Origin of the sequence: Dorea phocaeensis (assembly GCF_900240315.1) — a bacterium.
GTDB lineage: Bacteria > Bacillota > Clostridia > Lachnospirales > Lachnospiraceae > Dorea_B > Dorea_B phocaeensis.
Map to the genome: position 1 here is coordinate 1 of NZ_OEPZ01000001.1, position 57,671 is coordinate 57,671.

57 protein-coding genes (1 of these 57 running past the window's edge) are annotated in these 57,671 nt (G+C 42.5%); 51 read left to right on the forward strand and 6 right to left on the reverse strand.

Annotated elements, in window-relative coordinates; genetic code table 11:
- Window positions 1-14 precede the first annotated feature (14 nt).
- From C0979_RS00005 to C0979_RS00015, 3 genes are read left to right on the forward strand one after another with little or no spacing between them, the layout of a single operon-like run.
- Complete coding sequence (locus C0979_RS00005; RefSeq protein WP_101694031.1) at window positions 15-323, forward strand: hypothetical protein; 309 nt, start codon at window positions 15-17, stop codon at window positions 321-323.
- A 14-nt stretch (window positions 324-337) separates the two neighbouring features.
- Complete coding sequence (locus C0979_RS00010) at window positions 338-565, forward strand: holin (RefSeq protein WP_101694032.1); 228 nt, start codon at window positions 338-340, stop codon at window positions 563-565.
- 46 nt (window positions 566-611) lie between these two features.
- Entirely contained in the window at window positions 612-1,847 is a 1,236-nt protein-coding gene (locus C0979_RS00015) for a GH25 family lysozyme (RefSeq protein WP_101694033.1), read from the forward strand.
- A 34-nt stretch (window positions 1,848-1,881) separates the two neighbouring features.
- Here the strand turns inward: C0979_RS00015 and C0979_RS00020 are convergent, their stop codons facing one another.
- The 4 genes from C0979_RS00020 to C0979_RS00035 form a co-directional block, all read right to left on the reverse strand.
- Window positions 1,882-2,166, reverse strand: a complete 285-nt coding sequence (locus C0979_RS00020; RefSeq protein WP_101694034.1) for an ABC transporter substrate-binding protein — start codon at window positions 2,164-2,166, stop codon at window positions 1,882-1,884.
- A 79-nt stretch (window positions 2,167-2,245) separates the two neighbouring features.
- Window positions 2,246-3,202: a DNA/RNA non-specific endonuclease gene (locus tag C0979_RS00025; protein WP_101694035.1), complete on the reverse strand. Its 957-nt coding sequence runs from the start codon at window positions 3,200-3,202 to the stop codon at window positions 2,246-2,248.
- A gap of 166 nt (window positions 3,203-3,368) precedes the next feature.
- Window positions 3,369-3,845 (reverse strand): hypothetical protein, encoded by a 477-nt coding sequence (locus C0979_RS00030; RefSeq protein WP_101694036.1) that lies wholly within the window; start codon window positions 3,843-3,845, stop codon window positions 3,369-3,371.
- A gap of 36 nt (window positions 3,846-3,881) precedes the next feature.
- Entirely contained in the window at window positions 3,882-4,079 is a 198-nt protein-coding gene (locus tag C0979_RS00035; RefSeq protein ID WP_101694037.1) for a hypothetical protein, read from the reverse strand.
- Window positions 4,080-4,252: 173 nt separating this feature from the next.
- On the opposite strand from C0979_RS00035, the gene C0979_RS00040 reads away from it, so the two are divergent.
- The 13 genes from C0979_RS00040 to C0979_RS00090 all read left to right on the forward strand — a co-directional run bounded on the left by C0979_RS00040 (window position 4,253) and on the right by C0979_RS00090 (window position 18,210).
- Window positions 4,253-5,002, forward strand: a complete 750-nt coding sequence (locus C0979_RS00040) for a phosphatase (RefSeq protein WP_101694736.1) — start codon at window positions 4,253-4,255, stop codon at window positions 5,000-5,002.
- A gap of 61 nt (window positions 5,003-5,063) precedes the next feature.
- Window positions 5,064-5,360: a YerC/YecD family TrpR-related protein gene (locus C0979_RS00045; protein WP_101694038.1), complete on the forward strand. Its 297-nt coding sequence runs from the start codon at window positions 5,064-5,066 to the stop codon at window positions 5,358-5,360.
- A 146-nt stretch (window positions 5,361-5,506) separates the two neighbouring features.
- Window positions 5,507-5,695, forward strand: a complete 189-nt coding sequence (locus C0979_RS00050; RefSeq protein WP_101694039.1) for a hypothetical protein — start codon at window positions 5,507-5,509, stop codon at window positions 5,693-5,695.
- A gap of 134 nt (window positions 5,696-5,829) precedes the next feature.
- Window positions 5,830-7,161, forward strand: coding sequence for a TrkH family potassium uptake protein (locus tag C0979_RS00055; protein WP_101694040.1), 1,332 nt, complete (start codon window positions 5,830-5,832; stop codon window positions 7,159-7,161).
- 14 nt (window positions 7,162-7,175) lie between these two features.
- The gene (locus tag C0979_RS00060; RefSeq protein ID WP_101694041.1) at window positions 7,176-7,823 is read left to right on the forward strand and encodes a potassium channel family protein; all 648 of its coding nucleotides are present in this window, start codon (window positions 7,176-7,178) and stop codon (window positions 7,821-7,823) included.
- Window positions 7,808-7,978, forward strand: coding sequence for a hypothetical protein (locus C0979_RS11820; RefSeq protein WP_159459837.1), 171 nt, complete (start codon window positions 7,808-7,810; stop codon window positions 7,976-7,978). The genes C0979_RS00060 and C0979_RS11820 overlap by 16 nt, the downstream gene beginning before the upstream one ends.
- Before the next feature lie 39 nt (window positions 7,979-8,017).
- A complete protein-coding gene (locus tag C0979_RS00065; protein WP_101694042.1) occupies window positions 8,018-10,654 on the forward strand; it encodes an ATP-binding protein in 2,637 nt (878 codons plus the stop codon).
- Window positions 10,647-11,348: a response regulator gene (locus tag C0979_RS00070; RefSeq protein ID WP_101694043.1), complete on the forward strand. Its 702-nt coding sequence runs from the start codon at window positions 10,647-10,649 to the stop codon at window positions 11,346-11,348. Before C0979_RS00065 ends, C0979_RS00070 begins: the two co-directional genes overlap by 8 nt.
- Window positions 11,349-11,579: 231 nt before the next feature.
- The gene (locus C0979_RS11825; protein ID WP_173814321.1) at window positions 11,580-11,717 is read left to right on the forward strand and encodes a hypothetical protein; all 138 of its coding nucleotides are present in this window, start codon (window positions 11,580-11,582) and stop codon (window positions 11,715-11,717) included.
- The gene (kdpA, locus tag C0979_RS00075; protein WP_101694044.1) at window positions 11,718-13,433 is read left to right on the forward strand and encodes a potassium-transporting ATPase subunit KdpA; all 1,716 of its coding nucleotides are present in this window, start codon (window positions 11,718-11,720) and stop codon (window positions 13,431-13,433) included. It abuts the gene before it with no gap.
- 55 nt (window positions 13,434-13,488) lie between these two features.
- Complete coding sequence (kdpB, locus tag C0979_RS00080) at window positions 13,489-15,546, forward strand: potassium-transporting ATPase subunit KdpB (protein ID WP_101694045.1); 2,058 nt, start codon at window positions 13,489-13,491, stop codon at window positions 15,544-15,546.
- 17 nt (window positions 15,547-15,563) lie between these two features.
- Window positions 15,564-16,205, forward strand: a complete 642-nt coding sequence (gene kdpC, locus C0979_RS00085; RefSeq protein ID WP_101694046.1) for a potassium-transporting ATPase subunit KdpC — start codon at window positions 15,564-15,566, stop codon at window positions 16,203-16,205.
- Window positions 16,206-16,227: 22 nt separating this feature from the next.
- Entirely contained in the window at window positions 16,228-18,210 is a 1,983-nt protein-coding gene (locus C0979_RS00090; protein WP_101694047.1) for a DUF4118 domain-containing protein, read from the forward strand.
- Between the two features lie 115 nt (window positions 18,211-18,325).
- Here the strand turns inward: C0979_RS00090 and C0979_RS00095 are convergent, their stop codons facing one another.
- Window positions 18,326-18,955 (reverse strand): DUF1836 domain-containing protein, encoded by a 630-nt coding sequence (locus C0979_RS00095; protein ID WP_101694048.1) that lies wholly within the window; start codon window positions 18,953-18,955, stop codon window positions 18,326-18,328.
- A gap of 177 nt (window positions 18,956-19,132) precedes the next feature.
- Here C0979_RS00095 and C0979_RS00100 point away from each other — a divergent pair, with 177 nt between their 5' ends.
- The 28 genes from C0979_RS00100 to C0979_RS00225 all read left to right on the forward strand — a co-directional run bounded on the left by C0979_RS00100 (window position 19,133) and on the right by C0979_RS00225 (window position 50,581).
- Window positions 19,133-19,522: a DUF3783 domain-containing protein gene (locus C0979_RS00100; protein ID WP_101694049.1), complete on the forward strand. Its 390-nt coding sequence runs from the start codon at window positions 19,133-19,135 to the stop codon at window positions 19,520-19,522.
- A gap of 2 nt (window positions 19,523-19,524) precedes the next feature.
- On the forward strand, window positions 19,525-21,756 hold the full coding sequence (gene pcrA, locus C0979_RS00105) for a DNA helicase PcrA (RefSeq protein ID WP_101694050.1): 2,232 nt from the start codon (window positions 19,525-19,527) through the stop codon (window positions 21,754-21,756).
- 111 nt (window positions 21,757-21,867) lie between these two features.
- A complete protein-coding gene (locus C0979_RS00110) occupies window positions 21,868-22,110 on the forward strand; it encodes a DUF4366 domain-containing protein (protein ID WP_101694051.1) in 243 nt (80 codons plus the stop codon).
- A 230-nt stretch (window positions 22,111-22,340) separates the two neighbouring features.
- Complete coding sequence (locus C0979_RS00115; RefSeq protein WP_101694052.1) at window positions 22,341-23,264, forward strand: NYN domain-containing protein; 924 nt, start codon at window positions 22,341-22,343, stop codon at window positions 23,262-23,264.
- Window positions 23,265-23,343: 79 nt separating this feature from the next.
- A complete protein-coding gene (gene rlmD, locus C0979_RS00120; RefSeq protein ID WP_101694053.1) occupies window positions 23,344-24,720 on the forward strand; it encodes a 23S rRNA (uracil(1939)-C(5))-methyltransferase RlmD in 1,377 nt (458 codons plus the stop codon).
- Between the two features lie 327 nt (window positions 24,721-25,047).
- Window positions 25,048-26,319 (forward strand): DNA cytosine methyltransferase, encoded by a 1,272-nt coding sequence (gene dcm, locus C0979_RS00125; RefSeq protein ID WP_101694054.1) that lies wholly within the window; start codon window positions 25,048-25,050, stop codon window positions 26,317-26,319.
- Window positions 26,320-27,957, forward strand: a complete 1,638-nt coding sequence (locus C0979_RS00130; protein ID WP_101694055.1) for an McrB family protein — start codon at window positions 26,320-26,322, stop codon at window positions 27,955-27,957.
- An 11-nt stretch (window positions 27,958-27,968) separates the two neighbouring features.
- A complete protein-coding gene (locus C0979_RS00135) occupies window positions 27,969-29,222 on the forward strand; it encodes a 5-methylcytosine restriction system specificity protein McrC (protein ID WP_159459839.1) in 1,254 nt (417 codons plus the stop codon).
- A gap of 20 nt (window positions 29,223-29,242) precedes the next feature.
- On the forward strand, window positions 29,243-30,706 hold the full coding sequence (locus C0979_RS00140) for a HamA C-terminal domain-containing protein (protein WP_101694057.1): 1,464 nt from the start codon (window positions 29,243-29,245) through the stop codon (window positions 30,704-30,706).
- A gap of 2 nt (window positions 30,707-30,708) precedes the next feature.
- Window positions 30,709-33,309: a DEAD/DEAH box helicase gene (locus C0979_RS00145; protein ID WP_101694058.1), complete on the forward strand. Its 2,601-nt coding sequence runs from the start codon at window positions 30,709-30,711 to the stop codon at window positions 33,307-33,309.
- 159 nt (window positions 33,310-33,468) lie between these two features.
- Entirely contained in the window at window positions 33,469-33,606 is a 138-nt protein-coding gene (locus C0979_RS11935) for a hypothetical protein (protein WP_200816232.1), read from the forward strand.
- A 325-nt stretch (window positions 33,607-33,931) separates the two neighbouring features.
- The gene (locus C0979_RS00150; protein ID WP_101694059.1) at window positions 33,932-34,573 is read left to right on the forward strand and encodes a DUF2971 domain-containing protein; all 642 of its coding nucleotides are present in this window, start codon (window positions 33,932-33,934) and stop codon (window positions 34,571-34,573) included.
- 276 nt (window positions 34,574-34,849) lie between these two features.
- A complete protein-coding gene (locus C0979_RS00155; protein WP_101694060.1) occupies window positions 34,850-35,056 on the forward strand; it encodes a hypothetical protein in 207 nt (68 codons plus the stop codon).
- A 320-nt stretch (window positions 35,057-35,376) separates the two neighbouring features.
- Window positions 35,377-35,559, forward strand: a complete 183-nt coding sequence (locus C0979_RS00160; protein WP_242962612.1) for a hypothetical protein — start codon at window positions 35,377-35,379, stop codon at window positions 35,557-35,559.
- 500 nt (window positions 35,560-36,059) lie between these two features.
- A complete protein-coding gene (locus tag C0979_RS00165; protein ID WP_101694061.1) occupies window positions 36,060-37,148 on the forward strand; it encodes a C45 family autoproteolytic acyltransferase/hydrolase in 1,089 nt (362 codons plus the stop codon).
- A 20-nt stretch (window positions 37,149-37,168) separates the two neighbouring features.
- Window positions 37,169-37,597, forward strand: a complete 429-nt coding sequence (locus tag C0979_RS00170) for a MarR family winged helix-turn-helix transcriptional regulator (protein ID WP_101694062.1) — start codon at window positions 37,169-37,171, stop codon at window positions 37,595-37,597.
- Window positions 37,594-38,430 (forward strand): DegV family protein, encoded by an 837-nt coding sequence (locus tag C0979_RS00175; protein WP_101694063.1) that lies wholly within the window; start codon window positions 37,594-37,596, stop codon window positions 38,428-38,430. Before C0979_RS00170 ends, C0979_RS00175 begins: the two co-directional genes overlap by 4 nt.
- A 162-nt stretch (window positions 38,431-38,592) precedes the next feature.
- The gene (locus C0979_RS00180) at window positions 38,593-40,188 is read left to right on the forward strand and encodes a WG repeat-containing protein (protein WP_101694064.1); all 1,596 of its coding nucleotides are present in this window, start codon (window positions 38,593-38,595) and stop codon (window positions 40,186-40,188) included.
- Window positions 40,148-42,457, forward strand: coding sequence for an ATP-binding cassette domain-containing protein (locus C0979_RS00185; RefSeq protein WP_101694065.1), 2,310 nt, complete (start codon window positions 40,148-40,150; stop codon window positions 42,455-42,457). Before C0979_RS00180 ends, C0979_RS00185 begins: the two co-directional genes overlap by 41 nt.
- Window positions 42,458-42,469: 12 nt before the next feature.
- On the forward strand, window positions 42,470-42,940 hold the full coding sequence (locus C0979_RS00190; RefSeq protein ID WP_101694066.1) for an FHA domain-containing protein: 471 nt from the start codon (window positions 42,470-42,472) through the stop codon (window positions 42,938-42,940).
- Between the two features lie 20 nt (window positions 42,941-42,960).
- A complete protein-coding gene (locus C0979_RS00195; RefSeq protein WP_101694067.1) occupies window positions 42,961-44,976 on the forward strand; it encodes a serine/threonine-protein kinase in 2,016 nt (671 codons plus the stop codon).
- A complete protein-coding gene (locus C0979_RS11830; protein WP_159459840.1) occupies window positions 44,973-45,119 on the forward strand; it encodes a hypothetical protein in 147 nt (48 codons plus the stop codon). Before C0979_RS00195 ends, C0979_RS11830 begins: the two co-directional genes overlap by 4 nt.
- Window positions 45,116-46,102, forward strand: a complete 987-nt coding sequence (locus tag C0979_RS00200) for a hypothetical protein (RefSeq protein WP_101694068.1) — start codon at window positions 45,116-45,118, stop codon at window positions 46,100-46,102. Before C0979_RS11830 ends, C0979_RS00200 begins: the two co-directional genes overlap by 4 nt.
- Before the next feature lie 57 nt (window positions 46,103-46,159).
- The gene (locus C0979_RS00205; RefSeq protein ID WP_101694069.1) at window positions 46,160-46,441 is read left to right on the forward strand and encodes a zinc ribbon domain-containing protein; all 282 of its coding nucleotides are present in this window, start codon (window positions 46,160-46,162) and stop codon (window positions 46,439-46,441) included.
- 23 nt (window positions 46,442-46,464) lie between these two features.
- A complete protein-coding gene (locus tag C0979_RS00210) occupies window positions 46,465-48,468 on the forward strand; it encodes a phospholipase D-like domain-containing protein (RefSeq protein ID WP_101694070.1) in 2,004 nt (667 codons plus the stop codon).
- Between the two features lie 45 nt (window positions 48,469-48,513).
- Window positions 48,514-49,365, forward strand: coding sequence for a deoxyribonuclease IV (locus C0979_RS00215; RefSeq protein WP_101694071.1), 852 nt, complete (start codon window positions 48,514-48,516; stop codon window positions 49,363-49,365).
- A gap of 10 nt (window positions 49,366-49,375) precedes the next feature.
- Window positions 49,376-50,062 carry a tRNA (N6-threonylcarbamoyladenosine(37)-N6)-methyltransferase TrmO gene (tsaA, locus tag C0979_RS00220; RefSeq protein WP_101694072.1) on the forward strand — a complete coding sequence of 229 codons (687 nt, stop codon included), beginning with the start codon at window positions 49,376-49,378 and terminating at the stop codon, window positions 50,060-50,062.
- Window positions 50,063-50,068: 6 nt separating this feature from the next.
- Complete coding sequence (locus C0979_RS00225; RefSeq protein ID WP_101694073.1) at window positions 50,069-50,581, forward strand: GNAT family N-acetyltransferase; 513 nt, start codon at window positions 50,069-50,071, stop codon at window positions 50,579-50,581.
- Window positions 50,582-50,635: 54 nt separating this feature from the next.
- Here C0979_RS00225 and C0979_RS00230 read toward each other — a convergent pair whose 3' ends face one another.
- On the reverse strand, window positions 50,636-51,238 hold the full coding sequence (locus tag C0979_RS00230; RefSeq protein WP_101694074.1) for a cytidylate kinase-like family protein: 603 nt from the start codon (window positions 51,236-51,238) through the stop codon (window positions 50,636-50,638).
- A gap of 184 nt (window positions 51,239-51,422) precedes the next feature.
- Here C0979_RS00230 and C0979_RS00235 point away from each other — a divergent pair, with 184 nt between their 5' ends.
- The 7 genes from C0979_RS00235 to C0979_RS00260 form a co-directional block, all read left to right on the forward strand.
- Window positions 51,423-53,333, forward strand: coding sequence for a BMP family ABC transporter substrate-binding protein (locus C0979_RS00235; RefSeq protein WP_101694075.1), 1,911 nt, complete (start codon window positions 51,423-51,425; stop codon window positions 53,331-53,333).
- A 9-nt stretch (window positions 53,334-53,342) separates the two neighbouring features.
- Window positions 53,343-53,963, forward strand: a complete 621-nt coding sequence (locus C0979_RS00240; RefSeq protein ID WP_101694076.1) for a metallophosphoesterase family protein — start codon at window positions 53,343-53,345, stop codon at window positions 53,961-53,963.
- A gap of 130 nt (window positions 53,964-54,093) precedes the next feature.
- On the forward strand, window positions 54,094-55,332 hold the full coding sequence (locus C0979_RS00245; protein WP_101694077.1) for a [Fe-Fe] hydrogenase large subunit C-terminal domain-containing protein: 1,239 nt from the start codon (window positions 54,094-54,096) through the stop codon (window positions 55,330-55,332).
- A gap of 50 nt (window positions 55,333-55,382) precedes the next feature.
- Window positions 55,383-56,309 carry a tRNA dihydrouridine synthase gene (locus C0979_RS00250; RefSeq protein WP_101694078.1) on the forward strand — a complete coding sequence of 309 codons (927 nt, stop codon included), beginning with the start codon at window positions 55,383-55,385 and terminating at the stop codon, window positions 56,307-56,309.
- A gap of 103 nt (window positions 56,310-56,412) precedes the next feature.
- A complete protein-coding gene (locus tag C0979_RS00255; protein ID WP_101694737.1) occupies window positions 56,413-56,904 on the forward strand; it encodes a prolyl-tRNA synthetase associated domain-containing protein in 492 nt (163 codons plus the stop codon).
- Between the two features lie 161 nt (window positions 56,905-57,065).
- Complete coding sequence (locus tag C0979_RS12195; RefSeq protein ID WP_274602422.1) at window positions 57,066-57,197, forward strand: hypothetical protein; 132 nt, start codon at window positions 57,066-57,068, stop codon at window positions 57,195-57,197.
- Between the two features lie 300 nt (window positions 57,198-57,497).
- Window positions 57,498-57,671 carry the beginning of a CPBP family intramembrane glutamic endopeptidase gene (locus C0979_RS00260; protein ID WP_101694079.1) on the forward strand. It continues 756 nt past the right edge of the window, so 174 of the gene's 930 nt are visible here — the first part of the coding sequence; the start codon lies at window positions 57,498-57,500; the stop codon falls past the right edge of the window.

The window sequence follows — 57,671 nt, forward strand, 5'->3', positions numbered from 1 at the left end:
GTAGGAGGTGCAGTATGGATACACCTATCGACAGAGCAGAGCACCTAGAGTTTGCGAAGCGAATGGAAGATGAGCATAAGCGCATTAACCACAGACTGACAGACTTGGAAGAAACCGTCCGGCAGATTGGGGAACTGACTACCAGTGTACATAGCTTAGCGCAGAGCGTGGAGCAGTTGGTTAAGTCGCAGAACCGGCAAGAGAGTCGGTTGGAAGAACTGGAAAGCAGGGACGGGGACACCTGGCGCAAGGTGAAGTGGTATTTATTAACATTGGCGATCGGAGCGGTATTTGGATTAGCAGCTTCGCAGATCGGGGTTTAGAAAGGAGAGATAGCATGTTTAAAAATTGTGTATTAAAAGTATCCGTGGATACAAAGAAATGGTTAAAAGCGGCAGGAATCCGTGCGGTTAAGACTATGGCACAGACAGCGGTGGCGGTGATCGGAACAGGGGCGGTCATTTCCGCGGTGGATTGGAAGATGGTATTATCCGCATCGGTGGTGGCCGGTGTGGTAAGCATCTTAACAAGTGTAGCAGGCATTCCAGAGGTTGAGGGCGAGTGATCGTCCTCTTTTTCATTGTGTGATATCGCACGGAAAGGAGACGCATATGAGTATGAATGGAATTGATATCAGCAATCATCAGGCAGGTTTGGATTTATCTATAGTGCCTTGTGACTTTGTGATCTGTAAGGCGACGGAAGGAACGACGTTCGTAGACCGCTATTGTGATGGATTTGTGCAGCAGGCGATTGCGCTGGGGAAGCCATTTGGAGTCTATCACTTTGCTTCAGGGAAAAGTTCGGGGAGAGCAGAAGCAGAGTTCTTTTACAATAATATTAAAGGCTATGTTGGAAAAGGGATCCTCGTTCTAGACTGGGAAGGGTCTGCTGTGAACCGTGGTGTAGGATATGCGAAGGAATTTTTAGACCGGCTCTATGAGCTTACCGGAGTAAAGGCATTATTGTATACCTATAATAATTGTGTTAACAGTTACGACTGGTCCTCTGTGGTAGCGGCAGACTACGGATTGTGGATTGCTGGGTATTATGCAGGATATCAGACAATGGGATACAATCCGAACGCACCGCTGAAAGGTGGGACCGGCGCGTGGATCGGCGCGGCAATGTATCAGTATACTTCTTCCGGTAGATTGCCTGGATATGGCGGAAACCTGGATCTTGATGTATTTTACGGAGACCGGGAGGCATGGAACCGATATGCAAGTCCAGGACAGGTAGCCGGGGGCTGGGTGAAGGATGAAAAAGGCTGGTGGTACAAGCGGGCAGCCGGAAGCTATCCACGCAATGAATGGCTGCACTTGGACAGCTGGTACTGGTTTGATGCGGAAGGCTATGCCGTTACGGGCTGGCAGTTGATTGGCGGTCGCTGGTATTATTTTAATGCTGATTGCAGGATGCTGACAGGCTGGCGTTTGATTGATGACCATTGGTATTACTTGAGCAGCAATGGAGACATGTTAACCGGCTGGCAGCTGATCAGTGGCAAATGGTATTACCTGACGCCGGAGAAACAGAAGGATGAAGATCATCCACATGGGTCTATGCAAAGCGGATTTGTAGAAGACGGAGGCCGGTACACCTATTACTGTATTCCAAAGGGAGAAGGATCGCCAGAAGGGGCTATGATCACTGGCTGGAAACAAATCGACGGGGATTGGTATTATCTGAACGAAGGGAAAGAGTGTCAGCCTCTTGGCAGTTTAATGAGAAATCATTGGCTTGGGAAGTATTATTGCAAAGATGACGGCAAGATGGCCAAGGACGAGACGCTTGAGATCGGCGGGAAGAAGTACGTATTTGACCAGGATGGAAGAGTAATATAAAAAAGTTCCCGGCAGCCTAAAACTGTCGGGAGCACTAAAGAAATTGTACTAAGAAGTTATCCCCAAACCCAGTCACCAGAGTAAGGTCAATTCCTTCCTCTTCAAAATACCCTTCCTCAATAGCAACATACATAGGAGCGTAGAAGATAGAGTGTGCCACTTCGTTTAAGGTGACCTTTACTGGTTTGGAAGCTGTTTCTTCTTTTTTTGTATCTGTTGTGGAAGTTGTTTCCTTTGATTCTTCTTTGGAAGTGCAGGCAAGCAGAGAGGCTGCTGCCATGGCGAGAATGAGAGTGATAGAAATGATACGCTTTTTCATAGAATCCTCCTTCAATTTTACTGCTATCAGTATATGTAGAAGGAGGATTCTGGTGCGTGATTAAAAAGTCAGGAGAGATTTATGGACGGCACCGATCGCAGGGATCCATGTCCTGATTTATCAATTCGTCTCTGGAGCCGGTAAATTCTTTTTTGTTTTTGGGCTTCATGTCTTTTACACTGGAACAATCCGGCTTGTGGAATTTATGAGTGTTTTTATTAATGATATAGGTGTCTTTCGTGGTTTCTTTTGGCGTCTCAGATTTATTGGTTTCCTTTGATTCGGCAGCAGTGTCTGTCTTATGGCTTTCTCCTGTTGCATAGTCAATTTCAATTCCGGGCTGTGCATTGTAGCAATACACGTTGAAAGTAACGCCTTTTCCATTATCTTCCAGGGATTTGGCTTCCATTTGCACACCACTGGCAACCAGGTTTTCACTTTCGTAAATAGGTGTGACGCGGTATAAGACATGGTTGTCAGTTTCGGAGACGTAATCGGCAATTTCATTTTCAAATGGAAGCATACCTTCCACATTCAGATACCTTGTACCGGTAATTAGATTCTCCTCGTTTGCATTTTCACCGGTCAGCTGATAACCGATTAGATGGCAGCGGTTGTAGAGATAGTTCCCATCCACCAGTCCGTTGTACTTAACGGTATGCCAGCCGGAGGGCTTAACCTGACCGATGGAACCACGCTCCTCGGTAGGCATTAAATCGGTTCCAACGCAGGCAGTGGCGGTACCGCAGCGTCCAAGTGTATCCAGTTCGCTGTAAGATTCATAGGAGTTAGTGTCTAACTCTTCTTCAGTAAATTCCGGTTCATTGTCGTTGATTTCTATGTAAGGTTCTCCGGAATATTCTGGAACTTCTTCTACAGAGGCTGCGGAAATGTCGGAAGCAGGGGTATCGGAATCTGTGGAAACGCCAGAAGTAGCGGTCGTGTCAGATTTATCTGTGGTATTGCCGCATGCCGTGGTGAAAGTAGCAGCAACAAGAAGAAGCAGGATATAGAAGTGTTGTTTTATTCGTTTCATAAATACCTCCAATGTGTTTTTGTTATTTTGATATCGCTTTATTGTTTCTAGTGTCATAATCATTTATATTATAGCGAATTCCATCAAATTGTCTATTTAAAAAAATGGAGATAAAGGCAGAAAAATGCCGGAGTTCCAGCAAGGAAAACTCCGGCAGTATGTGTGATTAACACATCACAATAATCTTTCGTGGTGTTGTCTGGGGCGGGATACTTCTGGTTGTGGCAGTGTAGTAAACCAGGAGATTGTGCCCGCCTGGATTGCAGGTGAAACGCTGACCGTTGGCAGTAACGATTTCTGTGCCCATTCCGATATTCAGCTGAAGAGAACCGTCGGATGCTTCCAGATCATTCCCAAAGAAGCTGGCATAGATAGTTTCATTTTGATTCCTCCGGCTGATAATCTCCGCTTGATATCTAGGAGGATAGATCAGGGGGATTGGGAGAGAGGCGTCATAGAATGCCGTGATTGGCATACCGTTTTGCAGACGGATTTGACCGGGGATATAGGTGCCGGCACCTATAATAAAGTTGTGAATACCATCGGAGTTACGGATGGTAACCTGTTGTTCGCAGCAATCTTCGCTGAATCCCTGGATATTTTGGATGATACCGCTTATAGGAACCAAATTTTGAGTAGGCATAGGAACACACTCCGTTTTTGATTAGTATATGCGGAATTATTTGGTGTGTTCTTCCGGTTTGATGTTAGCGGCTTTTGCGCAGGGCGGAAGAAAATGATAGAGCTCTTCGTAAGATTCTAATTCTGCTATAGATATAGGCTCTGATGGAATCAGGCCGGTACAGTCCTGAGAGGAAGCAGCGTTAGAGAGATAGTCATATGCGTCTATGATTTTCTGATTTTCTTTGTCTTTCATGGATGAGTACCTCCGTAATTGTCAAAAATATATTTGAAAGTATGATTTGGTTATTGATTATGAAAATAGAATGTGTAGAAAAAGAAGCGGGTATACTGTATAATATTTCCAGAAAGGAATGTGTTTTGAAAATACCAAAGCTACAAAAGGAAAAGAGAAAGAAGGAATTTGTTATGAAGATAGAGATTGACACTCATTCCCATACGCTGGCTAGCGGTCACGCTTACAATACCATTCGGGAGATGGCGCAGGCAGCATCTGAAAAAGGGTTGAAAGCGCTGGCGATTACCGAGCATGCACCGAAGATGCCGGGAAGCAGCCATCTGTATTATTTTCAAAATTTAAAGGTAGTTCCTAGACGGATGTATGGGATTGATCTGCTGCTGGGTTCAGAGCTGAATATCTTAAATGAGAAAGGAGAAGTAGATCTGCCTCAGGACGTACTGTCAACGCTTGATCTTACGATTGCCAGCATGCACATGCCTTGTTATGAAGGTTCAAGAGATAAGGAGAGAGTGACAGAGGCCTATCTGACAGTGATGGAGAATCCATATGTGGATATTATCGGACATCCGGATGACGGGCGGTTTCCAGTGGATTTTGAGGCATTGGCAAAACAGGCGAAGCGGACGGGAACACTCTTGGAAGTAAATAATGCGTCTTTGAATCCAACAGGATTTCGGAAGAATACGAAACAAAACTGTCTGGAAATGTTAAGAATCTGCAAAAAGTGCGGCGTCATGGTAGTGTTGAGCTCAGACTCTCATGTGGATACAGACATTGCAAGGTATCCTTATGTGGAGGAAGTACTCAGAGAAACAGATTTTCCGGAAGAACTGATTGCCAATACTTCTTTTGATAAATTTCAAAGGATTTTGAAGCGAAACTTGAACGGAGCGTCAAAAGGAGAGAAAAAACTATAGACTTTATGAATTTAGTGTGTTAAAATACTGATAGTGATTTTGTTTCGGAGGAGATAATAATATGAGTAAAAAAATAAGAACGGAATCCGTAGACTATCTTTTTAGTGCTATATTAAGTCTGAAAGATAAAGAAGAATGCTATACATTTTTCGAGGATATTTGTACGATCAATGAGTTGTTGTCACTTTCACAGAGATTTGAGGTTGCCAAGATGCTGAGAGAGCACAGAACTTATTTGGAGATTGCGGAGAAAACGGGGGCGTCTACCGCGACAATCAGCAGGGTGAATCGGTCGCTGAATTATGGAAATGACGGTTATGATATGGTATTTGAGAGAATTAATGATAACATAGAGTAATCATAGAACAAAATATTGAGAGGACAGGCTGTCTGGAATATATTCCAGACGGTCTTTTTCTTTATCCTATTTTAACAGGATTAGCATTGTTATTATCCCTATATTTATCTGTTTGAGTTTATGCTTGAGATAGGGAGGAAGAGAAGATGATGCATATGATGGGCAGGATTCATAAGATAGAAAGAAAATTTAATGCAAAAGCAGAGAGGCTGGCATATCGCCATCCATTTTGGTCCTTTTTAATGGTGTTTGTAGGAATGCCGGTATTTGTGCTGGCGGCTGTTTGCATCGGAACGGTGTTGATTGTATTTCCAACGGCATTTCTATTCGGATAGAATGATGATTAATATATCCACATTAACAGAATCTTTATGCAGTCTTAATATCGTCATAGACTTACTTATACGTTCTTTATTTTCTTTATAGCATAATTAAGAAGCTATAAAGAGATGTTAAGGAAGGATGTATTATGAATTTTCGGAATGGGAAAAAGCTGACATCATTTCAGGTAATTGTATACGGCTTTGCGCTGGTAATATTAACGGGAAGTCTGTTTCTGATGCTTCCGATGGCGACAAGAGACGGGCAGGGGGCCTCGTTTTTGGATGCAATCTTTACATCAACATCGGCGGTGTGTGTAACCGGGTTGGTAGTACATGATACAGCGACATACTGGAGCGCATTTGGACAGACGGTTATTATTCTGCTGATTCAGATTGGCGGAATGGGTGTGGTGACAGTGGCAGCTGCAGTGACAATGGTATCAGGGCGGAAGATCGGACTGATGCAGAGAAGCACTATGCAGGAGGCGATTGCAGCGCCAAAGATGGGAGGAATTGTCCGGCTGACGGGGTTTGTGCTAAAGGCGACGCTGGTGATTGAGTTAATAGGAGCAGCAGCCATGTCTCAGGTGTTCGTTAAGGAATACGGGTTGGTGAAAGGAATCGGATATTCCTTGTTCCATTCGATTTCGGCATTCTGTAATGCAGGATTTGATTTGATGGGAGAGAAAGAAGCCTTCTCTTCACTGATTTCTTATCAAAACAATCCAGTTATTAATATTACGATTATGCTTCTGATTATTATTGGTGGAATTGGTTTCCTGACATGGGATGATATTCGTACGAATCGATTCCATTTTCATAAATACCGGATGCAGAGTAAGGTAATTCTTACAATGACGAGTATATTGCTCCTGCTTCCGGCACTGTACTTTTTCTTTTTTGAATTTGCAGATATTCCGGCGGGCGAGAGAGTATGGGTGTCATTATTTCAGTCGGTGACACCAAGAACAGCAGGTTTTAATACGGCTGATCTGACACTGTTAAGTGAGGTCGGTCAGATGATTATGATTCTTTTGATGCTGACCGGTGGCGCGCCGGGATCTACGGCCGGCGGTATGAAGGTAACTACGGCAGCGGTACTGTTGAAGTCGGCACAGGCGGTGTTCTGCAGAAGTCAGGATACTCATTTTTTTCGGCGAAGAATTCCATCTGAAGTGGTTCGACATGCGGCAACGGTATTTTTAATGTATCAGATGCTGTTTTTGGCAGGAGGGCTGGTGATCAGTAAACTGGAAGGCCTTCCAGTGATTACATGTCTGTTTGAGACGGCGTCGGCAATCGGTACGGTAGGTTTATCCCTTGGTGTGACGCCGGGACTTGGTATGATCTCAAGATTTATTTTAATAACGCTGATGTTCTTCGGAAGAGTAGGCGGTCTGACATTGGTATTTGCAACCTTATCTGGTACGCATCCACAGATATCAAAACTTCCGGAGGAAAAAATTACGGTGGGATAGAGGAGAAAGAAATTATGAAGTCAATACTGTTAATAGGAGTAGGAAGATTTGGAAAACATATTGCATTAAAATTAGGGGAACTGAATCATCAGGTCATGGTAGTGGACAAACAAGAGGAGCGGATTAACGCTATTCTTCCATTTGTGACAAACGCGCAGATTGGGGATAGTACCAATGAGGAGTTTCTGCAGTCTCTTGGAATACGTAATTATGATGTCTGTATTGTGGCAATAGGAAATGATTTCCAAAGTTCCCTGGAAACCACCTCTTTGTTAAAAGAAATGGGAGCGAAAATGGTGGTTTCCAGGGCAGCAAGGGATGTACAGGCAAAGTTTCTATTAAGGAACGGGGCCGATGACATTGTGTATCCAGAAAAACAAGTGGCGAACTGGACGGCAATCCGTTACAGCGCCGATCATATTCTAGACTACATTGAACTAAGCAGCAATTATGCCATTTTTGAAGTTACCATTCCGAAGAATTGGATCGGGAAGACAGTAGGGGAAATTGATATTCGTAATAAGTACAGTATTACGATTATGGCGGTAAAGAAAGAAGGAAAAATGGATCTTACCGTTTCTTCTTCAACAGAGTTTGAGACGGACGAAACAATGCTGGTACTGGGACGATATCAGGATGTTAAAAAATGTTTCCACATATAGAAAAAGAGGTGTTAGGCATGCAGGAACTCTTATTAATTCTGTCATTAATCGGTTTCGCGGTATATGGCTATCGTTTGATGGGAAAGGTTGACTGTTTTGTGGAGGAGAATCAAGAAAGAACACAGGATGACAATCGGAAGGAAGATGTGTTATAATTTTCCAAAATAAAAGCGGCATCTGTAGGGGGAAGAACCATGGAAAGAACGGGAGCTCTAAAAATATATTTTGGCTATGCAGAGGGCGTTGGAAAGACCCAGGCTATGCTGCAGGAAGCGCGGGATGCAAAGACACGCGGTAAAGATGTAGCGGCAGGCTGTATTGAGATTAGGAGACATGAGGGAACCCAGGAATTACTCCAGGGACTGGAAGTGATTGGTTCTATGAAAATGGCGGGACAAGAACCGGATGGCGGAGATCTCGATTTGGATCAGATTCTGGAGCGAAGACCACAGATTTTTCTGGTGGATGATCTTGCTCATGTCAATGCAGAAGGGAGCAGGCATGCCAGGCGCTATCAGGACGTGAAGGAACTTTTGGCCGCAGGAATAGAAGTTTGGACAACGCTTAATGTTCAAGAATTGGAAAGCCTGAACGATGTGGTAGTATCTATTGCGGGGCGTGAAACGCCGGAGCGGATTCCAGATGAGATCTTTGAACTGGCACAGGAGGTTGTGCTGGTAGATTGTGAGCCAAGCCGGTTGATGAAGCGTGTCAGCGATAATGATATCTGTGGAGTAGGACAAAGGAGATATGGAGGAGCAGATTTTTATACGATTGAGAAATTGACTTCCTTTCGGGAAATTGCCATGCTTCGGTGCGCGGACCGTTTGGATAAGAGGCGTAGACAGGAAGAACTGGATAGAGGGAAAAACACGATAGGGAAAGATCATATTTTGGTGTGTCTATCTTCATCACCTTCCAATGCAAGAATTATCCGTATAGCTTCGAGGATGGCAGAGGCCTATCATGCATCGTTAACTGCGCTGTTTGTGGAGACGACAGATTATCCTGCATGGCCGGAAAAGGATAAGGAACGGCTGAGGTTTAATATCCATCTTGCAGAACAACTGGGAGCAACGGTTGAGACGGTTCATGGAGAGGATGTCCCTTATCAGATTATTGAATTTGCACGGATGTCAGGAGTGTCTAAGGTAGTAGTCGGAAGAAGCAGAAAGGGGAAAAGGACGCTGTTTCGTCAACCTCTTTTGACGGAGGAATTGATTCAGAAGGCGCCAAATCTGGGCGTTTATATTATTCCGGATTATGTTCAGGAATCTTACCATGAGAAACGGAGCCTGCAGCGAACGAACCTGATCGTTTCTTTGAGAGACATAGGAATCAGTGTGCTGGTATTGCTCTTGACAACGCTTTTGGGATTTGGATTTGCTGGATGGGGGTTCAGTGAGGCAAATATTATTACCATTTATATCCTAGGAGTACTGGTGATTTCGGTAATCACGTCAGGAAGAGCGTACAGTATTGTGGCATCGGCAGTAAGCGTACTGGTATTTAATTTCTTTTTTACCGATCCAAAGCTTACCTTCCGGGCATACGATAAGAGTTATCCAGTGACATTTTTAGTAATGTTTTTGGCGTCTTTTATTACAGGATCGCTGGCTACGAAGATGAAGAATCATGCAAAGCAGGCGGCACAGGCAGCATTTCGTACGCAGACGTTATTTGACACGAATCAGCTTCTACAGCAGGCAGAAGGGAAAGAAGAGATCATAGAAGCTGCCGCAGGACAGATTAAGAAACTACTTGGGATGGATGTGATCGTATATCCGGCAGAGAATGGAGAATTGCAAAATCCTCAAATCTTTCCGGTGGCAGAGCGGTTAAAGGATCCGGCTTGTGTTTCAAAAGAAGAAGCAGAGGTGGCTGAATGGGTGTATCGGAATAACAGGCATGCAGGAGCCACAACGGACACCTGGTCTCATGCGAAATGTCTCTATCTCGCGATCCGTGTCAATGCGCATGTATATGGCGTAGTAGGAATTACAGTCGGCGAGGAAGAGCTGGATTCGTTTGAACACAGTGTTCTGCTTTCTAATTTGGGGGAGTGTGCACTTGCTCTTGAAAATGATCAGAATGCCAGGGAGAAGGAAGAAGCTGCAGTCATGGCAAAAAATGAGCAGCTTAGAGCCAACATTCTGCGGGCGATTTCGCACGATCTGCGAACGCCGCTTACATCGATTTCTGGAAATGCAAGTAATTTAGTGTCTAACAGTGAAAGTTTCACCGAAGAAATGAAGCAGGCGATTTATAAGGATATTTATGAAGATTCCATGTGGCTGATTGATTTGGTGGAAAATCTGCTTGCTATCAGTAAAATTGATGAAGGGCGCTTAAATATCCAAAAGTCTTCAGAATTGATGGATGAGGTTATTTCCGAGGCGCTTCGGTATTTGGAACGCAGGAAACGGGGACATATTATAGAAGTACATAGTACAGAAGAATTTTTGCTTGCAAAGATTGATGCAAGATTGATTGTGCAGGTGATTATTAATTTGGTAGATAATGCCATTAAATATACTCCGGAAGGGTCTGTGATCCGAATTTTGACAAAGAAGCAGGGAAAAGAAGTGATTGTCCGGATAGAAGACGACGGACCGGGTATTTCTGATGAGGCCAAGAACCATATTTTTGAAATGTTTTATACAGGCGGCAATCAGGCAGTAGACGGCAGGAGAAGTTTGGGATTGGGGCTTGCGCTGTGCCAGTCTATTATCAATGCCCATGGAGGAGAGATCAGTGTGTCGGATGTCAAACCGCATGGAACCGCATTTACATTTACATTACCGGCAGGGGAGGTAGAATTACATGAATAAAGCATCAATACTGGTTGTAGAGGATGACGCGCCAGTTAGAAATTTGATTACGACAACATTGAAAACCCATGAATATCGTTATCTTACGGCAACTACAGGAGAAACGGCAATTATGGAAGCATCCTGCCATAATCCGGATATCATTCTTTTGGATTTGGGGCTTCCGGATATGGACGGCGTTGAGGTGATTCAAAGGATCAGAACTTGGTCTAACTTGCCGATTATTGTGATCAGCGCCAGAAGTGAGGACTCGGATAAGATTGCAGCGTTGGATGCCGGAGCAGATGATTATCTAACAAAACCATTTTCAGTGGAAGAACTGCTGGCAAGGCTTCGGGCTACACAGAGGAGGCTGTCGGTGGTTCAGAATGAATATTTGACGGTAGATTCTGTTTTTACCAATGGAGAATTGCGGGTGGACTATGCGGCAGGCTGTGCATATCTGGGAGAAGAAGAACTGCATCTGACTCCAATCGAGTATAAATTATTATGTCTGCTTTCCAAAAATGTAGGAAAGGTATTGACTCATACCTTTATTACACAGAAAATTTGGGGCAGCAGTTGGGACAATGATATTGCATCTCTCCGGGTATTTATGGCGACGCTTCGTAAAAAGTTGGAGAATAGGCCAGATTCTCCGCAGTATATTCAAACCCATATTGGCGTAGGATATCGAATGGTTAAGATTGGGTAAGAGATTTTAAATTTTGATAATGAAAACACTATGTATGAAACATCAGGTTTGTCGCGTACAAGAAATATGCGCGGCAGACCGGGTGTTTTTTTATTCTGATAGTATCGTAGGTTAAGTCGCTTTATTAGCTTCGTTTATGCAATTTTAATGTACCCTTTGTTTTTCATAACACTACTTTTATTTCAAAGATGATAAAGTGTGGTATGCAATGAAGAAAGGAGATGGATAACAATGATGGATATCCTTATGATTTTGATACTGGTTCTTTGTTTTGGCAGTATCAAGATACTAACTGACTGGTGCAACAGGCAGATTCGAACGCCGGGCAGACCGGAAAGAGAGAATGAGAACAAGGTGGAGGGAAGATAAATGGCACAGATCATAGTAACACTTGCTCTGTATCTGGTATTAGTAATTCCAATGGGAACCTATTTATATCATATAGCGGCAGGAGAAAAAACCTTTGCAGACCCAGTATTTAACCGTGTGGATAATGCCATCTATAAGGTTTGTCGAATTACGCGGGAGGGAATGAACTGGAAACAATATACATTACATCTTTTGATGACCAATGCGGTAATGGTGGGAGTAGGATATCTGGTACTTCGACTCCAAAGTGTATTGCTGGCGAATCCGAATCAGATTGAGGGAATGGAACCAACCCTTTCTTTTAATACGATCATCAGCTTTATGACCAATACCAATCTGCAGCATTACTCCGGTGAGTCAGGACTTTCTTATCTAAGCCAGATGCTGGTTATCATTTTTATGATGTTTACATCAGCAGCAACCGGATATGCAGCCTGCATGGCATTCTGTAGAGGATTGGCAGGAAAGAGAAAGGATGTCGGGAACTTTTACGAAGATGTGGTACGAATTGTAACCAGAGTACTGGTTCCAATTTCAATTATCGGAGGACTGCTTTTGATCTGGCAGGGAGTTCCAGAGACCTTTCAGGCAAATCAGACAATTGAAACGATAGAAGGGAAATTGCAGGATTTGGCTATGGGACCGGTAGCGGCGCTTGAGATTATCAAACATTTGGGAACTAACGGAGGCGGATTTTTCGGAGCTAACTCGACAACCCCGTTTGAAAATCCAACGATTATTACGAATTTGATTGAACTGTATTCCATGATGATTCTTCCGGGCGCATGCGTAATTGTATTTGGAAAAATGACGAGAAAGCGGAAGAAAGAAGAAGGTCGGCAGAAACGCTGCATCTTTGGAAATCAGGGACGAACTATTTTTGCAGCCATGTCCATTTTATTCCTGGTGGGCTTAACTTTATGTTTCTTCTCAGAAAGTGCAGGCAATCCTGTGATGGAAGCTGCAGGCGTCAGCCAGAGTATGGGAAGCATGGAAGGAAAGGAAGTCCGGTTTGGCGTTGCCCAGTCGGCGCTCTTTACTACGACTACTACATCCTTTACAACAGGAACCGTTAATAATATGCACGATACGTTGACGCCTCTTGGAGGAATGGTTCCTCTTCTGCACATGATGCTTAACTGTGTATTCGGCGGAAAGGGCGTAGGATTAATGAATATGATTATGTATGTGATTCTTGCAGTCTTCCTTTGCGGGCTTATGATCGGCCGGACACCGGAGTATCTAGGGAAGAAAATTGAAGGAAAAGAAATGAAGCTGGTAGCGTTGGTACTGATCATTCATCCGCTTCTAATCCTTGGTTTCTCCGCATTGGCAGTAGCGACAAGCGGTGGCTTGGCTGGGATTACCAACGAGGGATTCCATGGACTGACACAGGTATTGTATGAATTTGCATCATCCGCAGCGAATAATGGTTCTGGCTTTGAGGGACTGGCAGATAATACATATTTCTGGAATATTACGACGGGGCTTGCCATGTTCTTTGGCCGTTATGTGGCGATCGTTGCACAATTGGCAATTGCAGGAAGTCTGCTTGCGAAGAAGCGGGTCAATGAGACGGTAGGTACACTTCGAACGGATAATACAATATTCGTAATTATACTGGTTGCAGTGGTATATATTTTCGCAGCGCTGACGTTCTTCCCAGCGCTTGCATTAGGACCAATTGCAGAACACTTGACGCTATGGATGTCATAGAGAAAGGTCCAATTAAATGGGAAGATTGTTTCGTGAAGAAAGGATATAGATAGAGATGGCAAGACAAGAAAAAAGGACAAAATTTATTACACAGGACATTCTGAAAAGCTCACTGATCGGAGCTTTTCAGAAGCTGGATCCGCGATATATGGTGAAAAATCCAGTAATGTTCGTGGTGGAGGTTGGATTCGCAGTTGCGTTGCTGTTAACTATCGCACCGACTCTGTTTGGAGATGAAAGCTCACTTCGTATTTATAATGGAATTGTGGCGTTTATTCTATTTGTGACAGTGTTGTTTGCGAATTTTGCAGAGTCGGTGGCCGAAGGAAGAGGAAAGGCACAGGCAGAGACGTTAAAGAAGACAAAAAAGGATACTATGGCGACATTGCTTGCAAAGGATGGAACAGAAAAAGTAATTCACGCATCTGAATTAAAAAAGGGAGATGTCGTAATCGTACGAACCGGAGAAATGATTCCAAATGACGGCGAGGTCATCGAGGGAATTGCATCTGTAGACGAATCGGCCATTACCGGGGAGTCAGCGCCGGTGACGAGAGAGGCAGGAGGCGACTTTTCTTCCGTAACAGGTGGAACAACGGTGGTTAGCGACTGGCTGAAAGTTCGAATTACTTCTGAGCCGGGACAATCCTTCCTGGACCGAATGATTTCTCTGGTTGAAGGGGCGTCTAGACAGAAGACGCCAAATGAGATTGCGCTTGGAATTCTTCTAATCAGTCTGACTATAATCTTTATGATTGTGGTGGTAACCCTTTACTTTTTTGCCGGATATTCAGGGGCCAAGATTCCGATTGCAACGATGATTGCGCTTTTGGTCTGCCTGATTCCTACTACGATTGGAGGATTGCTGTCTGCGATTGGAATTGCAGGAATGGATCGAGTGACAAGATTTAATGTTATCGCCATGTCAGGGAAAGCAGTAGAGGCCTGCGGCGATGTAGATACCATGATTTTAGATAAGACGGGAACTATTACTTACGGAAACCGGCTGGCGGCAGATTTCCGTCCAGTAGAAGGAAAATCAAAAGAAGATCTGATAGATTACAGTGTAATGACTTCTCTGTGTGATACAACGCCAGAGGGAAAATCGGTGGTAGAACTTGGCAGAACTTTGGGAACCCGAATCGGAGATGGAGCGAAGGATCAGATGGAATTCGTAGAATTTACAGCGCAGACCAAGATGAGCGGAGTGAATCTTGCAGATGGAACACAGGTGAGAAAAGGAGCCAGTGAGGCAATTCAAGAGTATGTGAGGGCAAAAGGCGGTCAGATCCCGAAAGATTTAAACGGAATCGTATCAGAGATTTCTACGTTAGGGGGAACTCCTTTGGTCGTATGCGTCGAGGGGAAAATTTACGGTGTAATCTACCTGAAGGATACGGTGAAACCAGGACTAAGAGAACGATTTGAAAGGCTGCGGGAAATCGGAATTAAGACGATTATGTGTACAGGAGATAATCCGCTGACGGCAGCAACCATTGCAAAAGAAGCCGGTGTGGATGGGTTCATTGCAGAATGTAAGCCAGAAGATAAGATTACTGAGATTCAGAAAGAGCAGGCAGAAGGTAAGATTGTTGCCATGACGGGCGATGGAACCAACGATGCGCCAGCGCTGGCACAGGCAGATGTAGGTTTGGCAATGAATAGTGGGACGACGGCAGCCAAAGAGGCGGCAAATATGGTCGATCTGGATTCTGATCCGACAAAGATTCTTGAAGTGGTAGAGATAGGAAAGCAGCTGTTGATTACCAGAGGCTCATTGACAACCTTTAGTATTGCCAATGATGTGGCTAAATATTTTGCTATTATTCCGGCTATGTTTACAATGGTGATTCCGCAGATGGAGATTTTGAACATTATGCATCTGTCTACGCCGTTCAGCGCTATTTTATCGGCTTTGATCTTTAACGCAGTGATTATTCCGTGCCTGATACCGATTGCGATGCGCGGTGTGAAGTATAAACCGATGCGTTCGGAGAAGATGCTGATAAAAAATATCGGAATCTATGGACTTGGCGGTATCATCGTTCCGTTTATTGGAATTAAACTGATTGATCTGATTGTGACGCCGTTTTTGGCAATGATTGGATTATAAGATAGGAGAAGAGAATCATGAAGAATATGAAGGTTTATTTAAAACGTGCGCTGGTGATTACCCTGGCATTGCTGTTGATTTGTGGAATTGTATATCCGCTGGCTTTAACGGCTCTTGGAAAGATCTTTTTTCCGGGTCAGGCAGAAGGAAGCCTTGTCAAAGTGGGGGACAAGGTGGTTGGATCTGAACTGATCGGACAGCAGTTTGAAGGGGAACAGTATTTTCAGGGACGCCTTTCTGCGGTTAATTACAATACCTATACAGAGAAAGAAAAGGAAGAGGGCGACTATGGAGGTGTAGCTTCCGGTTCTTACAATCAGGCGCCAACAAGTGAAGAATTAAAGGAGAGAACCAGTCAGGCTGCCGCCGATTTTAAAAAGCGTTACAAGGATGCGACCGGAGAAGAATTCACAGGAGAGATTCCGGCTGATCTTGTGACAGCATCAGGTTCTGGATTGGATCCGGATATCAGTCCAGAATCAGCAAAGATACAGATCCCGATTGTAGCGGCAAATTCCGGACTGTCCGAGGAAGAAGTAGCACAGATTGTAGAAGATCACACTAGTCGGAAAGTGCTTGGAATCTTTGGAGAAGAACGGGTGAATGTACTGAAATGTAATTTGGACATTGCGGAACTTACCGAAGAAGCGCTGCCGTAAGTAATTCTGAAGGAGGACAAGGATGAGTAGGAAGGACAAAGGAAAGCTGTCAATCTTTTTGGGATATGCAGCAGGCGTCGGGAAGACTTATGAAATGCTGGAAACCGCCCATTCTCTGAAAAAAGAGGGGGTGGATGTTGTGGCCGGTTATATTGAGCCCCATGATCGTCCACAGACCAGCGCCAAGATGGAAGGGCTGGAGATTCTTCCTTATCAAAAGGTGGAGTACAAGGGAATTAAACTCAGGGAAATGGACTTGGACGCTGTGTTAATCCGCCATCCACAGGTAGTGCTGGTAGACGAATTGGCTCATACCAATACGCCGGGAATGCGTCATCAGAAGAGATATGAAGATATTGAAGAAATACTGAATGCAGGGATAGATGTATATACTACTGTTAATATTCAGCATTTGGAGAGTTTAAACGATGTAGTAGGGAAAGTTTCTGGAATTCATGTCAGGGAAACAATTCCTGATGAAATCTTTGATCTGGCAGATCAGGTGAAGCTGATTGATATTGAGCCGGATGAACTGATTGGACGGATGAAAGAGGGCAAAATTTATAAAGCTGCACAGGCAGAACGGGCTCTTCAGAATTTTTTCGCCAGAAATAAGCTGATTCTTTTGAGGGAGATTGCTCTTCGGAGAATGGTAGACCGGGTAAACCGATTGGCAGTACGGGAGCAGGAGAAGGATCGAAGTCGGATAAGAAAAGAACAGTATCAGGGAGAACACATTCTGACTTGTATTTCTCCTTCTCCGAGCTGTAGTAGAGTCATTCGAAGTGCGTCTAGGCTGGCATACGCCTTTCAGGCAAACTTGACAGCTATTTATGTTGAAACGCCTCAGCTGCAAAGTGGGGATGAGTCAGTGAGACGTTGGAGAGATGAGAATATTCGGCTTGCAAAGGCATTGGGAGCAAAGATCATTACGGTCTTCGGCGAAGATGTGGCATATCAGATTGCAGAATATGCAAGGGTCAGCGGCGTATCGAAGATTGTGCTTGGCCGAACCAATCACAGAATTTGGCTTGGACAGAAGAAGGGCACGCTGACAGATCAGATCAGCGAGTATATTCCCGATATGGATATCTATATTATTCCTGATGGCGGACGGCAAAAAGAATCCCACGGCAAATGTAAGGATCGGTTTGGAAGAGGAGTCGGAAGTTCTTTAGTACGGACGTCAGGTGCGCCAACAGAAAGTCTAGGGTGGGAACTCATTAAAGAAGTAGGAATTTTGGCAGGAGCAACACTTATTGGGATGGGGATGAGGCAATATGGATTTTTGGATGCAGACATTATTATGATCTATCTGCTGGGAATTCTTATACTATCGCTGTGGACGTCCAGACAGTTTGTCTCAGTGTCAGCTGCGCTGGCAAGCGTATTGTTGTTTGATCTTCTGTTTGTTGATCCGTTGTATAGTTTTGCAATTCATTTAAAAGGCTATACGGCTACATTTTTAATTATGCTGTCGTTTTCGTTGATCATTTCGACGATTATTTCTACGGGAAGAAAGCAGGCAAGAGAAAGCACTAAACAGATGTACCGCACACAGCTTCTGCTGGATAACAGCCGTCGGATGCGAAGAGTAGACACAGTGAAAGGATTGCTTTTGGAATTAAGTGGGCAAATATTGAAACTTATGAATCTTCCGGTTGTCTTTTTTACCATTCAGGAAGAAAAAATGGCAGGACCGTGGCTGTTCCCGCGAACTGGAATGACTAAGGAAGAACTGCGTAAGATGGTGGATGACCAGGAACGGGCTGTGGCAGAATGGGTGGTGGCAAACGGGAAGAGAGCCGGCTGCTGTACACATACGCTTCCAGGTGCAAAGGCCATGTATTTGCCAATTAAGACCAGTGACAAAACTTACGCTGTTATGGGAATTGTATTAGAAGAAAGAAGAGAGATTCCAGCGTTTGAATATGGGCTTTTAACAGCAATGGTTAATGAAGCGGCGCTGGTATTTGCAAGAATTTTGAAAGAGAAAGAAAAATAGGGTGTCGCAAAACCATCAAATTGGAGGGTTGAGAGGCACCCTCACTCTTTTTTCTTGACATCAAAATACCCCCAAGCAAGTTTTATATTTTAATGTCCTGCTTGGGGGAGGTATATCATTTTGCAACAGTCCCTTTTTTCTTCTTATTCTCATGCTCCGGTTCGGGAAGCTCGTCGATTAATTTTTCGATGATCTGCTTTTTGACGTAGACATCAAAGCTTAAGTTGCAGATAAAGGCAAAGAGCTGAAGGTATTCTCGATCCTCTTCCGGGATATCAGCGAAGGCTTCCATGGCAGACTGATAGGAGCCGGAAATATCTTTCTGAAGTGATTCGATCCGGGATTTTTCCAACTGGCAGATCTCTTCATAAATCTGGGGTAACTGAAGGTCTTCATCTGTATCAAAATATTTTTCAGTTATGGGCGCCAGCACCGTCTCAATGTCCTTGATAGATAAAAAGTTTTTAAAATAATAGATAAAGATCATGATTAGTACATGTTCTTTGGAATACTTTTTCTTAACCGGCGGTGGAAGAAGATGGTTCTTGGCATAATTGTTGATCATGGTTTTGGTCAGAATCTTATCTTCTTCGTGGCGTCTGGTGGAACGGAACTGTTCTTCCATAAATGTAGTAACTTGATCCATATAAAGCCCGATATTCGGGATGTTTTTCGGTCTCACGTAGTCAATTCGTGATAAACTAGCTAAAATGCTGTTTAGCATGTCATTTGTGTCAATTTTCATAATAGTTCACCTCAATATAACCATTATATAGTTTTTAAAACTATATGACAAGGATTTTTTCCTGGAATTTGTTTGGGGAAGGGTTCTCTTCCTTGGCGGATGGAAATTATGCGGTTGCACATCTGTTCGAAAGCCATTATAATAAAAACAGATTTTTGAAGGGGAGTAGGAGAAAAGATGAAAGCTTCTGTATTATGTTACAATCTGAAAGGTACCAAAAAAGGAAAGCAGATCGCGATGATCTTTGGGTTTCTTGGATATAAGATTCGGCACGTAGAGAAGGAGGAATATGGACTTCCATTGAAGGCTCTTGCCGGAATGGGGGAAGTTCAAGAACAAGCAAGTGGTTCCGTTGACGGATTTTCGGAAGAGATGCTGGTGATGAATCCGGTTGGGGAGACTATGCTTGATAAGGCATTATTTCTGATGCGAAAAGAAAAAGTTCAGATAGGATTAAAAGCTGTGCTTACGGAGACGAATCAGGAGTGGAATTCCCTGGAACTTTACGAAGAGATTAAGAAGGAACATGAGTATATGCAGAAAAATGCAGCAGAAAGGAAAGAATAAATTTGAGTATATATGATACGTTAAATGAACAACAAAGCGAGGCGGTGCTTCATACAGAAGGGCCGCTTTTGATTCTGGCGGGAGCAGGATCAGGAAAGACTAGGGTGTTGACCCATAGGATTGCCTATTTGATCGAGGAAAAGGGCGTAAATCCCTGGAATATTCTGGCTATTACTTTTACCAATAAGGCAGCTGGAGAGATGAGGGAACGAGTAGATCAGTTGGTAGGATTTGGATCAGAAAGTATCTGGGTCAGTACCTTCCATTCTACTTGTGTCCGAATTTTAAGAAGACATATTGATCTTCTAGGGTATGATACGAATTTTACAATCTATGACGCAGATGATCAGAAGACGCTGATGAAGGATGTATGTAAGCTTTTGAATATTGATACGAAGGTATACAAAGAACGTTCTTTGTTAAATGCCATTTCCCATGCGAAGGATGAGCTGGTAACACCGGAAGAGTTCCTTTTGCAGGCGGGAGGAGATTTTAGCCAGAAGAAGATTGCGGAAGTTTATGCAGAATATGAAAAGCAGTTAAGAGCCAACAATGCGCTTGACTTTGACGATCTGCTGGTGAAAACGGTACAGCTGTTCCAGACGCAAAAAGATGTGTTGGAATATTATCAGGAACGGTTTCGCTATATTATGGTGGATGAGTACCAGGATACCAATACGGTTCAATTTGAACTGATCCGTCTGCTTGCGTCCAAATATCGGAATCTCTGTGTAGTAGGTGATGACGATCAGTCCATCTATAAGTTCCGCGGAGCGAATATTAAGAATATCCTGAATTTTGAACAGGTTTTCGAGGATGCCAAAGTGATTAAGCTGGAACAGAATTATCGTTCTACCGGCAATATTTTAAATGCGGCGAATACGGTGATCCGCAACAACATGGGAAGAAAGGACAAGACACTTTGGACGGATAAAGGGGAAGGGGAGAAGATTTCCCTTCGTCAGTTTGATTCTGCCTATGATGAGGCAGAGTATATTGTAGATGAGATTCGGAAAAATGTGGCAAAAGGCGATGTGACCTACCACGATCATGCCATCCTTTATCGGACGAACGCACAGTCCCGTATGTTTGAAGAAAAATTTGTGACGGCAAATATCCCTTATAAGATTGTTGGCGGTGTCAACTTCTATGCAAGGCGAGAAATCAAAGATTTACTGGCTTATTTAAAAACCGTGGATAATGGAAAAGATGATCTGGCCGTACGGAGAATTATCAATATTCCAAAGCGTGGAATTGGTCTTACCAGCACGAACCGGGTACAGGAATACGCATCCAGGCATGAGATTGGATTCTATGATGCGCTGTGCGGCGTGGACTTGATTCCGGATATCGGAAGGGGAGCTTCAAAGCTAGAGTCTTTTGTAGCGTTGATTGAACATTTTAAAACAGATGCGAAGGATTTAAGCTTGTCTGATCTGATGCAGGAAATTATCGAGGAGACTGGTTATGTAGAGAGCCTTCGTGCAGATGAGGGGGAAGAGGCTGATGCCAGAATTGAAAATATCGATGAGTTATTAAGCAAGATCGCAGCTTATGAGGAAACCTGCGAGGAGCAGAATGAACCGGCGACATTAAGCGGATTTTTGGAAGAGGTAGCATTGGTGGCGGATATTGACAGTTTGGATGAGGACAGTGATTATGTGATACTGATGACGCTTCACAGTGCGAAGGGACTGGAGTTCCCTCATGTCTATTTGGCTGGTATGGAAGATGGTATTTTTCCAAGTTATATGACGGTGACGGCAGACGATCCGGAGGAAATGGAAGAGGAGCGACGCCTCTGCTATGTCGGAATTACCAGAGCAGAAGAAGAGTTAACATTAACCTGTGCAAGGAGAAGAATGATCCGGGGAGAGACCCAGTATAATAAAATGTCCCGGTTTATCAAAGAGATTCCAAGAGAACTGTTATCCACAGGAGCCGTCTTTGAGAAGGAAAAGGAAGAGCCGGTAAAACAGGCAGCATATCTGCAGGCGAGACAGGCTTTCCGGAAGCAGGCGTTTACTGCGCCGAAGCCGGTGCGCCAATTTGGAAATCCAGGCGGCGACGGACCGGGATACGGAGTCGGAGACCGGGTACGCCATATGAAATTCGGAGAAGGAACGGTTACGGCGCTTACAGAAGGTGGAAGAGATTATGAGGTTACGGTGGACTTTGATACCGCAGGGACGAAGAAGATGTTCGCTGCTTTTGCAAAATTAAAGAAGCTTTAAAAAGTGTTTTGGAAAATATTTTTACATAAAAATATAGTAATATGAAAAAGATAGTGTTATAATAACAGCAGAATTGAACTTGCTATCAAGCATAAGAAAGGACGTGGGAGCATGAGTAAGGTAGAAGATTTTATCGCAGCAACAAAATTAAGTGAGCTGGTGAATAAAAAGGAAGAAGATAAGCACTGTAAGACGGTTCTTTGGATTTTGGCGATCGTAGGAGCAGTTGCAGCAATCGCAGCTATTGCTTATGCAGTGTATTGTTTCTTTACCCCAGATTATCTGGAAGATTTTGAAGAAGATTTCGAGGATGATTTTGACGACGATTTCTTCAATGACGATGATCAGGTATAGAGGTTGAGATTAGCAGCGTAAGTTTGGCTGCATAAATCTGGAACCGTAGGTAAGTGCAGCAAAGGCAGTAAAAAAAATGATAAAAAAGCAGGTTGAGAGCCTATCTGAGGTGAGAAAGGCATCTTGCCTGCTTTTTTGGTGTAAAGTAAAATCCTTTTGGAGGAGTAAACAGGATCCTTCTATGCTATAGTAAGTGGAAGAAGAAATGATCCGGTGATGGAGGGAAAGAGATGGATGAGCAGTGTTATGCCCTGTTAATTGATGCGGACAATGTGTCTGCAAAATATATTAAGCCGATTTTGACGGAGTTGTCAAAATATGGGATTATTACTTATAAGAGAATCTACGGAGATTGGACCAGTACGCAGCATGCCAGCTGGAAGGATGAGCTGCTTCGTAATTCGATTACGCCGATCCAGCAGTTCAGCTATACGCAGGGGAAGAATGCCACAGATTCAGCTATGATTATCGATGCTATGGATATTTTGTATACCAATGATGTGGATGGATTCTGTATCGTCTCAAGTGATAGTGATTTTACAAGGTTGGTCAGTCGGTTGAGAGAAAGCGGGAAAATGGTAATCGGTATGGGAGAAAATAAGACGCCGGAACCATTTCGAAAAGCCTGTGATAAATTTACGATTCTTGAAAACCTGTTAAGTGACCAGGAACCGGCGGCGGAAAAGGAAGTCCATGATCAGATCAGCAAAGAAAAGATCGAGGATGCCATTATCAAGATGGTGATTGAAAATCAGAACAGCAATAAGGAATCGGGGCTTGGAGAGATTGGAAGCCGTTTAGTTAGCTTGTACCCAGATTTTGACGTACGAAGCTATGGATATAATATGCTGTCTAAATTCCTGGAAGAGTTTTCCGGAATTCAGTTGGTGAAACATGGAAATTATGTGTCGGTGGCATTGAAAGAAGACAGAGGCATGAAAGAGGATATCGACGCCTATGTAGTAAATCTAGTGCAGAAAGCCGGAAAAGACGGGATGGAGCTTAGTACGCTGGGAAACCGGGTTTATGAAAAGTATAAGGACTTTAAAATCCGCGATTATGGGTATGCTCAGTTCAATAAATATGTAAAAAGTGTGAAACATATCGAAGTGAAGCAGGATGGTACTATTTTGAAAGCACGCTATGTAAAATAGTGAGGAAAATCAAGATATAAAAGATGAATAAAAGCAAAGAAAATGACAGATAAATTGGCAGGAGAGAGGAACAGATAGGATGAAAAAAGGGCAGGTATATGAAGGGATTATAGAGAAAGTAGAATTTCCGAACAAGGGAATTGTTCCGGTGCCGGAAGAGGGTAGAAACGTAATTGTGAAAAATGGAATTCCGAGACAGAAAATTCGATTTTGTGTAAATAAATTCCGGAAAGGTCAGGCAGAGGGGCGACTTCTGGAGGTACTGGAAAAGTCTCCGTTGGAAACCAGGGAGCCGGTATGTGGTCTTTTCCCGGCCTGCGGCGGATGCATGTATCAGACGATGGCCTATGAGGAGCAGATCCTTATGAAAACCCGGCAGGTGAAGGAGATCATGGATGCGGCAGTAGAAGGAGACTATGTGTTTGAAGGGGTCAGGAAAAGTCCGAAAGAGTTCGCTTACCGCAACAAAATGGAATTTTCTTTTGGAGATGAGTATAAAGATGGACCGCTTTCCCTGGGACTTCATAAGAAGGGAAGTACGTATGATGTGCTGACAGCATCCGATTGCAAATTGGTACATGAGGATCTGACAAAGATTCTGATGTGCGTTCTTAATCATTTTAAAGATCTGGGAGCCAGCTATTACAAAAAAATGCAGCACGTAGGTTATTTGCGCCATCTGCTTTTGAGACGCGGAGATGTTACGGGAGAAATCCTGGTCAATCTGGTAACAACCACGCAGGAAGAGCATGAAATGCAGCCGCTGGTAGAAAAGCTTTTGTCCCTTTCCTTAGAAGGAAAGATCGTGGGAATCCTGCACATTCTGAATGATTCTTGGTCGGATGTGGTACAAAGTGATGAGACAAGAGTTTTGTATGGACAGGACTATTATTATGAAAAGCTTCTGGGAATGGATTTTAAGATTACGCCGTTTTCTTTCTTTCAGCCGAATACGAAAGGTGCAGAAGTGCTGTATCAGATTGTAAGAGATTATATTGGTGATATTCGGGATCTTACGGTATTCGATTTGTTCAGCGGAACCGGAACCATTGGTCAGGTTCTTGCGCCGGTAGCGAAAAAAGTAATTGGTGTGGAGATCGTGGAAGAAGCGGTAGAAGCGGCGAAAGAAAATGCCGTACACAATGGTCTTTCCAACTGTGAATTCATAGCAGGCGATGTATTTAAGGTGCTGGATGAGATCGAGGAAAAGCCGGATGTGATCGTGCTGGATCCGCCTCGTGATGGCATTCACCCGAAGGCGCTACCAAAGATTCTGGATTATGGAGTGGATCGGATCGTCTATATCTCCTGTAAGGTGACGAGTCTGGCAAGGGATTTGGAGATGATGCAGGCGAGAGGGTATAAGGTGGAAAAATGTGTGGCGGTTGACCAGTTCGCGGGCACGGTGCACGTGGAGACGGTAGTTTTGATGTCAAAGGTGAATCCTGACAAGTAAATATAGTGTAGAAAACAAGGGACTTTCTCAAAGACTATCGTTAAAAGGTATATGAAGTCTTGCAGAAAGTCCTTTTTTGATGCTTGAAAATAGTTAAGTGGGAACTGGTCTACTTGGTGGGGTTGACACTAGGGAATGGATAACAGAAATTTGAACCCTAGAGGGGTTCAATAGGTATTTAGTCTTATGTTGGCTTACAGAATATAGGTATTCACGGAATTGCAAAACGATAGGGTATCTTGATAAAAATCAAAATTCGTGATATAATAATGAAACTAACTTTGACTAGAATTAAACTGCTGAAACAGTAGATTAAGGAGTGAATAAATGCAAATTAGTTATAAACCTTTATGGCATACACTTTTGGAAAAGGGAATGTCTAAAGAAGATCTTAGAACAATGGCAAAACTATCAACAAATGCCATTGCGAATATGGGAAAGGATAAGAATGTAAGTATGTCAACCTTGCTTAAAATATGTGAAACACTCCAGTGTGATTTGGATGCTGTAGTGGAATTGAAAGGACTGGATCCAGTAAAGGAAAGTGAGGAAACTGAGGCTCGCATTGAACATAAAACATATTCACCAAGACTGGTGTCACTGTTTTCCGGCTGCGGAGGAATGGATAAAGGCTTCGAGAATGCAGGGTATACAAGGGTATGGGCAAATGACTTTGACAAAGATGCCCAAGCAGTTTTTAGACTCAATCTCGGAGAAATTGATGGAAGAGATATAACAACGGTGCCCGTAGAGGATATTCCAGATTGTGATATTTTAACTGCTGGATTTCCGTGTCAGCCATTTTCAAACGCAGGCAATCGTAGAGGAGTTTATGACGAGAGAGGCGAGTTGTATCTTGAGTGTTTAAGAATAATAGAGCATCAACAACCACGAGCTGTTTTATTTGAAAATGTTAAAGGCTTGATGTCTTCTAAACACCAGAGCGGAAAAAAATTGATTGATGTAATCAAGGAGGACTTAGAAGGGCTAGGTTATCTTGTTAATTATAAAGTGGTAAATGCATCTGATTATGGAGTACCGCAAAATAGAGAGCGTATGATACTTGTAGCTTTAAGAAAGGATCTTGGAAAGACATTTGAATTTCCTCCTGTTCAGAGCGATAAAAGTAAGCTTACATTAAGACACATTTTAGATATTCCTGCAGATGTGCCGAATCAAACATTTTGGCCATACTCCCCTCAAGCACAGAATATGGTTGATCAGATTCCAGAAGGAGGTTCATGGAAGAGTATTCCATACGAGAACCTTTCTCCAAGATTCAAAAGAATCCGGGATGATATGAAAAGGTATCATGCTCCGAACTTTTATAGACGCTTTAGCAGAGATGAAATAAACGGAACGATTACAGCATCTGCGCAGCCGGAAAACTGTGGAATAACACATCCAACAGAGAATAGGCGTTATACAATTCGAGAAATTGCACGAATTCAAACGTTCCCTGATGATTTTAAATTTATTGATGATACAACTAAAAATATAGTAGCAATGTACAAAGTAATAGGAAATGCTGTACCTTGTCATCTTGCAGAGGTGATAGCAAATGCTATTTATAAGCAAGCTTTCGAGGAGGAAAAATAAATGAAATATTACATCAAAAAAGACCAGGTTAGTGAATCAATAGAATACTTTAAAAATGCAGGATTTGATACTGACGATATGCTTTTCTTGTTTTTAATGGCTAAGCATATGGGAGTGAGCTCTTCTTACCCTGTAACATTTTTAAACAGTGCTTTAACTTCTGAGCAAAAGAAGGAAGAGTTAAATTCTTTATGGCTACTTGGTGGATTATTTGATTCTGACGAAATGTGTAGTTCAAAAGGAGTTATGTTTCCAACTGCCTTTAGAAAGTTGGCCTTTTATCAACCGGGAACTGAATTTAATAAAATTCCCGGAAGAATGAAAGACACTGTTGAAAAGAAGAATATCAACGTCCCTATTTTTAATGATGTGGATTCAAAGCTTACACTTAGAAGTAATTATAAGGATTTGATTGATGAAAAATATTTAAAGGGTCAAAAAATATCATTATCCAAATTAGCAGCTTGGCTCTTCCGTTTTAGTTCATTTGAGTTCGATTCAATACCAAATGAGAAGCAGTTTTCAAGAGTCTTGGATAAGGCAATCAAGAAGTATTTTAAAATAACAAAAAATGATTTCCTTTGGCTGTTTGAGGACGACATATCAAATTGTCGCTTAATTCCCGATACAGATAGTATTAAGGGGCAAGAAGTAAGAGATCAGTTCGATTTTGACGCAACAAAGATGCCTGAAGTTAATGTGATTTCAGTTCCTGAAGATGCCCAGGTTAGTATCTATGATAAGGATACGGTTGCGCATTACTTGGCATTAAATGGTGATAATCCTAGTGACAGCGATATTTACGATATTCTGATGAATAAGGAACAAATTGTGTTAACTGGAGTGCCAGGTGTCGGAAAATCAAGATATACAAAAGCTCTTACAGAAAGTGGAGAATTTGCTGATAGCTTAACGATACAATTTCATGCAAATTATTCATATGAAGATTTTATTGGTGCTGAAGTTCTTAAATCAGAAGATGGAGGTACATACGTTACTACTAAACAGGGGGTATTCTTAAAATTCATTGAGAAGGTTAATAGTGATCCGAATAAATCAAATAAATACTTGCTGGTGATTGACGAATTGAACCGTGGAAATATTGCAGAAATATTTGGAGAATCAATACTTGCTTTGGACAGAAATTATGAAGCGAGCTTGTCAAAAGAATACGAAGATGTAGGAACTCTCTCAATCCCACACAATTTGTATATTGTGGCAACAATGAATACAAGTGATAGAAACATTGCTTTCTTGGATTTAGCTATAAGAAGAAGATTCGCATTTGTACCTCTTTTGCCAAACTATGACTTCTTATCAGAAGAAGTTATGTTCCAAGACTTTGATTTGGGAAATATTTTAAAGCAGATTAATCAGAGAATTATTGATACTTTAAAAGACCCAGAGCTTATTTTAGGTCAGTCCTATTTTATTCCGAAGATCAATGAGTCTGGTAAATATATTTGGGAAGCAAATGATTTTAAAAACCAGTTTAATTTTGTTTTGTTACCAACATTAAGAGAATACAGCTTTAATAATGCGAGTGCCATTGGATCAATTGTCGGAGAAAATCTATCCGATGGAATACAAGATTTAGATGATTTCATGGCTTCATTCTCTGCTGAATTTGGAGAATGAGGAGATGTGCTATGGAAATAATGGAGTCTGCTGAACAAAATATTATTACTGTTCAACCAGAAGAAATTGCTTTTTTTGAAGAGTTCACTAAGAAGTATGCGATTAGCTGGACCAGAGAAGAAAAATTGAACAATATTCTTCCTTTAAGTAAGTCGTATGTTGGTTATATAACAACTCCAACAAGGATTATATCTTTAAATCCTAAGTATCACGAGATTGGATTTGAACACATTATACGAATTTATCTTTATGTATATGGGTACAGACCAACTGATAGTGCAGCGATTTTGGATGTTTCTGAGTCCGAAACAAGTGCTGATGTTGCATCAATGTTTATTAAGAATCTCAAAAGAAATATTCAAGAGGGAATTATACGTTCTTATCAAAAGTTAGATATTAGAAGTGAATCATTGCAAGGTAAAGTAAATTATACTCGAACCTATACGAATGTACTTACCGGTAAAGGTAAACCAGTTATCAGTAGAGTATCAAAATTGTCGATTAAGAATAATATTAATTCGCTGATACTATCTGCATTAGAAAAATTAAAACATACAGACGAATATTTCTCAGATGCGGCACAGTTGGAAATGTATTTTTATGGAGCTGATAGAAATGTTCAAAATGGCAGTGCTTTACTTCAAGAAATAACTTTTAATTCCAATACGGCTAGATATAGGAGAACTTTAACGTATGCAGCAATGATTATTGACCAATTAACATACAGTGATAAGGGATCCTCCGTTGGAACGGACAGTTTTTTGATTAACTTTGATATGCTGTTTGAGGATTTTGTGGCTAAAATTCTCAAAGAAATTCCAGAAAAACGTGAATTTACTACGTGGTCAGCTAAGAAAAGATTTGCAGATGTAATAGGTAGCACCGGCGTATATTCTGGAAGAGAATATCAACCGGATATTATATATAGGTACAAAGAGGAAGATGAAGCATTTGACTATATGCCATCGGCTTATGCTGTATTAGATGTAAAAAATAAAGCGTATGGACAATTTAAAAATGCAGATATCTACCAGATTATGATGTATGCAAAATTACTCCACAGTGAAAAAGCATTATTGCTATACCCATCGTTTACCAATAGAAGAACAGAAACACTCTCGTTAAATTCTGAAATTTTTAATCCATCCTTAATATATGCTTGCTTTGTGAATATAGGGGATGAGAGTGGTGAAAAATTTCTGCAATCGATTCATGAGTTTGCAAATAACGTTGTATATATAATACAGGACATACAGCATTTGTAGAAAAGGAAGGAGGTCATACAGTGAAAAGAATATGCTTCGGAACAATGTTTACTATATTGTATCAAGCCCGAGTTAGTGGTCAGAATCCAAAGGTCACTAATGATTCGCTGTGTGATGCTCTTTTTTCTGTTTTTGGAGATGACTTTACCTATTGTGGTTCCACAGCGGGACATTTAAAAGGAGGACATGACAACGTTCCATTGAGCTTGCAATCTGCTGCAGGAGGAATGTCATTTGAAGAAGCTGATGCAAACTTCCAGAAATATATTTCACCAATGATTAAGGATGAAATGAAGGAAGCTATTGTACGAGCTATTAAAGATGTTCTAGTGGAAGATCCTGTAAGTGACAATACGATTATTGGATATATAGATGGATATCAAAAGGAAAGAATAATTCAGAAGTCAACATTTAGTTTTTCTGCAGTAGTAGTATCAGTTCTATATTATGCAATTACCAAGGTCGACAACCATTCATGTCAATCTGAAATAAAATTGATTGATAAGGATTTTGTAAAGAACAGAATTGCTGATAATCGTCCGATATATTTTGAGGATTCAAATGCAGCCGCTTATTTACCGCTTGATAATACTTTATGTGATCCAACGTTCAACCGAATATTTGAGAAAGTCTATAATAGTCTCTGTTCCGGAACAACTAACCCTGCATCAATTGCTATATACTCAACGGATATAACAAATCGAAAAATCAATTTTAGAAATGCCAAGCAGTTTGTCCTGGATAATTTGACGTCTTATGTAATGTCAAGAGAACAAATAAATAGGATGAACAAAGTTGGTCGTGCTGCAACCGCTGGTATTCAATCTTTACAGAAATTTATTGGGGCAAGTGGACGTTCTAAAGAAACGCTCCTGGGCGAAACTTTGTTATATGTTTTTATGGAGCAGGTACTTGGAGCACCGAAAATATTAAGTAAGATTGAAGTAGATGATATTGCAAATAGGAGTAAAAGTGATGGTATTTATCTGTTTCGTTTAGAAAGACGTGGAATTCCATATAATCAGTTATTGTTTGGAGCATCAAATATTTATGGGGATTTGAAAATTGCCATTGATAGCGTATTCACGAAAGTTCAGAAAATAGAACAAAATTATGATGAGGAATTCATAATTGTTGATAACACAAAAAACCAAAATATTCTTCCAGATGGAATGAATAAGTATATGAAGGAGATTATGTTTCCGTCAACATTATTGCCAAATTCGAATCCACCAGACATGGCGTTTGGTTGTTTCCTCGGATATACAGTCAATGTGGCATCAAGTGCTATTGATAATGTACAGTATAAAGCTGATGTAAAAGCTCAAATGAAATCAGATATTGATGCAGCGATTCCGTATATTAAGAATCAAATTGATGTGCTAGGCTTAAATAATTATGAATTTTATTTTTATGTTGTCCCATTTAATGATGCTACTAACGAAAGAGTGTCGTTAATTGATGAAATGATTGGAGGGATATAAGTATGCAAATACCAAGAGATGAAACCCTCGCTGAAGTTTTATATAGGGATATAGATAAAAATGAGTATTTAAATGAAATCTACAGCAATTTACTTTTTAATTATTCTGCAAAAATGTTTCATTCGGAGGAGCAGCTAAAAGAAATAAATATTATGCATGCACTCCGATTTGCTGATTTACTATCAAAATCTACATATGAGCCGGTAGCTGATAAGCATAAACTTTGGGGGCAGGAAATTGGAATATTACTTTCCCTTCTTTACCCTGAAAATACAAAAGTTAAATATTACCTTGGATCAATTCTGTCAACGCTTGGTAATTATCGAGGTTTACAGTCAAAGGCTGTGGAAGGATTTCAAAGCGCTGATTTGTTCGATAGCATTTATTATGCTTACGATATGAGTAATCATTTAATTCCCGGAAAAGAAAGCGAATATTTCTTTCATGATCAGAAACTTGTTTATGACGGTCTTGAGTGTAGATATTTCAGTTATTCTGGACCGACATCTATGGGGAAATCTTTTGTTGTCCAAACCTATATAGATGAGCAAATTCGGAACGGATATCAAAAAAATTATGCTATTTTGGTTCCTACAAAAGCTCTTATAAACGAAGTTCGTAGTAACATCATTTCTTCACTTAAGGAAGAGTTAAATAATAAGAATTATAGGGTTGTAACGGCATCTGAGGATTTGGTTCTAAAGCAGGATCATAATTTTGTGTTTGTGATGACACCAGAAAGGATGCTGTATTTATTGCTTTCATCGCCAGATATAAAGCTAGACTTTCTATTTATAGATGAAGCTCATAAAATTTCGGAACGCGGCAGCAGAAGTACATACTACTATAAAGTCATTATGCAGATTATATCTTCCGGACAACACCCTAATATTATATTCGCCTCCCCCAATATTCCAAATCCAGATGTATATCTTGGAATAGTTCCACACGAGGATGATGCTGAATTAGTTAACTTAGCTTCAAAATACAGTCCAGTATGCCAGTTTAAGTATTATGTAAATATGTGTGATAGAAAAATCTATGCATATAATGACTATGCAAAGGATAAAATTCCTTTTACATATGATGATTTTGATAAGGGAATAATTGGTCTCGTTGACAGAGTTGGAGTAGGAAAACAGAATCTTGTTTACTGTAGCTCAAAGCGAAAGGTACTGGATTTAGCTGTTAAATACGGAAGAACAAAACAAATAATAGGAAATGAAAAATTAGAAGCACTTGCTAAAGATGTGCGACAAGAGGTTCATGATAACTGTTATTTAGCTGATTTAATTCGTAGAGGTGTTGCGTATCACGTAGGATATCTGCCTGCCAATATTCGATTGAGAATCGAAAAAAGTTTCGAAGAAGGTGACTTGCGAACTATCTTTTGTACAAGTACCTTAGTAGAAGGTGTTAATTTGCCAGCGGACAATTTGTTTATGACAAGTTATAAGACAGGACTGTCAAATATGGATGAAGTTGAGTTTAGAAACTTAGTAGGTCGTGTAGGCAGAATCAAATACAACTTATACGGTAATGTCTTTTTTGTACGTGATGATCCTAATCTGCTGGATTCAAAATATGTAAGTCTATTAAAAGAGGATGTTCCTCCGCAAAAATTATCGATTGAAGTCAAGCAGAATAAAAAACTTTTTGAAATAGCAATCAGTGATTTGATTAAAGGTGATATGGAACTTACGGAATGCCATGAGAAAAAAAGCAGTGAGCAAGATTATGAAGCTATAAGAAAATTCTCAATGATACTTACAAGAGATATTGCTATAGGTAATGACTCACCGATTGTTTCTGCTTTTATGAAGTCTGGAGCATTGGATGATAACTCGGTCAAATTGATTCGAGAGAAATTTCCAGTGACAAAGACAAGTGATGATATTACTATCTCATATGATCAGGCAGAAAACCTTACAGACTACGTTGCTAGTGGTAAAACGTATCCGGAATTAAAAGGCGAAAACGATGATGTAGATTTTGAAGAACTAGTAGCGTTTCTTGTTGATCTAAAAAGGATTTTTAAGTGGGAAGTTTATGAACGAGATACCATCGGGAAAAATGATGATGTACTTAGATGGTATGCACAGATTCTTCTCAGATGGATCCGTGGAAATGGAATCAATAGAATTATTGATAATGCTCTTAAATATAAAGCCAATCATGCTGATAAGGGAGTGTGGATTGGAAAGGCAAAAATCGCTGATTATTATGAAGGTACAAAAGACCATCAAAACTATGTTATAGCTGAAACGCTAGGAGTAGTAGAGAATGTTCTCCTATTCAGCATTTCAAATTACTTTAGAAAATTTTCAGCTGAATATAAAAAACAACATCAAGTTGATTCATTCCCGAATGATTGGTACGAGTATGTAGAATATGGAACTACAAATCCTATGACTATATTTTTGCAACAATCCGGGTTTTCCAGAGAAGTATCAAGCTTTATTCAAGAACATCAAGATAAATATATTATAGAGTCTGATCACGAGGTTAAAATAAAAAAGACTATTTTGCATTGTGGCAACCTTGGGGTAGAAACAGAAGCGAATGATATACAATTTAATATGCCAGAACTCTTTGTGGAGTAAATGTGAAATGGGGACTTCCTACAGAAATGTGGGAGGTCTTTTTTTATGCTTATTTTTGCCCCATACTTTTTCCCATTGTTCCCCATACTAGAACCCATATTTTGAGTGCAGCATTTCAGTCATAATGGAATCAAGCTAAAAGAAAGCGAGGTGATTGAAATGGCAAAGAATATAAAACAGACATCAAGATCTGTTGCTTCTAAAGCAAGCAAAGTTCTTCGTGACGGTCGCTACAGCAAGACCTCAAAGTCTGTAGCTGGAAGTGCATTGTCACAGACTAGACCTAAGAAGAAATAGGTTAACAAAAGAAGGCAGAGAAGGATTTGAACAATCCGCCTGCCTCTCCCGAAAGGGAGAAGTAATAAGTATAAAAACATCTGACTCTGAGATGAGGATGCAAAATCTTTGTAACTTCATCTGAGTGCCAGACACTCAAAAACTGTCTTAAGGTTCATCCCCTGATCAAGGATGCCCAGAGCCAAGAGACAGCAACAAATTAATAACAGTCAACCCACTGGGACGGTTGGCCATTTAAGAAGTGAGGATTCATTCTTATGGCCAATATTTATGGGAAGTTCCGTGTGGATTCTCACTTCGATTTCAGATCGAAGGAGGATCTACAATGGAAAATCTACAGACAAAAAGTGAAAAGCAGTATTACATCCCTATGGAAGTAAATGAAACATCAAAGGAATTCATCATTGCAAATGGTTTTGATTTATCGACCGATGCTGTATGGACCAAGATTGGACATCGCACAGTTCGTGCCATCATGATTCCGGCAACGAAGGAACAGTACCTGGAATATATGAGACCTTTGTGGCGAGAGGACAAGCAGGGACAGAGGGCAAGCAAACAGGAAGATGAAAGCAAAATGCAGCCAGTATCACTGGATCAGCTTTATGAGAGTACGGAATACGAAGTATCCGATAGGTATGCTGTTTCTAAAACTGATGTATTAGAAGGAAATAAAGACTTTCTATACAAAACGACTTGTAGAAAATCAGATGTATGGTCATATGAAAAAGAATGGAGAATTATAACGGCCAATTTCAACAAAGTGATGCCACAAAAATTGAAATATCCTAATGGAAAATATGTTCTAGATTTAAAAGATAATATAAAGGCATTTTATTTAGGAGCAAAGATTTCAGATGATTTTAAATATGAGATGATTCAATTTGGAGAGAGGAATGGTATTAGCGTTTATCAGATGATGTTATCTTCCAAAACGTATGAATTACAAGCTAAGAAAATAGTATAGAATTTTTTGAGTTGAAAATATTATCTATATTAAGTTAAATCCATAGAAATAGAAGAAGATTTTATTGAATGGAGAAGTATCTTCGTAATTGGGAGAGGAAAATTAGTGGGTGTTAAAATATTAGATGATTAATAAGGACATAGCCAATTGAGGAATTACAAAACGACATTTTCCGCATTATGTGATAAAATTAAACTGAGATGTAATTTTATAAATAAATATAGGTGAAGGGGGACACTGACAAACAATACAGAAGAAGATTGGACGGACATAGACTTGATTTTTCAGTTGGTAGACTCCGGACAAGAGCCGGTAGAAGTCGCTGGTATGGTGCCTGATCTGCGGGCTGATCTATCAGAACTTTCTGCTGGAGAGACAAAAGAATTTGTTACAGCATGGTTTCCGGCTGTATTGGAATCCGATTTTGATAAAGTGAAGGGATATCATATAGAAAAATTCGAGTATAGTAGCGAGGAAAAATAAAAAAGTTATAAAATGACGATAAAAGAGATATTCAGTTGAGGGGGCGCCTCAACAGGATATCTCTTTTCTGTTACGTGTGTCCAGCGAAGCTGGGCCACACTTGCCGGTGCCAGTCCGGTCGCGGTAATTGCCAGTGAGCCGCGTAGCTAAACCCGGTGCGTTGCAGTAATGCAGGGTGCTAAGCGGGTGGATAAAGTAACCTTGATAAAAGGAGCGAGCAAACATGCAGACCGTAACATAAAGTGAATTCTGCCGTATCGTTAAAAAGGTCTCGAAAGAGGGTAAAGAGAAGTTGAGCCTTGCTTACATAGGCGAAAACCATGGAACGTGTGAAGAAACTGGAAAAGCAGCACGGAAGAATCTCTAGGTATATAGGAAACGGTATGTATGGAAAGTGTGGTTCGGAACTGGAGAGACCCTACCCATCACCGAAAGGTAAAGAGAAAGCGTATAAGCTTGGCGAAATCGCATTTCTGATGGGAGGGAGTCGGAGAGGAACATAGTACCGATAATGATTGTGCAAGAAAACACAGTTTATGGGAAGGTTCCTTACTTCATTCATGTTTGTAGAGAGGGTAAGAGTGAGAGAATGTCATGCAGACTAACAACTCCAAAGAAAAAGTTCGACAACTTCAAAACAAACTATATCTGACAGCCAAGAAATGTAACAGCAGAAGATTCCATCTGCACCTTTACAAGGTGGTACAACAAGAAACACCAAAGGCGAAACAGAATGTCAAAGGTGGGATTCGTTAGAAATAGCATTTACGAAAAAGGGTTAAAGAAAATGGCTGAAGCATGACGTAATGCTGTAGAAAGAAGAATGTCGGAAAGCCGTGTGAGGGAGAACCTCATGCACGGTTTGATGAGGGGAAAGAGGGCAAATGCCCTCTAACCTACTCTACAAACCACTTATAAAATTTTCCTCTTGACAATCCTTTTGAATAGTTTATAATGTGAACTGTTTGCAAAGTGAACTAAATGAATTAACAGGGAGAAAATTATGAACAAAAGAATAAAACGGATTTTAAAAATTACGGGAATTACCATTTTGTCGGTGATTTTGATTTTCGCAGGTGTATTCACCGGAATGTTTCACAGGGAGGTTCGTACATTGAATTCCATCGAAAAACTTGATGAACATCCATTGTATACTATGGAATATAAGGGCGACTACGGAATGGATGAATTCTTGGAAGTGGGCGCTTGCAATGATCAGGAACTGGTGAAATTTGTAGTTGACAGATTGCTGAAAGGTCTGCCGTTAGAAATCAATATTCCGAGTCTGGGATGTTCTACATTTTTGGCGAAAAATGAAGAGTCGGATGGTTATCTGTTCGGACGAAACTTTGACTTAAATGCATCACCGGGAATGTTTGTACGAACCCAGCCGGAAGATGGGTATGCATCGATCTCTATGGTGAACCTTGGATTCATTGGCTATGGTGAAGAGAAGCTTCCGGACAATATGAAGGATGCACTTCTGACATTGGCGGCTCCGTATGCACCGTTAGATGGAATGAATGAGAGAGGTCTTTGTGTAGGTGTGCTTTTGATCGACACAGAGCCTACCAATCAGCAGACAGAGAAGGTAGACATTACCACAACAACAGCGATTCGAATGCTCTTAGACCAGGCGGCGACGGTGGAGGAAGCGGTAGAACTTTTGAAGCAGTATGACATGCATTCCAGTGCCAACAGCTGCTATCATTTCCAGATTGCGGATGCATCCGGGAATTCTGTAGTGGTTGAGTATATTGATAACGAGATGAAGGTGGTAAGATCAGAGGAATCCTATCAGGCAGCAACCAACTTTTTGCTGACGCCAGGGGATTATGATTTTGGAAAAGGGCAGGATCGCTACGCCATTTTAATGGATACATTGGAAGAACAGAACGGTATCGTAAATTCCGAGGAGGCAATGGATCTTCTTCAGGCAGCTTCGCAGGATCCGCACAGAACGGACGATGGTGATATCAGTGCAACACAGTGGTCTGTGGTCTATGATATGGAGACATTATCTGCTACAATATGTATGGGACAGGATTATGAGAATACATACATATACTCTGTCGAAGAACCAGAAAAGTAAATGTTTTTGAGGGATGATATATGAACGAATTGAATGAGCAGATTTTAGACGCATGGATCCAGTTGACAACCGCAATTAATAATGAACGTATTGTATCAGAGATGCCGTTAAACGAGGCGCTGATCTGCCGGATGCTCTATCATAATAAGGAGAGAAATATTACAGCAACGGATTTGTGTGGATGGACGAAGATGCAGAAATCACAGATGAACCGCACGCTAATCAGTATGGAGCAAAAGGGCTGGATTCACAGACAGCGTTCAGAAAAGGACAAGAGACAGATTTTTATCGCGCTGAATGAGGATAAGATGATTTTATACCGGGAACAGCACGAGCATATTTTGAGTATTGTAAATAAGCTGGTAGATCGAATTGGAGAGGAAAATGCCAATCAGGCGTTAAAGCTTTTCAATTTGATTGCACAGATTGCAGGAGAGGAGATCGTATGATTCGAGTATTGGTAGATTCGGCAGCAGATTTTTCCCAGGAGGAAATTAAGGAGAGAGGATTATATCTGGTGCCATTACAGGTAAACTTTGAGGAAGAGCAGTATTTGGATGGAGTGAATCTAAAACGGGATAAATTTTATCAGAAATTAACGTCCGGGAAAGTATTTCCTAAGACATCCCAGCCATCCCCGCAGGAGTTTTTAAATGTTTTTGAGGAAGTTAAGAAAAATGGGGATGAACTGATCTGTATCCTGTTGTCCTCTGCATTAAGCGGCACATATCAGAGTGCACTTTTGGCACGTAATATGGTGGAATATGAAAAGATTTATTTGGTGGATTCCTTAAGTGCGGTTGTGGCGGTTCAGATGCTGTGTGACACAGCGCTTAAGCGGATCGCACAGGGGAAGACGGCAGAAGAGATTGTAGAGGAGCTGGAAGAAGTAAAGGGAAGAACCAGGATTTTTGCGGCTCTGGATACACTGGAGTATCTGGCTATGGGCGGAAGAATCAGTAAGGCCGCCGCGGCGATCGGAGAGATGGCGAATATTAAGCCTGTCATTACGGTAAACAAAGAAGGAAAGGTTGATGTGATCGGCAAAGGGCTTGGCATAAATCGAACGCTGGGATTTTTGCAGAAAAAGGTGGAAGAAGCACAGATTGATGAGCAGTACCCAATCTATTCTCTGTTTTCTTACGGAGAAGAAAACTGTGGGAAGCTGGAACAGCGGCTGGAGAAGAAAGGATATCAGATTCAGGCACGGCGTCAGATCGGTCCTGCAATCGGAACGCATATTGGTCCGGAAGCATTTGGAATATGCTTCTGTGAAAAATAGAAAGAATGAAAATAGACAAAAGGATCCTTCCGGGAGCATCTCAATTGACTCCCTGGAGGGTTCTTTTCTCTTTTAAATGACTTGAATTGAAAAAACAGCCGCTGTATAATACCCTATATAGTATTTTGAGAAAGAAAGCAGTCTATATAGTGAGGATAAGGTATGTTTTGTAGACAGTGTGGAACGGAAAATAAGGATGATGTAAAATTTTGCAAAAAATGCGGGGCGGAATTTTTGCAGGATCCTGTGAGCAAAGGCGGATTCTGGGAAGCAGAAGGAAACGAAGATAGAAGGAATGAGAAAGCTGTTGGAAAGAAGAATAAGGGCAGCTGGAGCGGCCGTAGATGGGTTGTGATCACGGCGGCTTTTCTTATTATGGGACTTTGTGCGGCGTCTTCTTTTACCTTGATGGCACACAAGGAGAAGAGAGATTATAAGAAATATATTGCGCAGGCTGAGAAGTATCTGGAAGATCTGGATTATGAAAATGCGGAAGCGGCGTATTTAAGGGCTGTGAAAGTGGCGCCGAAAGAACAGGAGCCTTATGAGAAGCTGGCATGGATTTATGAAGAGCAGGAAGAGTATGAGAAGGCGGAGGAAATCCTGGCAGAAGGAGAAAGTCAAAAAGATCCTTCCAAGCAAAGAGAAGAGGTTGGAGAAGAGAGTCAGACCGCAGATCAAAATGCAGAAGAAAACGATAAGAAGCCGGAAAAAGATCCGGATAAAAACGGACAGAAAGATCCGGAGAAGCAAGAAGGCGAGGATGGGAAAACCAATAGTAAAAAAGCTTATACCTGGGCAGTAGAGCCCAAAATAGAGGCGGATGATATTTATTATCTGAAAGATGAAAATATGAAAGATTACTCCTGGAATGCGTTAAACAGGCAGATGAATACGTCCTATGCAGTCCTAAAGAGAAAGGATGCTTATGGAATTATCGGAATGGATGGAAAGCTGGCGGCGGAAGTAAAGTACCAAGGCGTGGGCTGTATTTGGAAATATTATGAATTAGAGACGAAGGAGCCGGTGTATGAGCCAGAGTATGATACTGAGATGTCGGATTATTATTTTGTGGAAGAGGACAAGAAGGTAAAGCCGGCAGTTGCAGTCTTTGGAGATGCCCAGCTTTATCGGGGGGGATTTTATTACTGTGACGGACTTCATAATGTAGCCGAAGCAGCAGAAGCCATCTCAATGGGGATGGAGTATCAGAAGAAGCCGGAAGCGGTGATTCCTGTGAAGCGTTCGGAGGAATTGTATAATGGGGATCAGAATGATCGCCAGTGGTACGAGGAACTGAAAAGTAAATATGCGCTCTGTGATCCGGAAGGGGAGCTGCTGACAGATTTTATTTATGAAGAATGTGGAGTGGCTTCCGAAGGAGTGGCTGCGGCAAAGAAGGATGGAAAATGGGGCTATATTGACGAGAAAGGAAAGACGGTGATTCCGTTTGAATACGATGCTTCCTGTACTTACGAATCTTACGTGTTCAGTTATGACACCGTAAGTAAGCCGGAAGAAGAGGAGTTCTGTTACGCGGCTTCGGATGGATATGTGCCACTTTGCAAAAAGGGAAAATGGGAACTTCGGGACACTTCCGGAAAAGTCGTGATTTCGGCAGGCGTATTCGAAGAGATTCGTCCGGTGCACGACGGAAAATGCTGGGTAAAGAAGGATGGAAAATGGGGAGTGATCCGTCTAAAGGAGAAAGAGGACAATGAGAGAACAGATTCTGACAATCATAGATACAAACGGTAAATTAAGTGAGATCTCACTTGGACAATATCAAAAGCAGAAGCTGGTATTGGGAAGAGATGAATCCATCTGCGACGTTGTGATGACGGACGCGATTGTTTCCAAGATTCAGGGGACAATGCTGTTAGAGAATGGACGGCTGATGTATCAGGATGAAGACAGCAGGAACGGAACCTTTCTAGGATTGGGAAGCGGAAGACGACTTCTAGCGAAACAAGATGGTATGGTGGAAGTATATGATAAGGATATTCTCTGTATCGGTAATTTACAACAGTCGCGGAACCGGGTTTTGCTTCTGTATTCGGTTAGTGAAAAGCGGGAAGTGTGGAAATGGAAGCCTTTGAGCAGAGAAGTTATAACGATTGGAAGGGATTCTTCTAATGATATCTGTCTTCCGGGACCGGGAATTTCCCGTGTGCATTGCAGAATCGGCAGGATACAGGGCACTTGTGTACTGGAAGATTCCGGCAGTGTGAATGGAGTATTAGTAAACGGAGAGCGGGTAACGGGAAGAAGAAAACTTCAGGATAAGGATGTAATTCAGATTCTAGGCTTCCAGCTTCTGTTCTGTCAAAATGGAATCTATTATAAAACAGCGCCCGAAGGAATCTCTCTTCAGGTACGTGATGTCACGAAGGAAGTCGGAAAGGGATCAAAGAAAAAGCGCATCTTAAATCATGTAAGCTGTGAGATTGAGGGAAATGAATTTGTGGCAATCATTGGAGGATCCGGTGCGGGAAAGACGACGCTGATGAATGCGATCAGCGGATTTGAACCGGATTTTGCGGGCAAGGTATATTGTAATGGTACAGATCTGGTGGAACACTTTCAGATGTTAAAGAATATGATCGGATTTGTACCGCAGCAGGATATTATTTATGAAAATCTGACGCTTAAGAAGATGCTATATTACGCAGCCAAAATCCGAATGCCGAAGGATACCAGGGCGTCGGAGATTGAGAAACGGATTTTGGAGGTTCTTCAGATGGTAGATCTGGTGGAGCATCAGAAGACTTATATCCGTAAGCTGTCGGGAGGGCAGAAGAAGCGTGCCAGTATTGCAGTGGAACTTTTAGCCGATCCGAAGTTATTCTTCTTGGATGAACCTACATCCGGTCTGGATCCGGGAACGGAGAAAAACTTGATGATCAGTTTGAAAAAGCTTGCAAGGCAGCAGAATAAGACGATTATCATGGTTACCCATACAACGGCAAATCTTCATTTGTGTGATAAGATCATCTTCATGGGACCAGGAGGAAGGCTTTGTTTTTGCGGAAATGTGGAGGAAGCAAAGGCTTTTTATCAGACGGATGATCTGGTGAATATTTATAATATGATTGCGGAGGATCCGGAAGCCTGCGAGAGAAAGTATCGAAATGCCAGACAGCGGGAAAAGAATTCAGGTACGGCAGGAGAGAGAAAGCCAATTCCGGTGAAACGATCCAAAAACGCGAGATTTCAGCAGTTCCTTGTGCTGGCACAGCGTTACGGGGAGCTGATGTTCCACGATACGCAGCGGTTACTGGTGTTATTACTGCAGCCATGTTTGATTGCAGCCCTTTTGTATGTAGTGGCAGATAAGGATATCTTTAAGATCTATGAAAGTACCAAGTCGATGTTGTTTGCTCTTAGCTGTTCGGGAATCTGGATTGGTCTGTTTAATTCGATTCAGGAGATCTGTAAGGAGCGGACGATTGTAAAAAGGGAGTACATGGCAAACCTGCGGCTTCCGGGGTATGTTATGTCTAAGTTTGTATTTCAGTTCGCACTTGGCGGAATTCAGGCGGCGGCGCTTACGATGATTTTCTTAGGCTTGATTGGTAAGAAACGGGCGGGAATTTTCTTCAACAATTTTACAATGGAGATGTTCCTTACGGTATGGCTGACCGTTTTGGCGGCGATTGCACTTGGTTTTGTACTGTCGGCGATGGTGCGAAGCGGGGATAAGGCAATGGCGGCAGCCCCCTTTGTGCTGATTATTCAGCTTTTGTTCTCTGGAATTCTCTTCCAGTTAAAAGGAGCAGGGAAACTGATTTCTTATTTTACAGTTAGCAGATGGTCTGTGGAAGCGCTTGGAAGTATTGCTAAGCTGAATCGGCTGGATTTGAAACTTCAAAAAGATTATCCGATGCTGGAACATGAGGCGGAAGCTTTCTTTAAGGCGGCGAAGGGTCACGTAGTGCAGTGCTGGGGAATCTTACTTCTGATGACGGTGGTATGTCTGGTGGTGAGTATGATTTCCCTGCGGAGAATTGCAAAGGACAGGCGATAGGAGGAAGAAGATATGCGCGATTATTTGAACGGCTGGACGGCGGAAACGGCGAAGATGATTCCGCCGATAGAAAGAACAAAAGGACAGAAGCCTGCGGTTAAGATTCGGGAATATATTCCACCCATTGCGAAGCAGGAAGAGGCGGCGTATGAAGAGGAAGCAACCGTATTTTTAAGCCGTTCGCCGAAAGTATCGCTTCGGCTTAGACGGGAAAAGACGGGGGAAGAGATAGAAGTAGGAACGGACTCCTTTCTTCTGGGAAAAGGAACGGACTGTAATTATGTGATTCAGGGAAATGTTTCTGTCAGCAGACATCATGCAAAGATCTGGAAGGAAGAAGATTTCTATGTTTTACAAGATCTCAATTCTTTAAATCATACATTCGTAAATGGGAATGAGATTTCGGAAGCGGTAAAGCTGGAGAATGGAACAAGAATTCTGCTTGCAGATGAAGCGTTTGAAGCATTATTGGAAGTAGAATAACAAAGATAAGGGAACAGAAGATGAGAAGTGGAAATGAGTTATCGGATACATATCAAATCATAAGAAAGCTAGGAGAAGGCGGTGGAGGCATCGTCTATCTGGCTTATCATAAAAGGCTTCGCAAGGAAGTGGTCTTAAAGCAGATCAAGGGGAAACGGTTTTCTGTGGCGGATAAGCGTCAGGAAGTGGATATTTTGAAAAACCTGAATCATTCTTACCTTCCCCAGGTTTTAGATTTCCTGACGATTGACCATGAAGTCTATACAGTGATGAGCTACATTCCGGGAAAATCCTTCCGTCAGCTTCTGAAAGAGAAGAGACGATTTTCACAAGGCGAGCTGATCCGATATGGAATGCAGATCTGCAGCGCGCTCAATTATCTGCATAGTCAGAATCCTCCGGTTATTCACGGAGATATTAAACCGGCCAATATTATGTTGACTCCACAGGGGAATATCTGTCTGATTGATTTTAATATTTCTTTCTTTTTAGATGAAAATGCAGTGTTGGGATACACAGATGGTTATACCTCTCCGGAGCAATATATTATTGCGCTGGATAAGGAGTCGGAGCGTTCCATTGGAAAGTATGCAAAGATTGATGAGAAAGCAGATCTTTACAGTGTGGGCGCTACGCTTTATCATTTGGCGACTGGAAAGAAGCTTAGCGGATACAAGGATCGTTTGGATCGGGAATATCTGGCGGAGAGAACCAGCGAGGCATTTGCCCAGGTTATTGCGAAATCAGTGGAGATTGATCCAAAGAAACGATTCCAGAACGCATTTGAGATGTTCCTTGCATTTCAGAATGTAGCGAAGAAGGATTGGAGATATCAGGCGCTCCTTCGCAGACAGAAGGCAGTCCGTTTTGGACTGCTGATAGGAATGGCAGGATGTCTTGCTATTGGCGGTTATGGTATTTATCGAATCCGGGCGGAACGGGTGACAGAATATAACAGACTGGTGGCACAGCAGGAAGAATATCGGGAAAACAAGGAGTATGACAGGCAGGAGGAAGTCTTTGAAGAGGCAGTTCGGATTTTGCCGACTTCCTTGGAAAGCTATTATCAGAATGCCTGTGCGCTGTTTGAGCAGGAAGCCTACGAAGATTGTATTTCCTTTGTGGAGTATGATGTGGAAGAGAACGAAAAACTGAATCTGATGCAGGAGCGAATGGCAGATCTTTATTATCTTGCAGCAGAAAGCCATATGGAGCTTGAAGAATATGAAGAAGCTGTAGAAGCCTTTGAAAAATTGTTCCAGCGGGGCGGATTCCATCAGGTATATTACCGGGATTATGCTGTGGCGCTGGCTTATAATGGAGAAGAAAATGAGGCTGAGAAGGCTCTTAATGAGGCGATAGACTTAGGACTTGGGGAAGATTCTGTATATTATACCCGCGGAGAAATTAAGAAGTCTCTTGGAAAACCAGAGGAGGCGGTACAAGATTTTAGAAACTGTATTGAAATTTCCGAAGATGCAAAATTAAAAGCAAGAGCATATGTCCTGATTCAGGATCTTTATGAAGAACAGGGAAGAGACCTGGATCAGCGGGAGATTCTAAACGAAGCAAGGAACGCGCTGCCGATGGAAAATCAAATGTTGATTTTGCAGCGTTTGGTAGAAGTGGATCTTAAGCTTGCGGGAAAAAGTGGAGAAAACAGCTATCTTAAGGAAGCGTCTGATGCCCTTCTAACTGTGATCGATCAGGGATGGGACAGTTACGATACCTATAATAATCTGGTGATTTTGATGCAGAAGCAGGGGAATCTTTCAGATGCAGAAACCTATGCCAAAGAAATGCTGGAAAAATATGGTGAAGATTACAATATCTATAAACGGCTGGCATTTCTGGAAATTGATAAGCAGGAGCAGAAGCAGAACAGGCAGAGGGATTACCGTTCGTTTGAAGAATACTATGAGAAGGCAAAAAAATGGTATCAGGAAGAGCAAAAAGAGAACGATACAGACAGTGAGATGGAGCTGTTGAATCAGGTATATCAGCAGGTAGTATCAGGAGGTTGGTTGTCAGAATGATGATAGGATGGATTCTTACAGGAATTGGATTGACGGGAGCAATTGCCTGTTTGGCGGCATTGATTGCAACGGGCAAAAGCTTTGCAAGACAGAGGGAGCGCCTTCTGGAGAATATAGAAGAGGAGCAGGAGGACAAAAGATGAGGAAGACATGGAGACATATCGCGGCGGCATTGTTTGTGGTGTCGGGGTGTATGATATTTTTACCGTTGATTGAGGTGTCGGGAATTTCTATTTCCTTGCTAGATGTGATGAAGATGGGAATCGGAAGTGGAGCGGATGCATGGGGAGAACTTGGAGAGATTGCAAAAAACTACATGAAACCATTTTTCTTCCTGATTCTTGCTCTGATTGTATTGATTCTTGCAAGTGCGGTGCTTTGTGAGGCGGCAGGCTGGAGAAGGTTTTATATTCCGGCATTTGGGGGAGCGTTGATCATAAATGTGTTGGTTGTAATCTGCAGTGTTTCTGTATATCAGAAAATGAAAGCACTTCGGAGTGGACTGGATTTCTTTGGAATGGGGGATGTACTTCGGATCCGAAGTCTCCCGATTGTATTATGGTGCCTGATCTATGCCGGAATCTTTACACTGTGCGTTTTAGGACTGTTAAAGGCCAGACAGATTCCGCAGACTGGCGCATATGATATTTTGCCGGAGGGATTTCATCAGAAAAAAAATCCCTGGGAAACGCAAGGGAGACAGTCGCATCCGGTGACGGAGCAGGACTATTTGAACCAGATTCAGAGTTTGGAGAAAGAAAAGCAAAAGCAGCAAAAGCAGCAAAAGCAGCAGGCGTGGGAGCAGAATCTACTGAGCGATTATCAGGGAGCGTTGCGCGGAAAGAGTGGAATATTTACCGGAAAGGTTTTCCTTATGGAAGAGAGAGTTCCTGTCTACTTTGTGTGGGATGGGCAGCAGGTGTCAGTCGCAGGACAGCAGAGTGAGGAAGTGCTGGCGGAGGTATTCTATCTTCCTGTATATGGCGAGTATTGCGTTACCCCAAAGGAGAGGTGCTGCTGCTTTTTAGAGAGTGGACAGCCGCTTGGAAAGGAGCGCCATTACTACTTGTCCAGAGGAACGATTCTTTATCTGAAGGATCCAAGAATGAAATTTGAGCTGGCCTAGCAGAAGAAATGCAAAAGAAGCTTTAGGTTAGAAATACATAGAAAGAGAGAGACGGATATGGGAAGCAAAGATGAGACAGTATTTGTAAATTATGAAAAATTGAATCCGAAGAATCAGATGGGAAATGGACAATTGGATGAATTAAGCCAGACGTATCTGGAACTTGGAAAGGCGTACTATGAGGGGGGATTTGAGGATCCCCTTCCGGAGCTGATTGCTTTCTTTGATAAAATTACGCAGTTAAAACAGAAAAAGACAGAACGCTTCTGTCCAAATTGTGGAGAGAAAGTTGCAGAATCCGCGGCGTTTTGCAGGAAATGTGGACATAAGCTGAAATAATTTCAGGAGAGGACGAAAAAGGTATGAAATGGGATAAACGTGAATATTTTTCAATTCCGAATTTGATGGGATATTTTCGGATTTTGCTGATTCCGATCTATCTGATCGTATATATTCGAGCAGACAGCGTTAGGGACTACCAGATTGCGGCTGGAATTATGGTGCTTTCGTTTTTGTCGGATTTCCTGGACGGAAAGATTGCACGAAGGTTTAACATGGTGACGGAGTTTGGGAAAATTCTGGATCCCATTGCGGATAAAATGACCCAGGGGACGCTGGCGCTTAGTTTTACATTCCGGTATCCGGTAATGGGCGTGCTTTTACTTTTGTTTTTATTGAAGGAAACCATTATGGGAATCCTGGGCGCGTATATGATGCATAAGGGATATCGTATGGGCGGCGCAAAGATGCATGGAAAAATCTGCACAGCAGTATTAGATCTGGTGATGTTTCTTGTATTACTGCTTCCTAACCTGCCTTACCTGGCGGTGAATCTGATGGTAGCAGTTAGTGTTTGCGTGATGGCAGTTTCCCTTTGTCTGTACTTAAGAATGTACTGGAATGCTTGGAAACAGCAGAAAGGCAGCCAGGAAGAAATAGGGGCAGAAAAGAGGCGTAGTCGAAAGATGGTCATTGTGATAATCGCAGCAGTGTTAGTGTTGTTTGCTTTGGGGGCAATCCTTCCATTTGCAAGGCAGCCTAAGGTGACGGAAAAGACAAAGAAAGAGCTTGAAGTGGAGCGTTTTTATTCGGATCAGCCATCAGGAGAACGGGCAAAGGTGATTTCTGATAACGGAGAAGCGTTAGAGGAGAGACTTCGCTTGATTTCTCAGGCAGAGGAAGAGATCATTTTGTCTACTTTTGAGTTTGACTCTGACACCAGCGGGACGCAGATGATTGCCGCATTGGCAGATGCTGCCGCTCGTGGAGTGAAGGTTCGGGTTTTGGTGGATGGTTTTCCATATCTTACAACGATGTGGGGGAATCCGAAGTTTCTTGCGCTGGCACAGACAGAGAATGTGGAGATTCGGGTGTATAACCCGGTTCGGCCGTGGAAACCATGGGGCATTATGGGGCGGCTTCACGATAAGTATCTGATTGCAGATCGTACGGCGTATATTCTAGGCGGACGAAACACGTTTGATTTTTTCCTAGGCGACCAGAAAGGATATAAGAATTACGACTGGGATATGCTGGTTTATACAAAAGAGGCATCAGGGGACAGTTCTTTGGAACAGGTGCGTTCTTATTTTGAATCTGTATGGAAAATGCCGGAATGCAAGACATTTGGGAAGAGCCGTTTTTGGAAACAGAATCCATCTGTTAAGAAGGCAGAGGGAGAGATTGCAGACGCAGTAAAAACTTTGAAAGAGGCGTATGGAGATGAGCTTGGAAAGATCGATTACGAATCGATAACCCTTCCGGTCAACCAGATTCAGTTGATTTCCAATCCGACCCATATTCTGGCGAAAGAGCCGGTGGTATTTTATACCATTACGGAATTGATGAAGCAGGCGAAGGAGGAAGTGGTATTCCATACTCCATATGTCATCTGCGACGACTGGATGCTGGAAAGGCTTAATGAGGTCTGCGAAGGTGATAAGGATGTAAAAATGATGACCAACTCCGTTGCCAACAATGGAAATCCATTTGGTGCGATGGATTATCAAAAGAACAAGGAGAAGATTTGTGATACTGGAGTGGAAATCCTGGAATATGACAAAGGAGTTTCCTACCACGGGAAGTGTTTTACGATTGATGATCGTCTGGCGGCGATTGGTTCTTTTAACTGGGATATGCGAAGTGCTTATCTTGATACGGAGCTGATGCTTGTGGTGGACAGCCGCGAAGTGAATGAACAGCTTCGTGATGAAATGAAAAAATATGAACAACATGCTCTGAAGGTGACGGGGAAAGATACTTATGAAGTACCGGAAGGAGTAGAAAGGCAAGAACTTAGCGCAAAGAAGAAATTTCGGATAGCAGTTCTTAAGACGGTAGCTGGATGGGCGAGATTTTTAATGTAGGATAGAAGCAGTGCTTCAGAAAATATAAGGAGAAAGCGATAGATTATGGAGAAGACAACAGCAGAAAACCTGGTGATAGGAACTCATATGTCGATTGCCGCAGGGCTTGAGAAGACAGCGAAAAATGTGGTGAAGATGGAAGCGAATACCATGCAGATCTTCAGCAGAAATCCGAGAGGATCTACTTATAAAACATACAGTGACGAGGAAGTGCAAAAGTTTCAGGAGATTCGAAGGGGGAACGGGTTTGGTCCCATCCTTGCACATGCTCCGTATACTATGAATCTTGCCAGTGAGAAAGAGTCCGTCTATGAATTTGCATGTACGGTGATCCGGGAAGATATCCGCCGGATGGATGCGTTGGAAATTGAGAATCTGGTATTTCATCCGGGAAGCCATACCGGAATCGGGGTGGAGGCAGGAATCCAAAACATTATCGCCGGGCTTAATCAGGCGATAACCGGTCAGGAGAAGATCTGTGTACTGTTAGAGACCATGAGCGGAAAAGGAACAGAGATTGGAGCAAAGTTTGAGGAGTTGAAAGCAATTCGTGACGGAGTCTTACATCCCGAACGGATTGGAATCTGTCTGGATACCTGCCATGTGTATGCGGCGGGATATGATATTGTAGAGAATCTGGATGGAGTATTGGAAGAGTTCGATCGGATATTGGGGCTCGATCTTCTGCGTGCCATTCATCTAAATGACAGTATGATGCCGTTTGACTCTCATAAGGACCGGCATGCGGTGATCGGAGGCGGAGAGATTGGTATGGATCCGCTTCTTCGTGTGATCCGTCATCCAAGGCTTAGAGGAATTCCATTTTATCTGGAGACACCTTTGGATGATAGAGGGCATAAAGAAGAGATTGCCAAGATTAAAAGCTTACTAAAGTAGGAGATGAGTTATGAACGAAATGAAGGTAATTGCCCATATTCATACGGATTTTCCGTCAAAATTTGGGATTCCGCGTCAAAGCGGGCTGGCGGATACGAAAGCCGAGATTGTGTTTATACCGAAATACCGAAATCCGGATGCATTGCGAGGATTGGATGCATATTCTCATCTCTGGTTGATCTGGTGTTTTTCAGAAGCGGTACAAGAGACCTTTCGTCCGATGGTGCGTCCCCCAAGACTTGGCGGGAATACCAGAGTAGGGGTGTTCGCGACCAGATCTCCGTATCGGCCAAATCCGTTGGGGTTATCAAGTGTCAAGCTGGAAGAAATTGTATGGGAGGGACCCCAGGGGCCAATCCTTCGAGTGACCGGGGCTGATCTTTTGGATGGAACGCCCATCTATGATATTAAGCCCTATCTTCCTTATGTAGACTGTCATCAAGATGCAGTGGGAGGCTTTACAGACGAGGCGCAAAAATATCATCTTAAGGTAGAATGGGAGAGAAGCGTTCTCGAAAATCTTCCTAGAGAAAAACAGTTGGAGTTGGAACAGATTTTATCTCAGGATCCAAGGCCATCATACCAGGAAGATAAAGAAAGAGTTTATGGAATGGAATATTCCGGAATGGAAGTGAAGTTTCTGGTGGAAGAAAAAGATTTAAAGGTGTTGGAGATTAAAAAGATCGGGAGTGAATGATACAAGATGGAATTTGTAGTGGCAAAAGAAAAAGATCTGGAGCGCATGTGTGAAATTACGAAGATGGCAAAGAATCAGCTGAAAAAGATGGGGCTTGACCAGTGGCAGAAAGGATATCCGTCCAGAGAAGTATGGATTCAGGATATTGAAGACGGGTGCGCTTATTTGGCAGTGGAAGACGGGCAGATCTTAGGTGTATTTGCATTTCAGACAACGCCGGATGTGTCCTATGGAGAAATTAATGGAAAATGGCTGACCGATGGGGCATATGCATCCATGCACCGAGTTTGTGTGGCAGATGAAAGTAAGGGACGCGGTGTGGCTGGGAAGATGTTCGCTCAGGGATTTTTGATGGCAGGAGAACTTGGGTTCCCAGCGGTTAGAATTGATACGCATCCCGGTAATATTCCGATGCAGAGGGCGCTTGAGAAAGCTGGTTTTTTGGCCTGCGGAGAGATTCATCTCAAGGGTGGATGCGAAGACGGAGATCTTCGGATTGGTTTTGAAAAAATTTTATAAGGCATAGAAAAACGGTGCAAATTCACTCTTGAATTTGCACCGTTTTTAGATCAATTACAGACGATTGTAAATGCCGGAAAGAAGATCGAGAAGCTCTTCTTGTGGGAATGCATGGGTGTCTAGGCACAAATCATAGTTTTCAATGTCTTCCCAATACTGATCTGTGTAATAATTATAATAATAGCTTCGATCTTTATCCACTTTACGAATCAGCTTTTCCGCTTTTTTCTCGTCTGTGGAGTAACGCTCCATCACTGTTTGAATTCTTACCTCATAAGGAGCATAGAGGAAGATGTGCTTGCTGGTTGGTACATCCTTTAATACGTAATCAGCACAACGCCCGACGATAATGCAGTCTTCTGTCTCAGAAAGTTTGCGGATGACTTCCGACTGTGCGCTAAATAGTTTCTCGTCAATGTGTTCATAGCGGTAACGGCGGTCCAGGGAGGTATCAAGATCCGTCTGATACGCCCAGGGCTTTTCGCGTTTTTCATCCACTCGTTTTAGCTGATCATAAGGGATATCCATCTGTTCGGCAGCCAGCTGGATGAGGTCTTTGTCATAACAGTGGATGCCAAGTTTGTCTGCCAGTGCAATTCCGATACGATGTCCATTGCTTCCGAATTGCCGTCCAATTGTGATAATTCGTTTGCTCATATCCGTTCCCCCTTCGTAAAAGGTAAGTATTATTTTGTTAATTATAGTGTAGCACTGTCTGCGGGTGGTGTAAAGAAGGAGAAGAGGCGGCAGAACAATTCTATTTGCCGTTCGTTTTAAAAATGTGTATAATTGTTGCTGTATAAAAAGTAGATTGAAGATCCAAAGAAGCAGGAGGAGACCGATGGCGTTAGCAGAGTATGTGAAAGCGTATAAATTAGGGAAAAAAGAGTACCAGGCGCGGATACTTCAAGAGCAGAATCCTACCCTTCCGGTGTTGGATGAGATTCTTCCAACCAGGGGGACATTTTCGGAGGTGCCGCTTGGACTTGTGCAGATTCCTATGGATCAGATTGTAGGAACGAAGACGGAAGGAAGAAGCAACGCATTTGCAGCAAACTTCATGCCGATTTTAAAGGAAAATACGGAGTTTGCCCATAAGTGGGCGGCTCTTTCTACCAGCCATGAAAATGAAGGAATCCGTGAGCCGATTAAAGCCTATGAATATATGAACCGTTTCTATATAGAAGAAGGCAATAAACGAGTCAGCGTTATGAAATACTATGGAGTAGTGTCAGTGCCTGGGAATGTGACAAGAATCATTCCCAAGCGCACGGAAGAAAAAGAGAACAAAATTTATTATGAATTTTTGGATTTTTATGAGCTGACGAAAATCAATGCTATCTGGTTTTCGGAAGAGGGACGCTTTGACGAACTTCAGGCGGCAGTGGGGAAGAAGCCTGGAGAATACTGGAGCGACGATGAAAAGATGAATTTTAAATCGATCTATACGCGGTTTTCAGCGGAATTTCAGGCGCGTCATGGCGATCGACTGGCGATTACATCCGGGGATGCATTTTTAGCGTTTATCGCGATCTATGGATATGAGCCGGTCTGCGAGATGACGACGAGCGAACTGAAAAGGCTGATTGGGAAGAGCTGGGAAGAGTTTCGGCTTCTGGAGACCGAGAATGATATTGATTTGAAGATGAACCCAGGGCGGGAGAAGAAATCTATTTTGGGAAGGCTTTTTCCGTTTAGCACCACCAGGCAGAAGATTGCATTTATCTATGAAAAGACTCCGGAATCTTCCGCGTGGACGTATGCTCACGAGCTGGGAAGGCTTCATTTGGAGCAGACGTTCCCGGATGAGGTTGAAACCAGATATTATGAGAATGTTACAGTGGAAACGATTGAGAAGACGATCCGAAATGCGATAGAAGAAGGGTGCAATTTGATTTTTACTACGACGCCTGCCTTTGTCCAAGCCAGTGTCAAGGTTGCGATTGAATATCCGGAACTTCGGATCGTCAACTGTTCGCTGCACACGTCGCATCGCTATATCCGTACTTACTATGCAAGAATGCATGAGGCGAAATTTTTGATGGGTGCCATTGCCGGAGCCATGGCAGAAAATGACAGGATTGCTTACATTGCAGATTATCCGATTTACGGCTGCATTGCTAATATCAATGCGTTTGCGCTGGGAGCACAGTTCGTGAATCCGCGAGCGAAGGTGTATCTGGAATGGTCTACAAAAAAGGACTGTGATCTTATGGAAAACATCAGAAAAACGAAGGCAACTTGCATTTCGGGAAAGGACATGGTGATTCCTGCGGAAGCGTCCCGGTATTTTGGGTTGTACCAAATGGAAGACGGACAGCCCAAAAATCTGGCAATGCCGCTGTGGGACTGGGGAAAATTCTATGAGCAGATGACGCGGACGATTATGAATGGAACATGGAAATACGATGATGATCCGGCTGCAAATAAGGCGATTAATTACTGGTGGGGAATGTCGTCAGGAGTGATTGATGTGATTTGTTCTCAGAATCTTCCGGAAGGAACCAAAAGGCTGGTAGACTTTTTGAGAAAAACTATCAGCAGCGGAGAGCTGAACCCGTTTTTGGGAGTTTTGCATTCTCAGGATGGCGTTGTGCAGTCAGATCCGGGCAGGAGCTTAACGCCGGAAGAAATCATAACGATGGACTGGCTGGCACAGAATGTGATTGGTTCGATTCCGGAAGAGGAAGAACTGACCGAACAATCTTGGCCGGTGATTTCCCAGCAGGGAGTGAAGAAAAAGGAAGGATAACAAAGATTTATGAGAATACTTGCTATTGCAGATCAAGAGTCCTCTTATCTATGGGATCATTTTGAAAAAAGTAAGCTGGAAGGGATTGATCTGATCATTTCCTGTGGAGATCTAAATCCTAATTATCTATCTTTCATTGCAACGTTTACATCGGCTCCGGTATTGTACGTGCATGGGAACCATGATGAGAGGTATAACCAGACGCCGCCAGAAGGATGCATTTGCATTGAGGATAAGATTTATGTACATCAGGGAATACGAATCCTGGGGCTTGGAGGATCCATGCGCTATAAGCCGGGGGAATGTCAGTATACGGAACGGCAGATGAAGGCACGGGTGAATAAACTGAAGCTTCAGCTGTTGAGGCGGCGCGGATTTGACATTTTGGTCACCCATGCGCCGGCATATCAGCTGAATGACGGGATGGATCTTCCCCACCAGGGATTTCGGGCCTTCCTTACGCTTCTAGATCGATACCGGCCGAAGTTTTTCCTGCACGGCCATGTCCATATGTCTTATGGAAGACGGCATAAGCGCTATGATAAATATCAGGATACGCATGTCATCAATGTATATGAAAGATGCATATTTGATTATGAGGATGAGGAGCCGGGTAAGCATATCCGGTAAGAAATGAAAATATCAGCAGATCAGAATGAAGAGCTCGGAAGGACATTTTAGAATAAAAGTCTGAGGTTTGGCCAATGATAAATAGAGACGGCAGTTTCGCCGATAGAAATGGATGAATCGAGGACGGAATATGAAAACACTGCAAGAATTATATGAGGATATTCTTGAACAGAAAGTGAAGGCAAAAGAGCCGCTTCCGGCGCAGTATGATCCAAGACATCTTGACTGTCTCCTTAATCCAAGACAATATGCTCCGGTGGTTCCTTCTGCGGAATGCGAACAATGCAGCTACGACCGGGCGTGTAGAAGAAGCTGCCTGTTTGATGCGATTGAGGAACAAAGGGATGGAAGACTGTGGATCAATCCAGAGCGGTGCGTTGGCTGTGGGGATTGTATAGAAGCCTGTAAGGAAGGGCGCCTTGTGATGTCGAAAGACGGGCTTGCTGCGATGCGGGCGGTTCGCCGCTCTCCCGGAAAAGCATATCTGATGGTGGCGCCTGCTTTTGTAGGGCAGTTTGGAGAAGGGGTGACTCCCGGAAAATTGCGAAGCGCATGCAAGGCGCTTGGATTTGCCGGAATGGTAGAAGTTGCACTCTTTGCAGACATTCTGACATTGAAGGAGGCACTGGAGTTTCAAAAACATGTGCGGGAAACTGGGGATTATCAGCTTACTAGCTGCTGCTGTCCCGTATGGATTCGTATGATACGTGGGAAATATCACGAGCTGCTTCCCCATGTTCCTGGGGCAGTGTCCCCTATGGTTGCATGCGGGCGAATGCTCAAGAAGATGAAGAAAGAAGCAGTGACCGTTTTTGTGGGGCCTTGTCTTGCGAAAAAAGCGGAAGCCCGTGAGGCAGATATTGCGGATGCTGTGGATTATGTGCTGACATTTGAAGAGTGGAAAGAGTTGTTGGATGTAGCTGGAATCCGTCCAGAAGATCTGCCGGAAGATGAGAAAAATCATGCATCGTCGGCAGGGCGTTTGTACGCGCGTGCAGGCGGTGTCAGCAAGGCGGTGTCGGAGATGGTTATGCAGCTTGGCGACAGCGCGAAGGAAGAAGCATTGAATATAAAGAGTGAAAAAGCAAGCGGAACGAAAGCGTGTATGGAGCTGATACGCCGGATTCAGGCAGGAGAGACGGATGCTAATTTTTTTGAAGGAATGGGCTGTGAAGGCGGCTGCGTGGGGGGACCCAAACGGTTGGTGCCTGTGGATGACGGAAAGAAGTGGGTTGATCAGTATGCTGCTGATGCGAAGTTTCATACGCCACTTGAAAATCCGTACGTGCTGAGACTGCTGCAAGACTTAGGATTTGATACGGTGGAGCAGCTTTTGGAAGATGAGAGTTTGTTTACTCGCGTATTTTAGGGAGAAACAAACGGATAAAATACAGAAGAAAAGGAAGGACAGATAACGACATGAAGTATTATCTTGCCCCGCTTGAGGGCATTACGACGGATGTATACCGGAGAGCGTATCATGCACATTTCCGGCCGATGGATAAATATTTTACCCCCTTTTTGGTGCCGCACACCAAGAAAGGGCTAAGCGCCAAAGAAATCCGGGAAATTTCTCCGGAGAATAATAAGGGGATGTATCTTGTGCCGCAGATTATGGCGAATGATGCGCAAGGGTTCCTTGATACAGTAGAGAAGCTGAAATATTATGGTTACAGAGAAGTAAACCTGAATCTGGGATGCCCGTCTAAAACCGTAGTGTCAAAAGGGCGGGGATCCGGATTTCTGGCGAAGCCGGAGGAATTGGATCGCTTTTTGGATGCCATTTATCGGGGAACAGATGTGAAAATTTCAATCAAAACAAGAATTGGGAAAAATGAGCCGGAAGAATTTGAGCATCTGCTTGCAATTTATAACCAGTATCCACTGGAAGAATTAATCGTACATCCACGGGTACAGCAGGATTTTTATAAGAATCGTCCCCGAATGGAAATGTTTACAAAGGCAGAACAGGAAAGCCGATGTCCGGTCTGTTATAATGGGGATATTTTTTGCGTGGAGGATGGCAAAAAGTTTGCAGAACAATATCCGGCTGTGAATCGTATGATGCTGGGGAGGGGCATTCTTAAGAATCCGTCTCTGACAGAAGAAATGGAAGGGAAGCAAAGAGCTGATATGGCTAGAATCCGCGCATTCCATGACCAGATCTTTGCAGAATATCAGGAACGCAGTATGGGAGAGAAGAATGTTCTATTTAAGATGAAGGAGATCTGGAGCTATCTTGGAAGCGGTTTTCAGGAAGGAGAAAAACTTTTGAAAAAAATTCGGAAAGCGGAACATTTTGATCGATATGAGGAGGCAGTATCGCAGCTTTTTGACGGCGAATAGAAAAGAAATGGGATTGCAATGGTGAGAGGATTCCGATATAATAAGAAACGATAGAATAACGATGGAGAAATGCCGGTGGGAAAAGCCGGGAAAGGAGATAGGGATGGAAGATCAGAAGAAGCGGGTATACGATGCGTTGGATCGTTTGAAAATTAAATATGAAGTGGTGGAACATGAGCCGGTACATACGATGGAAGACATGGATCGTTTGGGCCTTCCGGAAAAAGGAACCCTTTGTAAGAATCTGTTTCTGAGAGATTCGAAAGGAAAGCGTCACTTTCTCGTGACCTGCGATGAGAAGAAGCAGGTGGATTTAAAAAGTCTGGGAAAACAGCTGGGTGGAGGTAATTTAAGCTTTGCATCCGAAGAAAGACTGGAGAAATATCTTGGACTTAAGCAGGGAAGCGTCTCACCTTTTGGATTGATGAATGACGCAGATCACGCAGTGGAATTCTTTATCGATAAGGACTTAAGCCGCTGTAAAAGCCTTGGAATTCATCCATTAGAGAATACGGCAACCGTATTTTTATCCTTTAAAGATTTGGATAAATTCCTGTGGGATTTGGATGTAGATGTAATTAAGGTGAAATTATAATGCCATAAAAGAATAATGTTTTAAGGATATTTTGACGATAGAAATTGTCAGAATGTCCTTTTTTATTACAGCAAAATAGAAACTTCTTTTGCAGGTATTTCAGAACAGGCTTTGATAAATAAGCGGCAAAAAATTGGAATTAAGGCCATTAAGCCAGAAGTATGCAGGAAACAAATACATTTTTTATTTGTGAAGAATTCGCAAACCCACACGATGAAGCCGGAGATCTGTATGGACAGATTCATTATCTACCGGAGAAGATTTTATTAAACGCAGACGCAAAGGAAGAATAGAAGAAAGCGACTCTTCTTCATGAGTTGATTCATGCTATGGATGAAATCTATAGCATTGGGCTGGAAGAAAAACAAGTTGAAAACCTTGGCAATGTATGGAAGTAATTATGGATTGGTTATAGAAAATTTTAGCAAATAAAATTTTGAAGAAAAAGGCTTCGTTTACAATTAAAATACTCGCAAATCTCGAAAAATCGTTGTGAAATTTTAATAGTTTTTTAATTGCATGTTCTGGGAATGGGAAGTAGAATAGAGAAAGTGATGTCAGAAGGACAAAACGGAAAGTGAGGCACTCAGCATATGGAACAACAGCAGAATAGTCAGGTTCCGCCGATGCAGCAGGAAAGTTACGGGAAACGCCTGTGGAATCTGTGGGGACCAGTTGTAATAAAATGGGCGGTAAGTTTTGGTGTGACGATGGTCGCAATGGGAATTATTAGTTTTATGTATATGTATTCTCATTATGATGTGGCT

Bases quoted from the DNA above. Each gene is read 5' to 3' on its own strand.
- C0979_RS00005 (WP_101694031.1), top strand. From the start codon at position 15: ATGGATACACCTATCGACAGAGCAGAGCACCTAGAGTTTGCGAAGCGA.
- C0979_RS00010 (WP_101694032.1), top strand. From the start codon at position 338: ATGTTTAAAAATTGTGTATTAAAAGTATCCGTGGATACAAAGAAATGG.
- C0979_RS00015 (WP_101694033.1), top strand. From the start codon at position 612: ATGAGTATGAATGGAATTGATATCAGCAATCATCAGGCAGGTTTGGAT.
- C0979_RS00020 (WP_101694034.1), bottom strand. From the start codon at position 2,166: ATGAAAAAGCGTATCATTTCTATCACTCTCATTCTCGCCATGGCAGCA.
- C0979_RS00025 (WP_101694035.1), bottom strand. From the start codon at position 3,202: ATGAAACGAATAAAACAACACTTCTATATCCTGCTTCTTCTTGTTGCT.
- C0979_RS00030 (WP_101694036.1), bottom strand. From the start codon at position 3,845: ATGCCTACTCAAAATTTGGTTCCTATAAGCGGTATCATCCAAAATATC.
- C0979_RS00035 (WP_101694037.1), bottom strand. From the start codon at position 4,079: ATGAAAGACAAAGAAAATCAGAAAATCATAGACGCATATGACTATCTC.
- C0979_RS00040 (WP_101694736.1), top strand. From the start codon at position 4,253: ATGAAGATAGAGATTGACACTCATTCCCATACGCTGGCTAGCGGTCAC.
- C0979_RS00045 (WP_101694038.1), top strand. From the start codon at position 5,064: ATGAGTAAAAAAATAAGAACGGAATCCGTAGACTATCTTTTTAGTGCT.
- C0979_RS00050 (WP_101694039.1), top strand. From the start codon at position 5,507: ATGATGCATATGATGGGCAGGATTCATAAGATAGAAAGAAAATTTAAT.
- C0979_RS00055 (WP_101694040.1), top strand. From the start codon at position 5,830: ATGAATTTTCGGAATGGGAAAAAGCTGACATCATTTCAGGTAATTGTA.
- C0979_RS00060 (WP_101694041.1), top strand. From the start codon at position 7,176: ATGAAGTCAATACTGTTAATAGGAGTAGGAAGATTTGGAAAACATATT.
- C0979_RS11820 (WP_159459837.1), top strand. From the start codon at position 7,808: ATGTTTCCACATATAGAAAAAGAGGTGTTAGGCATGCAGGAACTCTTA.
- C0979_RS00065 (WP_101694042.1), top strand. From the start codon at position 8,018: ATGGAAAGAACGGGAGCTCTAAAAATATATTTTGGCTATGCAGAGGGC.
- C0979_RS00070 (WP_101694043.1), top strand. From the start codon at position 10,647: ATGAATAAAGCATCAATACTGGTTGTAGAGGATGACGCGCCAGTTAGA.
- C0979_RS11825 (WP_173814321.1), top strand. From the start codon at position 11,580: ATGATGGATATCCTTATGATTTTGATACTGGTTCTTTGTTTTGGCAGT.
- kdpA (WP_101694044.1), top strand. From the start codon at position 11,718: ATGGCACAGATCATAGTAACACTTGCTCTGTATCTGGTATTAGTAATT.
- kdpB (WP_101694045.1), top strand. From the start codon at position 13,489: ATGGCAAGACAAGAAAAAAGGACAAAATTTATTACACAGGACATTCTG.
- kdpC (WP_101694046.1), top strand. From the start codon at position 15,564: ATGAAGAATATGAAGGTTTATTTAAAACGTGCGCTGGTGATTACCCTG.
- C0979_RS00090 (WP_101694047.1), top strand. From the start codon at position 16,228: ATGAGTAGGAAGGACAAAGGAAAGCTGTCAATCTTTTTGGGATATGCA.
- C0979_RS00095 (WP_101694048.1), bottom strand. From the start codon at position 18,955: ATGAAAATTGACACAAATGACATGCTAAACAGCATTTTAGCTAGTTTA.
- C0979_RS00100 (WP_101694049.1), top strand. From the start codon at position 19,133: ATGAAAGCTTCTGTATTATGTTACAATCTGAAAGGTACCAAAAAAGGA.
- C0979_RS00110 (WP_101694051.1), top strand. From the start codon at position 21,868: ATGAGTAAGGTAGAAGATTTTATCGCAGCAACAAAATTAAGTGAGCTG.
- C0979_RS00115 (WP_101694052.1), top strand. From the start codon at position 22,341: ATGGATGAGCAGTGTTATGCCCTGTTAATTGATGCGGACAATGTGTCT.
- rlmD (WP_101694053.1), top strand. From the start codon at position 23,344: ATGAAAAAAGGGCAGGTATATGAAGGGATTATAGAGAAAGTAGAATTT.
- dcm (WP_101694054.1), top strand. From the start codon at position 25,048: ATGCAAATTAGTTATAAACCTTTATGGCATACACTTTTGGAAAAGGGA.
- C0979_RS00130 (WP_101694055.1), top strand. From the start codon at position 26,320: ATGAAATATTACATCAAAAAAGACCAGGTTAGTGAATCAATAGAATAC.
- C0979_RS00135 (WP_159459839.1), top strand. From the start codon at position 27,969: ATGGAAATAATGGAGTCTGCTGAACAAAATATTATTACTGTTCAACCA.
- C0979_RS00145 (WP_101694058.1), top strand. From the start codon at position 30,709: ATGCAAATACCAAGAGATGAAACCCTCGCTGAAGTTTTATATAGGGAT.
- C0979_RS11935 (WP_200816232.1), top strand. From the start codon at position 33,469: ATGGCAAAGAATATAAAACAGACATCAAGATCTGTTGCTTCTAAAGCA.
- C0979_RS00150 (WP_101694059.1), top strand. From the start codon at position 33,932: ATGGAAAATCTACAGACAAAAAGTGAAAAGCAGTATTACATCCCTATG.
- C0979_RS00160 (WP_242962612.1), top strand. From the start codon at position 35,377: ATGGAACGTGTGAAGAAACTGGAAAAGCAGCACGGAAGAATCTCTAGG.
- C0979_RS00165 (WP_101694061.1), top strand. From the start codon at position 36,060: ATGAACAAAAGAATAAAACGGATTTTAAAAATTACGGGAATTACCATT.
- C0979_RS00170 (WP_101694062.1), top strand. From the start codon at position 37,169: ATGAACGAATTGAATGAGCAGATTTTAGACGCATGGATCCAGTTGACA.
- C0979_RS00175 (WP_101694063.1), top strand. From the start codon at position 37,594: ATGATTCGAGTATTGGTAGATTCGGCAGCAGATTTTTCCCAGGAGGAA.
- C0979_RS00180 (WP_101694064.1), top strand. From the start codon at position 38,593: ATGTTTTGTAGACAGTGTGGAACGGAAAATAAGGATGATGTAAAATTT.
- C0979_RS00185 (WP_101694065.1), top strand. From the start codon at position 40,148: ATGAGAGAACAGATTCTGACAATCATAGATACAAACGGTAAATTAAGT.
- C0979_RS00190 (WP_101694066.1), top strand. From the start codon at position 42,470: ATGCGCGATTATTTGAACGGCTGGACGGCGGAAACGGCGAAGATGATT.
- C0979_RS00195 (WP_101694067.1), top strand. From the start codon at position 42,961: ATGAGAAGTGGAAATGAGTTATCGGATACATATCAAATCATAAGAAAG.
- C0979_RS11830 (WP_159459840.1), top strand. From the start codon at position 44,973: ATGATGATAGGATGGATTCTTACAGGAATTGGATTGACGGGAGCAATT.
- C0979_RS00200 (WP_101694068.1), top strand. From the start codon at position 45,116: ATGAGGAAGACATGGAGACATATCGCGGCGGCATTGTTTGTGGTGTCG.
- C0979_RS00205 (WP_101694069.1), top strand. From the start codon at position 46,160: ATGGGAAGCAAAGATGAGACAGTATTTGTAAATTATGAAAAATTGAAT.
- C0979_RS00210 (WP_101694070.1), top strand. From the start codon at position 46,465: ATGAAATGGGATAAACGTGAATATTTTTCAATTCCGAATTTGATGGGA.
- C0979_RS00215 (WP_101694071.1), top strand. From the start codon at position 48,514: ATGGAGAAGACAACAGCAGAAAACCTGGTGATAGGAACTCATATGTCG.
- tsaA (WP_101694072.1), top strand. From the start codon at position 49,376: ATGAACGAAATGAAGGTAATTGCCCATATTCATACGGATTTTCCGTCA.
- C0979_RS00225 (WP_101694073.1), top strand. From the start codon at position 50,069: ATGGAATTTGTAGTGGCAAAAGAAAAAGATCTGGAGCGCATGTGTGAA.
- C0979_RS00230 (WP_101694074.1), bottom strand. From the start codon at position 51,238: ATGAGCAAACGAATTATCACAATTGGACGGCAATTCGGAAGCAATGGA.
- C0979_RS00235 (WP_101694075.1), top strand. From the start codon at position 51,423: ATGGCGTTAGCAGAGTATGTGAAAGCGTATAAATTAGGGAAAAAAGAG.
- C0979_RS00240 (WP_101694076.1), top strand. From the start codon at position 53,343: ATGAGAATACTTGCTATTGCAGATCAAGAGTCCTCTTATCTATGGGAT.
- C0979_RS00245 (WP_101694077.1), top strand. From the start codon at position 54,094: ATGAAAACACTGCAAGAATTATATGAGGATATTCTTGAACAGAAAGTG.
- C0979_RS00250 (WP_101694078.1), top strand. From the start codon at position 55,383: ATGAAGTATTATCTTGCCCCGCTTGAGGGCATTACGACGGATGTATAC.
- C0979_RS00255 (WP_101694737.1), top strand. From the start codon at position 56,413: ATGGAAGATCAGAAGAAGCGGGTATACGATGCGTTGGATCGTTTGAAA.
- C0979_RS12195 (WP_274602422.1), top strand. From the start codon at position 57,066: ATGCAGGAAACAAATACATTTTTTATTTGTGAAGAATTCGCAAACCCA.